Genomic DNA, 42323 nt, shown 5'->3' with positions numbered 1-42323 from the left:
AAACAAAAAATTGATATAATTTTGTCTTTACAAAGCATTGGTTCTGTTTATTGGTTCGCAAAACAAATTTACTTAACCTCTGCTTTGTGTTTTTTATGCTTTGCAAACTAGCAACTTGAATTAATTAACAGCCTTAATTTTTTAAAATTAATTACAAATAATTCGTGAATACGTGGCGGAAAATTTAGATTATGTCAAAATCACGAATTATTTTTTTACAATCTATGAGTTTAATCTATATTGATTTGTGGAATTAACCGTTTCTCTTTTTGTTTTGATAAATTTCAGTTGAAAAATTGTGAATTTACTCAAAAAATTAGGCTGTAGATTATAAAAGGCATTTTCTATGTTGTAAATTTGCAACCATAAAATTCCAAAAAACATTTTCAATACAAAAATTGAAAGTTGTATTCTAAATAATAGCCACAAATTCACGAATTAACTTTTTAAAAAATTAATTAGAAAAATTCGTGAATTCGTGGCGGAAAAAAATTTAGATCATGACGAAAATATTGTATCAAGAGGAAAGTTATCAGATAATCGGAATTTTATTTGATGTTCATAGAAATTTAGGTGGAGGCTTTTCTGAAATTGTATATAAAGATGCTTTAGAATACGAATTCAAGAAAGCAAATATTCCATTTGAAAGAGAAAAAGAATATTTAGTAAATTATAAAGACATAATTTTAGATCACAAGTTTTATGCTGATTTTGTTTTGTTTGATAAAATTATACTTGAAATAAAATCAAGTGATTTTTTGCATCCAAAATATATTTCGCAATGTCTTAATTATTTAAAAGTATCCAAAAACAATTTAGCGATTTTGGCAAACTTTAATTCTACCTCACTTGAACACAAACGTATTATTTTATAAAAATTAGTGAATTCGTGGCTATACAAACAAACTATAAAACTGCTTTACAAAACAAAATCTTCGATATTATTTCGAAAGCTTCTCAGGAATTAAACGTTGACTCTTATGTGATCGGCGGATTTGTTCGTGATTTGCTATTAAACCGGGGTTCTAAAAAAGACATTGATGTTGTAGCTGTGGGAAGCGGCATCGAATTGGCTCTTAAAGTTTCAGATTTACTACCGAACAAACCAAAAGTTCAGGTTTTTAAAACGTACGGAACAGCGATGCTTCGTTTTGAAGATACGGATATCGAATTTGTGGGCGCCCGAAAAGAGTCATACACTCGTGACAGCCGAAATCCAATTGTAGAAAACGGAACACTTCAGGACGATCAAAATCGTCGCGATTTTACGATTAATGCCCTAGCTTTATCTTTAAACGAAAATAACTTTGGCGATCTTTTAGACCCTTTTAATGGTTTAGCTGATTTAGAAAGCAAAACAATCAAAACACCTTTGGATCCGGATATTACCTATTCTGATGATCCTTTGCGAATGCTTCGTGCGATTCGTTTTGCAACTCAATTGAATTTCGAAATCGAAGAAAATTCATTGAATGCTATCACAAAAAATGCAGATCGTATTAAAATCATTACAGGTGAAAGAATTGTAGACGAATTAAACAAAATTCTTTCTACACCTAAGCCTTCAACCGGATTTTTACTTTTATACAAAACAGGACTTTTAGATATTATTTTACCTGAATTAACCGCTTTGAATCAGGTGGAAGAAATTGAAGGTCATACCCATAAAAACAATTTTTACCATACACTTGAAGTTGTCGACAATATCTGTCCGAATACAGATGATGTCTGGTTGCGCTGGGCTGCATTACTTCATGATATCGGAAAAGCACCAACAAAACGTTTCTCTAAAAAACAAGGCTGGACTTTTCACGGGCATGAATTCCTGGGCGGAAAAATGGCAAAGAAAATCTTCGAGCGTCTGCACATGCCATTAAACCACAAAATGAAATTTGTTCAAAAAATGGTTATTATGAGTTCACGTCCAATTGTTTTGGCGCAGGATATTGTAACTGACAGCGCAGTTCGTCGTTTGGTTTTTGACGCCGGCGAAGATGTGGAGAGTTTAATGACTTTATGTGCTGCTGATATTACAACCAAAAACCCGGCAAAATTCAAAAAGTACCATAAAAACTTTAAAATCGTCCGCCAGAAAATTGTTGAAGTAGAAGAACGCGATCAGGTACGTAATTTTCAGCCGCCAATTTCTGGTGAAGAAATCATGGAAATGTTCGATTTGAAACCTTCACGTGAAATTGGAGTTTTAAAAGAAGCTGTAAAAGAAGCTATTTTAGAAGGCGATATTCCAAATGAATATCAGGCGGCTTATGATTTTGTGATTAAACGAGCTGCAAAGTTGAATTTAACTCTTAAAAAGTAAATGAACTTTTCATTAATAATTTTAAGGATTGTATTTGTAATAATAATTGCATTACCTAATTATTTATTTTATAAAAAGCTTAGAAATATTAAAAAAAGACATTTTAAATATCAATTAATTTTCTTCTTCGTAAGTCTTATCATCTCTTTTTTAGTTTTGCTTTCTTTAGCAATTCTGAAAGAGATAATATCTGATTTATTGAATATTAGAATTAAAGAAAATATTACTTATATGGTATTTTTTACCATTGTATTACTACCTATGAGTGTTTTAGCAAATATGTTTTTTCTAAATTTTTATTTAAGAAAGATCAATAAAATAAACGAAATCGAATTAATCGGAAAAGAATGAAAAAAGAGAATAAATCAGTAATCATTTGGTTACTATCAGGTTGTGTTTTATTATTTTTAATGGTTGTTGTGGGCGGTATCACACGTTTGACCAATTCAGGTTTATCAATGACCGACTGGCATTTGGTGACCGACACTTTCCCGCCTTTAACCGAAGCCAAGTGGCAAGCCGCTTTTGACGAATACAAAAAATTTCCTGAGTATCAAAAAATCAATATTCACAATGATTTTCAATTAGCAGATTATAAATTCATTTATTTCTGGGAATGGTTTCACCGTTTCATTGGGCGTATTATCGGATTGGTTTTCTTTGTACCATTTGTTTATTTTTTAATCAAAAAGAAATTAGACACACCAACAATAAAAAAATGCATCGTTCTTTTGGCAATGGGAGGTTTTCAGGGATTTTTAGGCTGGTTTATGGTAAGAAGCGGATTAATTGACAATCCGGATGTAAGTCATTTTAGACTTTCTTTACATTTAACTTTTGCCTTTATCACTTTTGCGTATACCCTTTGGGTTGCGCTTGATTTGATTTATCCGGAAAGAAACATCAACAGAATAATTCCGCTTCGTACAATCGCCAGATATGCTTTAGTGGCTTTATTGATCCAGATTATTTACGGTGGTTTTGTTGCAGGATTGAATGCAGGATTAATTCACAATCACTGGCCTTTAATGAGTGATGGCGAATTTATTCACGAATCGGTTTTTATTGAACAGTCAACTTTGGTGAAGAATTTAATTGAAGGAAAAAGCGGTGTTCAGTTTGTACACCGAACTTTTGCTTATGCAGTAGTAGCTATTATTCTTTTCCTTTATTTCAAAAGCAAAAAATACTCTCTTACCGATACCCAGTCAAAAGGAATTAACATTTTGGTAATTTTTGTTTTTATTCAGTTTGCCCTTGGTGTTTTCACTTTGTTGTACAGTGTTCCTTTGGCTTTAGGATTGATTCACCAGATTATGGCGTTTTTCCTTTTGAGTGCAATGACTTATACTTTGCATCGATTGAGTAAATAAAATCAAAAATAGAAAAACAGAAAAATAGAAAAAGAGTCTAAAATAGGCTCTTTTTTTATTTCATTTCACATCTTACTTTTCACATCTTACTTTTCACATCTCACCAAAAACTATCCCAGCCAACCCTTAAAATCCTGCACTTTTTCACGGCTTACAATAACCTCATCCTCTTTATAACTTGGTAAAATAACTTTCAGACGTGAGTTGGTATACACCTGAATTTCTTTAATGGCTTTTAAAGGAACTATGAATTTTCTGCTTACGCGAAAGAAATCCTTCTTGTCCAATTCCTGTTCCAGAATTTCTAAAGTCGAATCAATCAGATAATCTCGATTGTCATAAGTATGAATGTAAGTTCCTTTATTTTCGCTGAAAAAACATTCGATTTCATCTTTGGTAATTACTTTTAAATGCTGACCAATTTTAACTGTAAATCTTTCTCTGTAAGTCTTTCCAAAAGGATTTGAAAGCATTTGACGTATTTGCTCGAAATTAAGCTGAAGATTTTGATTTCCAGAATCCTGTTGCGGAATTCTGGTTTTATATTTCACTACAGCTGCTTCAAGATCATCTTCATCAATTGGTTTTAAAAGATAATCTATACTGTTTAATTTAAAGGCTTTTAAAGCATATTCATCATAAGCGGTAGTAAAAATGATAGCACTTTTTATATCTATTTTCTCAAAAATTTCAAACGATAAACCATCTGATAACTGAATATCTAAAAAAATCAAGTCTGGATGTTCGTTATTACCAAACCAGTCAATAGATTCTTCTACTGAATGCAACATTGTTTCTACGGCAATTTCCAACTTTTCAAGTTTTCTTTGTAATAATCTTGCAGCAGGTTTTTCGTCTTCTATAATTAATGTAGTCATTTATTAATCTGAAATTTAAAAAATAAAGTTATTCCCATTTATTCTTATTGACTGGCTGTTTATTCATGTATTGCTGAATTTTTCTTTTTTCCCAGTCATCGTTAAAGAAAATATTGCGTCCAAAAACAGATAATGCATGAGCAGCTAAACCGATACCCCAAAAAATGGCTGTTGAATACGTATGCCATTCAAAAAAAGCGCCCTCATTCCATCTTATGCCGGAAAAGCCTCTGCTTAAATTGGAAATAATAATCACTGCATTAACAATTAAATATACTTTTAAGTGCGAATAAAAATCTTTTATCCTTTTTACTTGTTTGTATGCAATTTCAAAACTTTCATCGTTTTCAAACTCTTGCCCGTACTCTTCGTAAAAGCGTTTTCTACAACGTCCCATTTTATTCTGATTTAAAGGTTATTGCCATTTGTTTTTGTTCTCTTTTTCTTTCTCCATGATTTCTTTGATTTTTCGTTCTTCCCAGCCTTTTCCTAAAACCGGAAAAACTTCAAAAACTTTTAATCCGTGAAAAACAACACCTATTCCCCACCATATCAAGGGAAAGTAAAACCATAAATGATTTGGTGTTGTATATAAATTAATAAAAATCAATACAATATTAACTCCAATATAAGAAGTTAAATTACTATAAAACCCTTTTATATTCTCGACTTTCTTTTTAGCCTGATTATATTTGTCTTCTTCTGTATAATTTATTTCCATGATTACTCCCATTTTTGTTTTTTTGTTTTTTTCTCTAATAGACTTTTTACTTTACGCTCTTCCCATTCTTTTCCAAAAATTTTATACGAAGCAAACAAATCTACCGCAGAAATTAAAAATGCTGTGGTCCAGATCCACATTACAAACCCATTGATATATTTTATAGGAAAGAAATTGAATGGTGCTCCAAAATAATCTTTCAATACATAAACGATTACACCAATAATATAGACGAACATGTGACTGTAAAATGCCTTGAGTTTGATTACTCTTTTGGTTGCAATTTCTTTTAGTACCGATTCTTCACGATCATTATTAAAATTTACTTCCATAATTATTCCCAGGTTTGCTTATTTTTTTCTTTCTCTAAAATCTCCTGAATTTTTCTTTCTTCCCATTTCTTATCGAAAAAAGGCATGCGTTCAAAAGCCTTCAGTCCATGTAAAACTACTCCAACTCCCCAGCCCATCAAACACCATACAAACCATAAATAACCTGGAGAAGTCATAAGATTAACCACGATAACTATCGGATTAACAAGAACAAATACTGTCAAATGCTCGTAAAATTCTCTGATTTGCTTCACTTTTTTTTGAGCTTCATAATAACGGTCAGCTTCAGCATATTTCTTTTCCATTATTTCCAGGTTTGTTTATTATTTTCTTTTTCCAGAATTTCTCTGATCTTTCTTTCTTCCCAGTCAGAGCTGTAACCAAAAACCTTAAAAGCATGCATTACAACTCCAAATCCCCAGCCTATCGCCGAAAACCAAAACCATTGAAATCCGGGAGAAAATCTTAAATTTATAAAAATTAAAAACGGAATCACACAACAATACGAAATTACATTTGCGTAAAATCCTTTTAATTCTTCTACTCTTTTTTTAGCTCTGAAATAAGCTTTGTTTTCATCGCTATAGTCTGCACTTGTTTCCATAACTGTTATTTGTTTAGTTAAAATCGGAATCTTAACTGTGAATGTTTTTTCGTTTTGTTCAATCAATACCTTTCTGTTGGTTACAATTCCGTATCGATTCACAATATTTTGGAGACCAACTCCTTGTCTGTCCTGTAAAACTTCTTTCTTTTGAAAATCATTTTGAATTGCTAAACAATCTCCATCAATAAAAATTCTGATATGCAATGGTTTCTGCTCGCTTACCACATTATGTTTTACAGTGTTTTCGAGTAAAAGCTGCAACGACAACGGAACCACTTTTGCATCCGGATTTATATTTTCTGTTGGCAATTCGTAAAACAAACTATTTTCGAAGCGCATCTTCAGCAGGTTCATATAGGTTTTTGCAAACGACAATTCATCTTCTACAGAAACCAGTTCTTTATCTTTTTGTTCCAAAACATATCGGTAAATTTTAGACAAAGAAGTAGTAAATCGCTGCGCATTATCGGGATTTTCTTCAATCAAAGAACTTAATACATTCAGACTATTAAAAAGAAAATGCGGATCAATCTGATTTTTTAAACTTTCAAATTTGGCATTTGCAGTTCCGGCAATAATTTTTTGCTGGGTTATTTCAAATTTTGACGCCTGTTTCCATTTCACCATAAAGCTTCTGGCCTGCATGAAAGTCGAAACTCCGAGAGATAAAATGATGTAAAAAAGATGAACCCATACCATTCTTGCACCAAAAAAAACCTCTAAAGTCACATTTTGTAAAATAACAAAAATAAAGTAGTTGATGGCTAAAACTACAGGTATCGTGTACAAAACAGTTACCAGAATTCCGTAATAAACCCTGAGATTTGTTTGTTCCAGCCAATCCCATTTTCTATCCAGCAGAACATTGATGAATCCATTTCCAAAGCCCAATCCGAAAGAATAGAGGCAGCTTACAAAAAAAGTTGCAAGAACATTTTTAACATTTAAATCCTCTCCTAAAAAAGCTGAAAAAATTATCGCAAAGACCATAGAAATCTTGAAACAAACTATTGTTCCACTCTTTAAATCAGTAAATATATTTCCACGATCTTTCATTCTCTTCAGCTTATATATGTTTTATTTTTTACAGTTTTTTTGTGCTTCCAAAGCTCTTTCTAATCCCCATTTTGGCGAAAATTGAGTTTCTGGTTTAAAAGTAGCAAAAAGTTCAACAGCTTTATCAACCTGCACACATAAAGGTTTTGTATCTACCCCTGTCCATTTTGCTCCTCCTAACTGATAATCTGCCTCACCAAATACAGCTCTTGGATTATTTGGATCGATTGCTTTTGCTTTTCCGTAAGCTTCCATTACTTTACCAGAGTATTTCATTCCGTTTGTCATTGGGTCAGCAACAACATAGCCTGTATAAATTAAAGCCTGCAAAACGTATAACTCAGCATTATTCTGGTCTTTTATTATTTCTTTATCTAAAGCATCTTGTGCTTTTGTCAGTAACAAATCAATTTTCATTTTATCTTTTTCAGAAAAAACCGCTGTTGTATTAATTAAGGCAACATAATAATTTGGTAAATAACTGTTTTTTTCAGCCGCTGCGATTCTTTCAAACATTGCCGAAGCTTCAGCATTTTTTCCTTCTTTCCAAAGTCCGAAAGCTTTTCCCATTCCTTGTTCAAATTGTGTCTGAGCAGATAATAAACTGCAAATAAATAATGTAATAATTGTGATAATTTTGGTCATGATTTCTTTTTTTTAAAGTTACTAAGTTGCTAAGGTTCTGAGATTCTAAGTTTTTTTATTGATGATTAAAACTCTTTTGTTATTGTTATTGTTATTTCTAATTATACTTCAAAAGTATGCTGGTTTTTAATCTTTTAAAATTAAATGATACTGAATTGTCGAATTTGGTTACTGAATTGTTTTTTTTAAGATGCTAAGATTAGAAGTTTTTTCTTTGCAGCTTAGCTTCTATAAATTCTTCAGCTGATTCTCGTTTTTATTATCGCTAATCGTCCAGAAGAAACCTAAGAAGAAAAACCTGTCTGCTGTTGGTACAACGGCTTGTCTTTGGTAAACTCCCGATGCATCAGGCGTTCTTGCATAATCGTATCCGAAGATATTTTGTGTTCCTAAAATATTCGAAACCGAGAAATAAAGGATTTTTTGTGTCGTCAGTAAATACGCCCAGTTAAAACTCAGGCTATTGTACGACTTCGTTTTTCCGTTCATGAACTGTGTTTGGTTTGGATCATTGTACGGGCGTCCGGTACTAAAGCTGTTTGTAAAACCTACCTGAGATTTCCAGTCTGTAATAAAATATTTTGTTACTACAGATAAATTATGATTGGCAATAAAACTTGGAGTTGCCATGTTTGGAAAGTTTTTATACTGCCTTTCTGAATCAATATATGAATACGAAATCCAGTATTCTAAGTTTTTGTACAAATTGCTGTCTCTCCAGAACAAATCGATTCCTTTTGCATAACCAGATCCATTGTTATTGAAAACCGAATTGTACTGAATATTCTTTGTATCGTACTGAACCAGATTGCTGTAATCTTTATAATAAGCTTCGGCTCTAAAAGTCTGCCCCGGTTTTGTAAACTGATAATTCAGGATATAATGACTTGCTTTCTCGCTTTCGAACTGATGAAATTTAGAATATTTGATATAATCAACAACCGGTGTCTGAGAAAAATCTCCGTAAGCAAAAGAAAACTGACTGCTTTTTGAAACTTTGTATCCTAATGAAGCCCTCGGTGCAATATTATTTTCGTTCAGCAAACTATTATTTGAATATCTCAAACCAACTTTTAGTGCTAAATTTTTAGAAAATGAAACATCTCCTTCTGTATAAGCCGCAAAAATGTTAGAATCGTAACCGTTTGCAACATCAATAGAAACATTGTCTGCGATATCTTCATTGTATTTTGTAATGAAATAATCTGTTCCGAAAGAAATTTTAAAATGATTCGAAACTTTTTTTGACAATTTTAATTTCAGCTGTGCTGCGTTTTCCTGACTGTCAATTCCGGTGATATCATATTTCAGTTTGTTTTTGCTGTAGCCGTAACTAACTCCCGAAGTTATTTGCCAGCCTGTTCCAAAAGTACCTTTGTAAGATGAATTCAGGTAAAAGTTATTATTGTTCATATCTGTTCTGACTGGATTTTCGAAATTGATATTTTTCTGATTCAAATCGAATTTTTCCCCATCAAAAGAAGCATACAATTTGAAAATTCCATTTGTAAAATTATATCTGTAAACGGTTTCTCCTCCAAGCGACTGGTAAGGACTGTTCCAATCTACATTTTGAGGAATTACGGCCTGATAAGGAGCTAAGTTCACATACATCATATTGACACTCAAAGAACTTTTGTTCCATTTTTGTGTATTCCCTAAACTCAGCCCGACAGTCATTAATCCGATATCTGTTTTTTCGTGGTCTGCTTCGTCCTGAGTATTCAAAAGTAAAACACTTGAAAGGGCTTCACCGTATTCTGCAGAGTAACCTCCGGTAGAAAAAGCGATTCCGCTAAACAGAAAAGGAGAAAACCTGCTTCGGGTAGGTAAATTGTTGGTGGTTGCACCGTATGGCTGTGCTACTCTGATTCCGTCAACAAAAGTCTGGGTTTCACTGGCTTCTCCCCCACGCACAAACAAACGTCCGTCTTCGCCTACCGTTTGAGTTCCCGGTAAAGTCTGTAAAGCTGCAACAATATTTCCGGCTGAACCGGCAGTGGTTACAATGTCTAAAGGTTTTAAAACAGAAACTCTTGCTTTCTCACCTGATTCTAAAGTTCCGGCTGTAATGACAACAGCATCCAGAGCATTAATATTTTCTCTTAATTTTACCGTTTGATTTTTGTAATTGGCAACATCTATTTCTTGTTTGAAAGTTTCGAAAAGTAAAAAGCTAACAACTAAAAATTTATTTCCTGTTTCAGTAGTTTCAAAAGAAAACTCTCCGGTTTCTGAGCTTGTCGCTCCGTCATACGTCCCGTCTAAATAAATATTGGCACCTGCAACCGGCTTTCCTTTTTGATCCAGAACTTTCCCCGAAATAGTGCTTTGGGCAAAAATTAAAGCCGTAATAAATAAAAAAGATATTGTAAAAAGTAATTTGGTTTTCATGTCATCCTTGATTTTGTTGAAGCAAATGTATCTCAACTATTCTTGTTAAAAAATATTAAATAACCCAATTGTAGAATTTCGGGGATGAGTTGTCAAATAGTTATTTGTATCTTAGCTAAAGTGTTTCAAAACCATCTATTATGTCAGAAAGTAAAAGAATTTCGAATCTTTATCAATCCATTTACAATGGAAATCCGTGGCTGGAAGTTACTTTAGCAGACACATTAAAAGATGTTACTGCAGAGCAGGCCTATAGAAAGATAAATCCTAATTTAAATACGATTTGGGAAATTGTCAATCATCTCATCCAATGGAGAAAAAATATTTTAAAACGCGTTCAGGGAGAAACTGTTATAACGCCTGACCACAATTATTTTGTTCCGGTTATAGATCCGTCTGAAGTTGCCTGGGCACAATCTATTCAGACACTGTCAAAATCACAAGAATCATGGAATGCTTTTTTTGAAGATTTTAATGACGAAGATTTGTCAAAAATTTACGCCAATAACGGTCATACCTATTACGAACACATTCATGGAATTATTCAGCATGATGTGTATCATTTAGGACAGATTGTTATTTTGAAAAAAATGCTTTAAAATATTAATTATGAAAAGGTTTCTTTTTATTATCGGATTTTTAACGACAAGCACCATTGGGTTTTCTCAGGAAACTGAAGTGAAATTTGATGAAGCATTAGCAAAATCCCTTCATGCCGACGAATACGGAATGAAGAAATACGTATTTTGTCTTTTAAAATCGGGAAGCAATACAACGGCTTCCAAAGAAGAAAGTAAAAAACTTTTTGAAGGCCACATGGCAAACATTAATAAATTAGCCCAAGAAGGAAAACTGGTTGTAGCCGGACCTTTTATGAAAAACGATAGAAATTATCGTGGAATTTATGTGTTTAATGTAGAAACTATAGAAGAAGCCAAAGCCCTCGTAGCTACAGATCCGGCAATAAAAGCCAATTTGCTCGAAGCCGAATTAACACCCTGGTACTGTACCGCAGCTTTACAGGAAACTGTGAAAATACACAACAAAATTGCCAAGACGAAAATGTAAAATATGAAAACAGAAAAAGAAAAAATGATCTCTGGCGAATATTATAACGCCTTTGATCCAGAGTTACAAAAAGGCCGGCGGGCAGCAAAAAATTTGCTTCATAGCCTGAACGTAAAAGAATACCGTGTTACCAAAAAGGCTAAAGAAATTTTGGCAGCACTTATTCCGAATGCCGGAGCAGGGCTTTACATTGAACCCCCTTTTCATTGCGATTATGGTTATAATATTTTTGCCGGTGAAAACGTTTATTTCAATGTAAATTGTGTCGTATTAGATTGTGCGCCTGTAAATATTGGTTCGAATGTATTTATCGCACCAAATGTTCAGATTTACACCGCTTCGCATCCGCTTGACGCCGAATTACGAAAAACGTTAGAAAATGCTTATCCAGTGACAATTGGTGACGATTGCTGGATTGGCGGAAATTCTGTTATTTGTCCTGGAGTTACCATTGGAAAAGGCTGTGTTATCGGTGCCGGATCTGTGGTTACAAAAGATATCCCAGAAAATTCACTGGCTGTTGGAAACCCCGCCAAAGTTATTCGTAAACTAAATCAGGAATCTGAATCAAAAAAATAATGCTTACTCTTAATAAAGTTCATCATATTGCTATTTTATGTTCCGATTATGAAAAATCGAAATATTTCTACACTCAGATTTTAGGCCTGACTATTATTCGTGAAATTTACCGCAAAGAACGTCAGTCATATAAATTAGACTTAGCGTTAAATGGTTCGTATGTTGTCGAATTATTCTCATTCCCTAATCCGCCAAAACGCCCTTCAAGACCTGAAGCTGTTGGTTTACGACATTTAGCTTTTGAAGTCATAAATTTAGAAGAAACTATTGCTTTTTTAAGTTCTAAAGAAATTGAAGCAGAGCCAATCAGAATTGATGAAACGACAGAAAAACGCTTTACATTCATTGCTGATCCGGATTTGCTTCCAATAGAATTCTATGAGAGATAAGTATAAAAGGTTCTGAGGTTCTCAGATTCTAAGGCTCTAAGGCTCTAAGGAACAAAGGTTTCTCATTTTTGTCATTTCGACCAAAGGGAGAAATCACACTCGTAAATCGACAAAGATTGGCAAATTTCTTTGTGGAGTTTCTTGTGTGATTTCTCCTGCGTCGAAATTGACAAGCTACACTTATAATCTTTGATTAAAGAAAACCTTAGCAACTTTATCTCTCTGTCCCTAAAAACAAGCAATATTCAATAAAAAACACACTGTAAGAAAAAACCTGTTTATACCAACTTTAACACACTAAATTGATAATTTCCTGTAAAAAACCGAATTTGATTCCTAATTTTGTAATCCGCAGAAAAAAAACTGCGAATTCAAACTCAGACTGATGAACAAAACGGCGCAAATCAAAAAAAATCATCAATTAATCAAATTCCGAAAATTAGTTATTGTTTCTGTTTTAATTGGCTTCCTTTCAGCTTTTCTTGGAATTTCTTTAAAACGAATTACTGAATATTACGAAGAAATCTTCTTTCACGAAGTGTCTGTTCACCCTATATTTTACATCGTATTTCCAGTTTTTGGATTATCTGTAATTTACTTTCTCAGACAATATCTTTTTAAGAAAAAAGAAAACAAAGGAATCAAAGAAGTTTTTGAAAGTACGGCTTCAAAATCTAAAAACCTTCCTTCTTATAAGATTCCATCACACTTCATCAACGGATTATTAACGGTTATTTTTGGAGGTTCAACCGGGATCGAAGTTTCTACCGTAGTAGCTACTGCAACCATTGGTTCTGTAGCACACGAAAAAGAAAATGTTTTCCGTCAATACAAAACAGAATTAATCTGTGCGGGAGTTGCAGCTGGTGTTACAGCACTTTTCAGCAGCCCGATAGCAGGAGTTTTATTTGCTTTTGAAGTTATATCCAGAAAAGTAACCCGGGCTTTTATTATTTCAAATTTAATAGCTGTGTGTATTGCCTTTGGTTTACTGGCTATTTTAAACGAAGAGCCTTTATTTGCAGTTTCTATTGCAACCTGGAATTTAAAAGCGATTCCGTACTTCATCCTTTTAGGAATTTTAGCCGGAATGAATTCGGTTTATCTGACACGCTGCGTTTTGTTCTTCAAATCACAGTTTGGCAAAATTGAAACTCATTATTATAAAATATTAATCGGTTCGGTAGTATTGAGTGTTTCTTTATTCTTCTTTCCACAATTGTATGGAGAAGGTTATCATGCTATAAAAGGAATCTTTGGAAACGCAAATCAGGCTCAATTAACAATAACTTTAGCTCTGACATTTATTGCTATTTTAATCTTAAAACCAATTGTAACCTCAATTACACTGGCTTCAGGTGGCGATGGTGGTGTTTTTGCGCCGAGTTTATTCATCGGAGCATTTTTAGGTTTATTGCTGGCTTCCATTTTAAACAGTTTTTTTCATGTAAATGTAATTCCTGTTAACTTTATGATTATCGGTATGGCCGCAGTTCTAAGTGCCAGTATTCATGCGCCTTTTACAGCGATATTCTTAGTTTGCGGACTCACAAACGACTACACTTTATTTTTCCCGATTCTTGTAGTTTGTCTGATTTCAAAATACACCGCAAAAACTATTTATCCATATACTGTATATAGTTACTCCCCAAGTTTAATAAAATAATAATTTCAAACTAATGACCTCTGTAGATTAACAAAATCTTCAGGATCAACAACACTTAGCAAAGTGTATTTAAAAGCATAACGAATAAATTCAATTACAAGCAAAAACATATCATACTATGCCTGTACAGAAAATAAAAAGAAGCTACCGCAAAACACGTTACATTCTTTACAAAGAAACTTTAATAGATTACAAAGAACACTTTTGGTCTTTTTTAGGTTCTTTTGCCGGAATCGGAATTTTGGCTTATGTTCAATCACTACATTTTTCAGGTTCTGATGCTGTGTATTTAATTGGCTCTTTTGGAGCATCAAGTGTTTTGGTTTACGGAATTATTCAGAGTCCGTTTTCTCAGCCCCGAAATTTAGTTGGCGGACATGTAATTTCGGCTCTTGTCGGTGTTACTGTCAATAAATTGGTTCCAGACGTAATGTATATAGCCGCTCCTTTAGCAGTTTCAATCGCTATTATTTTAATGCAGATTACCAAAACACTTCACCCACCCGGAGGTGCTACAGCTTTGATTGCCGTTATCGGAACAGAAAAAGTTAAGGCATTAGGTTATATGTATGTACTTTCTCCGGTTTTTACAGGAGTTATGATTCTACTTTTAACTGCCTTGGTTTTTAACAATATGACCTCAAGCAGAAGTTATCCAAGTCACAGCACTTATCATAAATATTATCATAAAATTAGAAAAAGATTGACTGGAAAGTAATCGCTTCTTTTTTATCCAATTGTCACCCTGAGCGAAGTCGAAGGGCGTTCCTATTGGTGCGGGCTCCGACTCCGCTCAGCCTGACATTCGATATCTGCTAATCGAAAAAACTGAAAAATCTTTTCAACAAATCGCAATTCGTAATTCGTATTTCGTTTTTTATATTTTACCTTTGACCTCTCAATAAAAACAAAGATTATGGTTTATAAATTTAGAGTTATTCTAGACGCCGAAGAAGATATTTTTAGAGACATTGCGATTCTTGAAGACGATACACTTGAGGATTTACATAATGCAATCTTCAATGCTTTTGGTTTTGACGGATCAGAAGTCGCTTCATTTTATACTTGTGATGATACCTGGAATCAGGAAGATGAAATTCCGCTTTTTGATACAGGAGATGTTCCTGGCGAAATAAGAACCATGAACGATTATCCGTTATCTAGTATTTTAGATAAAGAAAACACCAAAATTATTTACGTCTACGATTTCATCAGTATGTGGACTTTCTTAGTAGAACTGGCTGCTATAGAAGATGAACAAGTTGGTGTTACTTACCCGGAAACTTTATTCTCTCACGGTGAAATGCCGGATGAGGCTCTTGAAAAAAACTTTGCAGCCGATGACATGCACAACGACATCTATGGAGAATTTGAAGACGATCTTGACGAAGACGATCTTGACATGTTCGAAGGCGATGATAGCTTCGAAGATTATGGATTTGAGGAGAATTGGAATTAATTTTTTTTGAGGTACTAAGGTTCTGAGATGCTAAGATGCTAAGGTTTTTATTTTGAAGGTTTTTTCTTATTTTTAATTCTTTGAATTAAAAATATTAAACATGAGTAATTTTAAAAGTTTGCTTATCTGGCAGAAATCAATGGCTTTAACAACCAAAATTTATTTTTCAACAAACAATTTTCCTAAAGAAGAAATCTTTGGATTAACTTCACAAATTAGACGCAGTTCAATTTCTATTCCTAGTAATATTGCAGAAGGATATGGAAGAGAAAGCGATAAAGATTTTTTACGCTTTTTAACTATTTCTGTTGGGTCATTATTCGAAATGCAGACTCAATTAGAAATCGCAAAAAATATATCTTTTCTAAAAGAACAAGATTTTAACAACTTATATGAGGACAGCCGCGAAGTAGAAAGAATGTTAGTTTCTTTTATTAAAAAAATAAAGGATAGAAACTAAACCTTAGTACCTTAGCATCTCAGAACCTCAGCACCTTAAAAAAATGATCAACTTATTCAACACCCACATCGAGACGCTTGCGATACACCGCGTAGGAAACAAAAGCCGTAACGAAGCTATTTTTTTATCAGAGCAGCCATTTAATTTAAATGACGAAATTGTTCCTTTGATAAAAGAATATTTTTTTAAGCCTTTTAGAGAAAAAGAAGAAAATTATTATCAGTTTGCTCACGAAGTTGATCTGGACTACAATGACATGTTCAAATTTGCAACTGAAATTTTCGCAAATCCATCTAATGTTCAGGAGGTTTCAAAAAAAATCACAAAACATTTATACGAGCAGTCAAATCATCCGCATATCAAAAACGGAGAGGTTTACGTAACCTATTTGACTAATTTAAGTATCGATAATAATGTAGTAGATGCAATCGGAATTTTTAAAAGCGAAATACAATCTGATTTTTTACAATTTGAAGAAAAAGACAGCAACCTTGAAATGATTTTGCAACAGGGAATCAACCTGAGTAAACTGGATAAAGGATGTTTGATTTTTAATTATAAAAAAGAAGAAGGATACAAAATCCTGACAGTAGACAGCAACCGTTATGATGCGCGTTACTGGTTAGAGCACTTTTTATCAGTTGATGCTTTTGAAGATGAAAATTTCATCACAAAAAAATATTTAAAATTCTGTCAAAACTTTGCAAAAGACGTGGTTTTGCCAGCAGAGGACAAGAAAGAAGAAGTAATGTTTATGAACCGCTCTGTGAATTATTTCGCTAAAAATGATCAGTTTGAAGAGCAGAACTTCCTGAATGAAGTATTAGACAATCCCGATTTAATTCCTGAATTTAAAAACTATAAAGTTGATAAAGGAGAAAAATACAGCATCGAAGATGTAACCTCATTCCCAATTGCAAACGCAGCAGTTTCTGACGCCAGAAAATCGATTAAAAATGTGATTAACTTAGATACTCACATTCAGATTAAAATGGATTTCATTAATCCTGAAAGTGCAGAAAAATTTGTTGAAAAAGGATGGGATGAAGAAAAACAAATGTATTACTACTTAGTTTATTTCAACAAAGAAGAGAAGAGCTAAGAGGTGTTCATTTTCTATTACTTACTTACTAAAAACAAAAAACGGCAATTATAAAGTAATTGCCGTTTTTTATTATAATTCAATTCTGCTTTTTAAATATTCAAGCATTTGTATCGTAATAGGCTTGGAAAGAAAATCAATTATAATAGGATACTTTTTCGCTTTATCTAAGTCTTCAGGATTAATTGTAGAAGACAATACAATTACACTAACAGAATTAAACTCGTCATAATCAGCAGCTGTAAAATGATCCAGAAATTCCCAGCCACCCATGACCGGCATATTCAGATCCAAAAAAATCAACTGCGGTTTTTTGACTGGTTTTGTAGTATTGTACTTTAAAGAATTAAAATACGACAATGCTTCTTCTCCATTCTGCGCTGTAATAACTTCATCTGAAAAGCCAGATTTTGCAATTACTTTTTTAGACAACAGCAATGCAATAGGGTCATCATCTATGCATAATATTTGTTCCAGCATACCTTAATTTTTAAATGTTATGATAAATGAGGTTCCTTTATTGACCTCGCTTTCTACACTAATTGTTCCGCCCATAGTTTCAACCTGAGATTTCACAAGATACAAACCAAGCCCTTTACTGTCAGGATAATTATGAAACCTTTGATATAATCCAAAAACTTTATCACGATTTCTTTCCAGATCAATACCTATACCGTTATCGGTAAAAGTCAAAAACACTGTTTGATCTATTTGTTCGGCTGTTATAGAAATTTTGAGTTTTCTATTCTCCGATTTGTATTTTATGGAATTGGTAAGCAAATTTAGCAATATACTTTCGATATATGCTTTATTTGTATTGAGCAAAGGAACTTTGTCCAGTTTAAGCTTTATAATAGGCTTATGTGCTTCTATCTGAAAAGACAATTGACCAAATACATTTTCAAAAACTTCACTCAGCGAGACCATTTCTTTTTGCATCGAAGGATTATCTTTTATGATAATCACTTTTACAAGATCATTAATTGTCTCGTTTAAAAGATAAGTCGACTTATAAAACCCATTCAAAATTTCTTCCAGTTCAGGGTTTTCTATCGGAATATCCTCTATCAGGTTGAGCAGTCCCATTAAATTAGACAATGGGGCTCTCAGATTGTGTGAAGTTATATAAGAAAACTGCTTTAAATCTTTATTATTCTGAGTCAGTTCGCGAATCAAATGTTCTTTTTCTGTCTCCATCCTTCTTTCTTCAGTAATATCCTGCTGAATAGATATCCAATGTGATAAAACACCTTCTGCATTAAAAATTGGAATCATTGAAAAACGAACCCAATATTCTTTTTTTGATTTACTGTAACTTATGGTTTCTATCAGGCACTCTTTTTCTTCTTTGATCGCCTTTAGCACTTTTTTCAATGCTTCAGAATCTGAATTGGGCCCTTTAAAAACATTTGGGGACTGCCCGAGGATTTCATCAGATTCGTATCCGGACATTTTAGAGAAAGCGGGGTTTACATACACAATCCTCGGTATTTTTCCGTCTGTAGAATTGGCTTCTGTAATTAAAATGGAATCTTTGGACTGAATGATAACGGTTTCTAAAAGCTTCAGCCTCTGCTCCTCCTCCTTTTGTTTCGTAATATCCTGAATAGCTCCAATCATCCTGACCGCTTTTCCATTTTCATCCTTTAAAAGAAATCCTCTGTCCAAAACATATTTATAGGTTCCGTCTGCACATCTGAAACGATACTGATCCTGCCATTTTTCGGTTTTTTGTTCAATAAAAGAATATAGCTTAACAGACATTCTGATACTGTCTTCGGGGTGAATTTTATCAAACCACCATTTTGAAGTCAAACCCACTTCTTCTTGTTTGTATCCAAAAACATTTTCGATCCCTTTATTCCATGTGATGTAGTCATCCTGAATTCTCCAGTCCCATATTGTGTCACTGGTAGCTTTTGCCACAATATCATATTTTTCATTAGACTCCTTAATCTCTTCATTGGTAGACTGCATTTTTTTTAAAATAGAGATATTTCTACTTTCATTTTTCGACAAAATATAATTAAAAATTATACCTGTAAAAAAAATAAAAATGATGTCTTTTAGAAAACTGAAGTAATAAAAATCACCCTTCAAAGCATAGAAAACCAGTAGCTTATGACACAAAATAGCCATAAACAACGAAATAACGACATATATAAACGTAATTTGTTTCGGTTTACTTTTCATTACTCAAATATAATCTAAATAAACCAATTTGAAAAAAAATGCTACATTTTAAAATATACCAAAACAAACGATCATTAAAACTAATTCACTGACATTACGTAAACTATCTTCAAAACGTTTGTTTTATCAAAATAAAGTGTACCTTTGCGCCCATTAAAAATCACAGATGGAATCTATTAGAAACATTGCAATTATTGCCCACGTCGATCACGGTAAGACCACTTTGGTTGATAAAATCATGTATCACTGTCAGTTATTTCGTGAAAACGAAAACACAGGTGATTTAATCCTTGATAATAACGATTTGGAACGTGAAAGAGGTATCACAATTACTTCAAAAAACGTATCAGTTCAGTATAAAGGAACAAAAATCAATATTATCGATACTCCTGGCCACGCCGATTTTGGAGGTGAAGTAGAACGTGTATTAAACATGGCCGATGGTGTATGTTTGCTAGTGGATGCTTTTGAAGGACCTATGCCACAGACGCGTTTCGTATTACAAAAAGCGATTGACTTAGGTCTTAAGCCTTGTGTAGTTATCAACAAAGTCGACAAAGAAAACTGTACTCCTGAAGAAGTTCACGAAAAAGTTTTTGACTTAATGTTCGAATTAGGCGCAACTGAAGAACAATTGGATTTCCCAACTGTTTACGGTTCTGCTAAAAACAACTGGATGTCTGACGACTGGAAAGTTCAAACTCAAAACATTGAGCCTTTGTTAGACATGGTTATCGCTAATGTACCTGCTCCTAAAGTTTCTGAAGGAACTCCTCAAATGTTGATTACGTCTTTAGACTTCTCTTCATTTACAGGTCGTATCGCTATCGGACGTCTTGAAAGAGGTGTATTGAAAGAAGGATCTCCAATTTCTTTAGTAAAAAGAGACGGCAAAGTAATCAAATCAAGAATTAAAGAATTACACACTTTCGAAGGTTTAGGCCGTAGAAAAGTTGAAGAAGTTGTTGCTGGTGATATTTGTGCTGTTGTAGGTATTGAAGGTTTTGAAATTGGTGATACTATCGCTGATTTTGAAAATCCTGAAGCTTTACAAACTATTGCTATCGACGAGCCAACAATGAGTATGTTGTTTACCATTAACGATTCTCCTTTCTTTGGTAAAGAAGGTAAATTTGTTACTTCCAGACATATTCGTGAGAGATTAACAAAAGAGCTTGAGAAAAACTTAGCGATGAAAGTTGGAGAAACTGATTCTGCTGATAAATTCATGGTTTTTGGTCGTGGTGTATTGCACTTATCGGTTCTTATTGAAACCATGAGAAGAGAAGGGTACGAGCTTCAAATTGGTCAGCCACAAGTTATCATCAAAGAAGTTGATGGTGTGAAATGTGAGCCAATCGAAGAGTTAACTATCGACTTACCAGAAAACCTTTCAGGTAGAGCGGTTGAATTCGTAACGATCCGTAAAGGAGAAATGCTATCTATGGAAGGTAAAGGAGAGCGTATGATTGTTAAATTTAATATTCCATCTCGTGGAATCATCGGTTTAAGAAATCAATTGCTTACTGCTACTGCTGGTGAGGCTATTATGGCACACCGTTTCATCGGATACGAACCATACAAAGGAGAAATTCCTGGACGTAACAACGGTTCATTAATCTCTATGGAAAACGGAAAAGCTATTCCTTACTCTATCGATAAATTACAGGATCGTGGTAAATTCTTCGTCGATCCTAACGAGGATATCTATGAAGGTCAGGTAATTGGAGAAAATACTCGTAGCGACGATATGACTGTTAACGTTACTAAAACGAAAAAACTTTCTAACGTACGTTCTTCAGGAGCTGATGATAAAGCCAGAATTATTCCTGCTATCAAATTCTCATTAGAAGAAGCTTTAGAATACATCCAAAAAGATGAATATGTAGAGGTTACTCCAAAATCTATTCGTTTGAGAAAAATCTATTTGACTGAAACTGATAGAAAAAGATTTAAAATCTAATTATATTTTAAATTTCAATATTAAAATCCCAAATTCCAATTACGGAGTTTGGGATTCTTTTTTTAGATATTTTTATTGGAATTGAGATTTTTAGAAGTTATCTTTTCAAACTAAAATGCCCTTTTGCCTCACGTCCATCTTCAAATTTTGCAGTATACCAGTAATCGTCAGAAGGAAGAGGACTACCTTGAAATGTACCATCCCAACCTAATCCAAAAGGTGAAATTTGCCCCAGAAGTTTACCATATCTGTCAAAAATATAAATAATCGATTTAGAGAAAAAATCTGCACTTACACCTTGTACATTCCACGTATCATTATAACCATCTCCATTTGGGGTAAAAAATTTCGGTGCTCCAAGAACTGCAATTGCTTTTTCAGCAATTCCGCATCCATTCAAATCTTTGATGTAAACTGTATGAAAACCGGCAGTAACATTTTCGAACAAACCTGAATCCTGATAAGGCCCATTTGAATCCGTAATACTAAAAACATAATTTCCAGGACCTGCCACATCAACCCTAACAGAGTTATTGGTACTCAAATCTCTAATTTCAACATCCTTAATTTCAGCCATATTTGATGCCGCTACTTTTATAGTACGGGTTCTGGAACAACTACTTGCATTTTTTACCTCAACACTATAAATCCCTTCTTTATTAACTTCTATAGAATAAGTTATTGCCCCCGGAATTATATTACCGTTTAAATACCACTTATAAGTATAATTGTTTATTGGTGTACCATCATTAATACCCGCCTCTAGCTTCACTGTAAATTCTGGTAAATTAATGCAGACCACCTCATTTTCTAATCCGTCTGTATTTAAATCTATGTTTGGAAACGGATTCACGATTAAATTGAAATTTACAAATCCGAAACAATCGTTCGATAATGAATTCTCTATTCTTGCCCATATCTTTTGATTATTTGGATATCCGGTATTTCGATAATTTGAAATATTTGTAATAGCCAGCGAATTTCCTGAAGCGTCTGTCTCAGCCAAAAAATCTGCCTCGTTTTTGTAATAACTTATTGTGTAATTTGATCCTGAAGCAGGAAGCGCATTTTTGATTTGCTGTGTAACATTACTAAAGTTAAATCCAGAAATACCATCAGTTATTGTACTTACTCCATCTACAAAATCATCACACAACTGATAATCTGCAATTTGAAAAGTAACAGGCATTTGAGTTACGGAAACCAAAAGATTCAATTGTGAAATCGTAAAACAATCATTTGAATTTTCAATTCGCACATAAATAGTTTTATCAGAAGTTCTGTAAGCGTACGGATTTGTAATCAACAAGGTGTTGTCTTTTGATTCTGCTCCCGCAAAAGTGGTATAATAACTAAATTTTTCTAAAGCAAAATTGGCTGAGATATCATTATTTTTCTGCGTTAAATTAAATGTAGAAATGCCATCGGTATCATCATCGCATTGCACTAAAGTTAAAGGCGAATTAACTGTTGGTAATGCTAATATTGTCAAAGTTGCTGCGTTAGAATATAATCCGCATGAATTGCCTGAACGGTTTAAAAACACTCTGTATTGATATGCATGCATCGCTTTCAAAACACCTGAAACTGTTAATGATAATGTATGCACACCAGAATATACCGTATTATTAACCAAATCAGTCCAGGTCGCTCCGTTATTGACAGAAACCTGCCATTGATAACCCGAAACTAAGGCCGCATTTACTGTGAAAACCGCATTTTGGAATTCACAAACCGATTTATTTTCAGGCTGCTTGTCAATAATTATTGGCGCTGCAGTGGTGTAGTTTAAATTTGGAATGGTATAACCGATTCCGCTTGTAACAATCCCGTTTTTATTAACTATTGGAGGAGAAACCGTTCCTAGAAAACGGTCATTATCAGAATCAATAAATCCGGCTTCAATAACGTCCGAACACAAATCATTATCACTATCCAGCTCGACAAAATTATAAATACCGTCTGAGTCTGTATCTGTTATACTATAATTTAGCTTTCCGTTTTCCGGAGAAGTTTCTAAGGCATTCGCCAATCCGTTTGAACCAAAATTATTCCCGTCAATTACTCCATCCCGATTTACATCTGCAGCATTACTTCCGGATTCGATCAAATCGTAAATCCCGTCATTATCACTATCCAAATCTAAATAATCCAGAATAGCATCATTATCGAAATCCGAAGGCGTTAATCCGCTTCCAAAGGCATCGTCAATTCCGTCATGATTTACATCAGCATTAGAAACAGTTTTTAAATTTATCCCTTGTGCTTCCACAGCGTCCGGAATTCCATCGTTATCACTGTCCAAATCCAACTGATCCGGAATACCGTCATTATCGGAGTCTTTTGGAACACAGACCAAATAGAATTTTAAGGATGTTCTGTTTAATGCAGTATCGGAAAGGTTTTGATGTTTAAAACTAATCATTTTAGACTGATACGTTAAAAATTTAAAAGTTCCCGTACCGACTGCTAACGGAACAGCGCCATTCAGCCTGAAACGAATTTCAAAAGATGAAAATTCAGTTACACCGCTTTCGTAGTAACCGTCGTAGTTGGTATCAATTAATAATTGATTGTTGGGGTTTAATACAGTTATGGTTTTGCCGGTTTCTGAATTGACAACATATTCAGCTCCGGAATTCAGTAAATCTGCAGTATTTCCTGTGGTAATATAATCTAATCCAATTGAAACAGGCTGAGTAAAATTCATCGTGTATTTTACCCAATTCGTTTTGCCTGCAGGCACTTCACTAACAAAGCTTCCGTCAGAATTCCCTAAAAAAGGTGTAGTGGCTGCTGTCAACGAATTCGCCACCACTCCTGTATAGGAATTGGCGTATGTATTAACAGAAATATTATTCGAATTTAAATTAGAAATATCAAAACCCTGATTACCAAATGATTCAGCACAATTTGTTATACCATCCCCATCATTGTCCTGATCTACATTATCATTGGTTTTATCATTATCCATATCAGTAGAGCAATCACTAACCGGAATTTCATCAGAGAAAAATTCAGTCCCGCAAGCCGATAAAGTTGCTTTTACTTTATAATAACCAGGTTGTGTTGGTGAATAGCTATTTGAATTGGCTCCCGAAATTTCTGCATTATTAAAATACCACTGAAAAACATCAAATCCAGCAACTGAACTCACATTAAGCCTTACATTAGGTATACAACCTGACTGAGTTACGCTTAATTGCTGAAAATTAATTTCTGGTTTGAAGGTAAATCCCGAATAATACCCTCCAAATGTTGCCGCTCCGTCACTCCCGTAAGCAGCCAGATACAATTGAGAAGTCGAAAAAACAGATACATTTCCTGTAAGACCGGTTAAAACATAACATTCATATTCCGTATTTCCTGTTACCTTCGTTGGACCGAAAACTTTTACATCGACAGGCAATTTTGCTAAAGTATACGAAACACCATCTATTATAAAACTTAAATCTGAACCTGCCTTAGTTGTAAGGGTAACCCTTCCTGTAAAAACACGATTTCCAATTGATTCTATAGACGGAATATTATCTATAGATTTTGGAGTCTGGCAGCTTAAAGGTGGCACAAAAAACATTTCCTGATTGGCTTCGTCCTGTCTTGCAGCATCACCAACACTCTGATAAGCAAAAATATTTTTATTGGAACGCACATATAAATTTCCCTCAGAATTGTAATCTGAGCCTAAAAGCGCAACATAATCTCCAGCATTTATGGTGTAATTTGGAGTTGCAGCACCATTTAAAAATATTTCGGTATTATCTTCATGTGCAATTAAAATCACTTTCTCTACATTTACAGAACCTGTGCTTTTAATAAAAATATAATCCGTACCGGTTCTTTCTGCGGAAACAATCTGGTCAAAACCTAAATCTATATTATTAGTTAATTCGCCATTCGATCCTGCAAAAGAACCACAGTTTACAGCTATAGGTTTGTTGGAAGAAATTAAAGCTCCAATTAGTGCGTCATTATTAGCTGCAATTGGTCCCTGTACTGCAATAGTATAACTCTCACCACTATTTAAAGTTACACTTGGGGCTGAGTTTCCGCTTATTGCATTATTAATCAGCACTGCGCCAGTTTTAATATTGGTAAAATTCACTACCGTATTATTTTCAGTTGCCAGCACTGATGCAAATGTTAAATGTCTGTCTGAATATCCCTTGTTTAATTTATTCGTAAGACCGCTGATTCTGAACTGCGTGCCTAATGCTGCCAAACCTTTAGAAACTATTTCACTGGACTGATTGGTTGTTCTGTCAATAACCCTGACAGTTGCATACACAACATCTCCGGCTTCAATAATATAACCACGGTTCGATTTGACAATACTGGCTTCTGTTTGATCCAAAACCAATTGATCCGCATTATGCATATTGATATCAAAAACATAAGGAACATCTCTGGAAACTGTTCCTGTAGTAATTGAACCACCAATTTCGTTAATACTAAAATTAACAGGCGTTATACTTGGAGTAGAAATGTAAATATATTGCTCCCCAACAGGCACTCCGCTTGAAGCCACTACTGGCGGAATATAATGGGTTTTACTAAATTGTGAAAACCCAAAAAACGGCAGCAATAGGAATATAAAGTATAAGAGTCTCTTTTTTAGCATAATTTAAAAGTAATAATTTTTATATTACTTTTTAAACTAAAATAAAGTTTCTGGTTCAGACTATACTAAAACCACTATATCATCACAAAAAAACTATAAATCTCTATTTTTTAATATTTTATACGAAAAATAAACAAATAGAAATGTCCAGATTAAAACAATTAGTATTGAAAAATAATTTACGCTATAGTCAATATTATTTTCATACCCAATTTGATTTTGAAGATTCCTTATAGCTGATAATCTTGAAAATGGCAAAACAATCAAATTGGACATGGATTCAAAAGGCAAAAACTGAGCAATCTTCTCATCATAATTACTATCAGGAAAAATCCAAAATGCCAAAAAACCTCTGATAAGTGATTCAATAAAAAGCCACACCAGAAGAAATCCTAGAGCAAATGCTGAACGCTTTACTAAAATTCCGGCAAATAAACAGAATGAAAAGAAGCCGGTCAGTTTTACAAAAAAAGCGAGCAGGTAATCTAAATCCATTAAAATCACATCAAACTCATTGTAAGATGAAAAACAAAATCCGAGAATCAAACTCATAATGAAGACAAAAATAGTTGAACACAAGGCAAATAGTACAACCATTAAGAATTTGGACAAAACAAACTCTTTTTTACTTAAACCATCAATCAAATTTTGCTTTAAAGTTCCGTAACTATATTCGTTTGCCATCATAGAAACAATCACGATAGCAAGAAAAAACTTGAGCCAGGCAGCAATATAAGTATTAAAATGCCAGATAAACGGAAAGTTAAAAATCCCCATTTCAGCCAGGTGAAATTTAAAAAAACCAATATCAAATTTAATGGACGCAATTAATGCAATAAAAGAGAGTAAAATAAAATAGGTCAGTGTCAATATTTTACTGGCTTTATTTTTCCAGATTTTCTGTAATTCTATAGAGAGAAGTCTATTCATTTTATGTTTATTTTGAAGATGCGTTTTTGGTTAATTCTAAAAATTGAGCTTCTAAACTGTTTTTGCGTTTTACCAAATGACTCAGTATAACGTTTTTTGAGAACAGGAATTGATTCAGTTCTGAAGCGGATAAATCCGATTTTAAATAAACCAATACCTTTTCTTCTTCCTCCTTAATTCTATCAATAGCCGGATGTTCCTTCAAAACCAATTTTAAAGTTTCAATATCATCAGACTGAACTTCAAAGAAACTTTCATTAGCAGACATTCCATCAACAGAACCGGAATATAACATCTCCCCTTTTCGCAAAACCACAACATGCGAGCAGACTTTTTCAACTTCGTCCAATAAATGAGAAGCCAGTAAAATTGTGGTTCCCTGAGAAGCAATTTTTTTTATAATATCCCGAATTTGATGAATTCCCTGAGGATCTAAACCATTTGTGGGTTCATCCAGAATTAAAATTTCAGGATCATTTAAAAGTGCCGAAGCAATTGCCAGACGCTGTTTCATTCCGAGCGAAAAAGTACTAAACTTGCTGTTCTTTCTTTCTGCCAACCCAACCAAATTCAGCTTTTCATCGATTTTAGTATAATCAATACTTTTGATTTTGCAGACCAGTTTCAGATTTTCTTCGGCAGTCATGTACGGATAAAAATTAGGTCTTTCTATAATAGCACCTACTTTTTTCAAAGCTTCATGGGTCTGCATTTTTCCACAAAACCAGCTGTAGCTTCCTGAAGTTCGGTTTACAACATTCAGTACAATTCCCAGAGTCGTCGATTTCCCGCTTCCGTTTGGCCCCAGAATGCCATAAACCCTTCCTTTTTGTATCTCAAAAGATACATTTTTTAGAGCCTGAATCCGCCCATATCGTTTATGAAGATTCTCAATTGTAAGTATGGTTTCCAAATTTATTGAGGTTTTAGTTTTTTAGTAAGACGTTTCAAGCTTCCTTTTGTTACTTGAAAATATAAATTAACGTAAATTTGCATTTAAAGTTATTAAAAATGAGCGAGCCATTGATGCTGTTAAAAAAGCCTTCCTACCCTTTAACACAGCCCCTTTTAAGTTATCTGGAACGATATGAAAGAATCTCAAAAGTTTCTGTTTTTTATGATGACTTACTGCGCTTTTCAGGTTCTATAAATGTATACGATAAAAACGATGCCGACACATTATGGATCAGAGTTTACTATAACGAATTTGAGAGAAATGAAATTGACCTGAACCTGAAAAAAATCTATTCGCTTTTACATTCTGACGGAAACAACGAAATTATTCAGTATCTTAATGTTGATGCAATTGACTATTGTACTTTTGGAAATTCAAAACCTTTCCGAATTAAAGTCCGAAATATCCTGAACGACAATTACGTTCACTTTTACATCAAAAAAGCTGATGCTTCGAGAATTTACGGACTGGAATTAGAAGATATTCTATCCCCGGATAAAATCAACTTTTTGGTTTACAATGATACTTTGATTGAAGAACATATTATTGGTATTCCCGGCGATGTTTTTATGGATACATTACTGGACAAATGTACTGAAACGGAAAAGGCACAAATTGCAAAAGAGTTCGTAAAGTTTAATGAACGCTGCATGATTCGGTTATTGGGCGATATGAGAGCGTATAATTATGTAATTGTCCCGATTCATGATTTTGATCAGGTAGTGTATAAAATCCGTCCAATTGATTTTGACCAGCAATGTTATGAAGGCAATTTTAAAGTCTACCGACCTCAGTTTTTCAAGGAAAATTACCCAATGATCAAACTGATTAAAGATAAACTGGAAGAACGTTCTATTTTTCAGTATAAAGATGAAGAGCGCGCCATTTTGGCTAAACGTATTCACTCTGCCGAAAACAGAATTAAAAAATTATTAAATATAATGTGCCACGATACTATTTCAACAGAAGAACATTTGAATCAGCTAAAAATGGAATTGTATCGTTATACTAATGATATGAAATTCAAAAACGCAAAATCCATGGGACATATCATGCATGCGGCCTTCGAATTTATAACACGTAACTTTAAAAACACCAATTTGGTTTAAAAAAATAAGTATATGAAAAAGTCTTTTGTAATAGCCGTTTCTATTGTTTTATTAGCTTGCCAGCAACAATCTAATACCGATTTAAAAACACTTTATTCACTTCCTAAAAAATTAAAAGAAGTTTCCGGAATAACTTATTTCCCAGAGACAAATACTATTTATACTTTAGAAGACAGTGGTAACAAAAATGCTATTTACGCAATTAATTCTCAAGGAAAACTATCCCGAACAATCACTATCTCAAATGCGAAAAATATGGACTGGGAGGATATTACCAAAGACAAAAACGGTAATATTTATATCGGGGATTTTGGTAATAATGATAATGAACGCAGGGATTTGTGTATTTATAAAGTAAACAAAAATCAATTAAATAAAGACATTGCTTTATCGGAATATAAAATTTCTTTCTCCTATCCCGAACAAAAAGAATTTCCACCGAAGAAAAAAGAACTATTTTATGATGTGGAAAGCTTCTTTGAACAGAACGGTTCTTTTTATCTTTTTACCAAAAACCGAAGCAAAGGTTTTGACGGAACTGTATTTATTTACAAAATAAAAAATGCTTCAGGAACTCAAAAAGCAGTCAAAATAGGCGAATTTAAAACCTGCAGCAACTACAATCATTGCGTTTTAACCAGTGCTACCATTAGTCCCGACGGCAAAAAAGTAGCATTATTAAGTCACGACAAAATTGTTTTATTAAAAGGTTTTAAAGGAGATTTGTTTCATAAAGGTTCCCAAACAGAAATAAGTCTAAATCATTTTTCACAAAAAGAAGCTGTCGTTTTCAAAGACAACAACACCCTGCTTATCGCCGATGAGAAGGCTGACAAAATAGGCGGAAATGTTTATGAGTTTAAACTGAAGTAACCTGAAATTTTAAGATGCTAAGATTCTGAGATACTAACAAAACTAAGAATCTTAGCAACTCAAATTCTTAGTTTCTCAAAATTAAAAACTATACGCCGCCCCAAAAATAACTCTTCCTGGTTCGTCAGGTGATTGGAAATAAGAGATTCTTGCAGTTATTAAATTGATTGCATTCAACCATAATCCACCGCCGTAATCCTGATGCCATTTTCTGGAATTTTCTCCGTCAAGCCAGATTCTTCCGTAATCAAAACCACCCAAGATTCCATACGTCATTGGTACAACAGTACGATTTATTTTTCCAATACTAAGTCGTAAATCACTGCTTTGAGAGAAATACGAGTTTCCTAAAAAGCGCTCATTTCTATAGCCTCGTAAATCAGTATCTCCTCCTAGAAAAGCACCATGATAAAAATCAAAATTATTGTTCAGGATTGCTTTTCCTTTCAAAAATGTAGCTAAAACTAATTTTCCGTTATGATCAATCTTATGTGTAAATCCTAAAATACTCTCCAGAGTTGGAAAATTCTGATCTGTATCAGTTAAGTTCGTTGTCCACATTCCAGAAAGCATAAAATACATTCCGAGAGTTGGTTTCGCTGTAAAATCAGAATTTTTAAACACATATTTCACCTTCAAACCTCCATAATTCTGGCTATCGAACACATTTGGATTTATAATGCCTGGCAAATCAATAAAACGGTTTTCAGTTTCTTCAACTGTCAAACGCTGAAAAATTGGCTGTATGCTAAATTCACTTCCAAAACGCCCAACATGTCTTATTGCTCCGGAAACAGCAAACTTTCTGATGCGGACTCTGTTATAATCCATTCCAAATTCGTCGTCATTGTTTTCAGTTTCATTCCCATATCCAAAATAATTCATTGCAAAATTTGGCGTTGTATACTGGGACTCCAAATCAATAACCCATTTTCCTAACAATCCAGGGAAATGTGCCACATAATTAAATTCTAAACCGCCCGTTGCAAAGTAATAGAAACCGTTCAAAACATGTCGCTGTGTATAGGGATTCTGCTTGAAATTATTCACTGTATAATTTAAATTAATACCCAGTTTTACGCCATCATCCGGATTATACCCAATATTTGGAAGTCCCGCTATAACATTATATTTTGGTTTTTCATAATTATACAAATTGATATCATAATCATCTGTAAGCTGGGTTCTGGCTTTTGAATCTAAATTATAGGTGTTTTCTTTTGATTTAAAATCGTATACAATCACTTTTTTACCGTTTTCAATAGTATAGGTATCATTGTTCTGACCTCCTATCAAACGAATTTTTATCTTTGATTTTTGATTTCCTTTTACTTCAAAAACATCATTATCATCAAGACCGTAAATCCACAAATTTTTAGTTTTGTCATCGGTTACTGTTTTGATATACACTAAATCCTCACCTTCTTTTTTTATTCTGAAAACCTGAATTTCAATACTTTTTTTTGCGTTATGATTGATAACGAATTTATCCTTTTTATCAGTTCCCGCCAGCATTACAGTCCGGCTTAACACATCAGAATATTCAGAAGCATATTTTTGAAGGTCTTTTTTTCTGCTTTTTAGTTTCTGTTTGATATCATCAACTGTTTCATCCTGAACTTCTTTTGGCATGTTTTTAAAAGCAGCGTCAATATCAGCATCCGATAAATTTTCCTGAATATATTTAGCCTGTTCCAGCCAGTCTTTTTCTTCGGCGGTCCTTAAAAAAGCCAAATCCATAGGATACGGTTCTCTTCCCAGCCATTTTACATTGATTTTATTCCCTTTAAAAGTACGCATGTGACGAATGGCCGGAATATTCATTATGAGTGAAAGCAAAGCTCCATCATACTTAACAAAAGCCTGGTCACGATCACGCGGAATTGGTTTGTAAATAACCTTATCCCCCTTTTTATATTCGCCCCAGCGCCACTGATCGCTGTGTCTGTCCCAATCCCCAATCAATATATCAAACAAACGTGCTTTGATATATTCTTTTTCGTCTACAGTATATTTTTCATCCTTATGAAGATTTTTCATCATATCATCGGTACTGATAATATTAGATGGATTGCCAAAATTTTTAGCATCCAGATGATTGTCAGCCGGACGTTCTTCAACCATATACAGCTGGTCTCCAAAGTTTGAATTAAACTCCTTCAATCCGTTCTGTTTCGGTATATAATACAAAATCGGATTGGTATGCGAAAGTCCTATCTGGTCAGACATATTCGCTGTTACAAAAGACGCATACGGATGAGATGTAGTATAAAAATCGTATAAAAAATCCTCTGTATAAGTTTCCTTAAAATCATTTACAATATATTGATCCTTAAAAGCAACCGACTGCAAAAAAACAGTCGCACTTTTTTTCATAGCACGCATTATATACTCACGCCCTTGCGGATCAGACATGCGTAACGAAACAGACTGGTGTCCTCCTCCTTCACGAATCGGTTTCAATCCGCCTTTTAAAGTATCTACAGTAGCCATATTAACCTCTATCGGCATACTATAGTATTTTCTGTAATGCTTTCCGAACAAAAATTTATGAAAAAGGCTTTTTTGAGTCATTTCCGGAGAATAAATCGAAGTTTTAATAGTTGCCGGAAAGTTATTCGGAATATCAGATGCCCAGTTTATCTCCTTCGCTTTTATAATTTCATGTTCAAAAAGTTTTTTTTCCTGATTGTTTTCATTTCCAAAGAAAGCCACTTTTGCATCACCGCTTTTGTATAAAGTCAATGTTGCATAACCATTTCCTCCGTATGAAAAGTCTGTTGCATTTATAGCCCTCGCCGCTTCAGATTTTGAGCCTGCACCACTAATAATCTGGTTGATATTTTCTTTACTAATGTACTGCAGATTATGATCGTGTCCAGAAACTACTATGACATTTTTTTGCTTTTGAAGCAGTGTTTTAATTCGTTTTGAATAAATAGTATATTGTTTATTTTGAAGATCCTGCGGACTCACACCAGAGGTTTTTCTCAGCAAATTGATAAATGATCCAATAACCGGAAGCGGAATCTTTTTCTCTAAGGGAAATAATTGTTTTTCCCACGAAAATTGTCCGCCATGTGTTCCGTTGGTCATCAAAGGATGATGAATGGCCAGAACTACGGTTTTTTCCTGATTTTTATTTAAAATATTTTCCAGTTCATCAAAAAAGTCTTCCCTTGTTTTAATATCACAGTTGTCGTTCATGGTCGGATGGTTATCCCAGTCTTCAAGAAACCATTCACTGTCAACAGTAATTAATGCTGTAGTACTGTCAATTTTTACATCTTCAATAGGGCAGCCTTTTCTTGGTAAAAATGCTTTTTTATCGTTCAGGTATTTAGTCACAAAATCGGCCTGACGTTCCAAACCTTTGACACCGCTGTACCAGTCATGATTTCCAGGAATAAAAATTGTTTTCCCTTTAAACCCCTCTGATAATTTTAACTGATTATTCAGTTTTGTTTCAGCTAAGTCCTTGTTAACAGCATTTTTATCCTCCGGAAAACCTTTAGGGTAAATATTATCTCCCAAAAACAACAAAGTCGCTTTTTTACCTGATTTTTTAAGTCTTTGATGTAATAACTCCAAAGTTTGCTTTGCCTGTTCTTCATCAGCATTACCGGCATCGCCAACTAAATAAAAAGTGTGTGCAATTTTTATAGTGTCAGTTGCGTTCTGTGTATCGTTGGCACTCACATTTTTTCCGTACTGTGCTTTATGAGTTGCACACGAAATTATAAGTAAAGCAGTGATTATTGCTAAAGAAAAACTTTTAATAGCAGTAACAAAATGATTATCCAAAAACAATTTCATAATTTAGTGGTATAAAATATTCTTTATGAATCTAATAGAACAATCCGAAGATTTCGTCAGTAATTTACTCAAAGATAAACTATCTAATTTATATTCTTATCATAATTTCAACCATACTTTAACAGTCGTAAGTGCTGTAAAAGAACTTAGCAAAAAAGAAAAAGTAAATGATGAGGATAAAAAAGCACTTTTGGTTGCAGCATGGTTTCATGATACAGGATACATTGAAGGTTATGACAATCATGAAAAAGAGAGTTCTAAAATTGCCGAAGCTTTTTTAAAAGAAAAAGGAGAATCTGATGATTTTATAAACACTGTTTCTAATTTAATTTTGGCTACTGTTAAAGACTATATACCCAAAACACATTTAGAAAAAATCATAAAAGACGCTGATTATGCTCATTTAATGGAAACAGAATATACAACTACCTGCGAATTACTTCGTTTGGAACTTAAAAACACAGGTGTTGTCAATTTCACAAATTCAGAATGGACCAAAGAAAACCTGAATTTCTTACTCAACAAACATCGCTTTTACACCGATTATGCCTTAAGAAAATGGCAGCCCTTAAAAGAAAAAAACCTGATTCTTATTCAGAAAAAAATAAGCAAACAGGAATTGAAAGCTGCTGCTGCAATTGAAGCAGAAAACAAAAAAAAGGATAAAACTGAAAAACCAGATCGTGGTATCGATACCTTGTTTCGTGTTACATTAGGAAATCATACACGATTAAGCGGTATTGCAGACAGCAAAGCCAATATTTTACTATCTGTAAATGCCATTATTATTTCGATTGCACTTTCGTCCATTATTCCAAAATTAGACAGTCCAAAAAATGCTCATTTAGTGATTCCTACTTTTATAATGCTTATGTCCAGTGTTATCACAATAATTTTTGCCATTCTTTCCACTAGACCAAAAGTAACATCCGGGATCTTTACACGTGACGACGTTGAAGCTAAAAAAGTAAATTTAATGTTCTTTGGAAATTTCTACAAAATGCCTCTTGAAGATTACGACTGGGCAATGAATGAAATGATGAAAGACCGTGATTATCTTTACTCCACAATGATCAAGGACTTGTATTATCTGGGGCTGGTTTTACAACGAAAATATAATTTACTCCGGATTGCTTATAATTTTTTCATGTTCGGAATCATTATTACGGTGATTGCATTTGTAATTGCTTTTAAATCCATTTAAAAAAAACTCAGCCTTTTAGCTTAACTCATCTAATAAATCCTGATACGTTATTTTTTTTGCCACTGGATTAACAGTATTATTAATCACTTTTACGCGAATAGCTCTCAGTCCGGAAACACCTTGAAGATCCTCAACTTCAAATTGTTCAATTGCAGGTTCGAGTATTTTTTTATGCTGCAGATATTTAATGTATTTTAAATATTCTGCTTCCTCACTGTTTTGTGAATATACAATCGTAATTTTTTCCTTTTCAGTAATTCGCTCACTTGTACCTTTAATATTGGATTTGTCAATTCGTTTTTTAACCACTTCGTATCTCGCATTATAAGTTCCGTCAACATCAAAACGTTTTTCATCCATTCTGAAACGAATCGAAAGCGGAGCACTAAACACCAATATCAGAGAAGTCACATCCAACTCATACGGAAGCGATTCTTTAAGCTGATGATGCTCCAATTCCATTTCGCATAATGTTTGTAATTGCCATAATCGCAGGTTATGCAAATACATCATATCAAAAGGTTTTGCCGGAGAAATTGATGCGCCAATATATAGGTTATGCTCAACTCCATCCGTTTTAAAGCGCTCATAATAATGCGGATATATTTGCTGCGCTTCCAGTTGTTTTTTATCCAGTACAGAAGCCAGTCTTTTATTGATAATCGACATAGCATTATCAAATTTCTTTCTTTCCTGATAAAACAGACCGGATTTTTCGTCTAGACTTGCAAAATAAGCTTCTTCTAATTCTTCGCTTTCGAAAGAATCTTTACTGTTTTTAAGTATTGGATGGATTTCTTCTTCAATGTAACGCTGAATGTGCTGTTCAGTATCCGCTTTTAAAGGAAACTCCAATTCATTACGAAGAGATTCCAGTTCGAATTTTCGCTGTTCTAAAAGCACAAGATTTGAATTTATTTTCTGGTTTTCAAAAATTTCCAAAAGAGTCGTAAGCTGATTTTGCAAATCGATTTTTACGGTTTCATTTCTATGTTCAGAAGAACTTTTAATATCAATTTGTCCGTATAAAGGATACACATTCTTAAAAACAATCTCTTTAAAAATATAATCCTTCGTATGATTGATATTTTGAAAGTAATTTTGAGATTCTTTTCTGAATTTCCAATAAACACTTGGATGAATCGTTGTATATTCACGCTGTATGATGGCCTCAATATGATGCTGCATATCAGTATTATAACGATCAATAGTATCCGTTAAATAAGGCAAAATCAATTCAAGTTTTGTTGCATTTATACTATTGAGTTCTCTTACGTTTTGAGAGACAACTTCGAGTACCCCTAACAAATGATCCTCTTTTATTATAGGAGCAAAAATACAACTATGTATATTTTGATTCAGCAAATGCTGCCCCAAGCTTTCATTTCCTGCTTCCCGGGAAAATTTTTCTACATTCGAAATCACAAAAGGCTCTTTTTTATCTAATAAATTTTCAAAAGAACACCCAAATAAGGCATTTTTACAATCTACTTCCTGTTCGTTAGAAAGCAGAAAACTTCGCATTTCTGTATCAAATTTAGCTGGTCTGTTAAATTTTTCTTCTTCAGGATTATAAACTACAAAACCAAATCTCAGTCCCGGAATTTTAAATAATGATATAAAGATAGATTCTATAATTTCAGTTGGAGTAATAGAATCTTCGGGTTTTAACAGATTGCTTTTTAAATTCGAAATAGCATTTTCGGTAGTAGCATCAAATAAGGAAACAATTCCAAAACCTTTTAAAATCCAGCTCCCTTCCGGAAATTTTGATCTCCAGAGTTCAATATCAGTATAATTATCTATCAGTAAATCGATATCATCCTGCGTCAGTTGTATTGATTTTTTTGTTGGAATTATTTCTAAAAAATCTGCATTATACAAAATACGATAATGCCTCAAAACACCCTTTTCATCGGGAATATCATAGAAAAAAGGTTTATTAAAATCTATGTTTTGTTTATAATAACTACTTAAAACCAGACAGCAGTTATTAATATAAAACTGATGTTCATCAAAATCGCGGATTTCCATATCAAAATCTTCCCCTGCATTATTTAAAATCTTACGAAATCGCTGTGTAAAATTGAAAGATATATTTTGAAAAGGAATAGTAACTGCTTTGATTTCATTGTGTGTTAAAGCAGTAGGAAACAAATCAGCCAATAGATTTTTTATCAGGGGTTCATTGTTCTGAATGATATTAAAATCCTCAATACCAGTTCTTAATTCCGGCAAAGATTCAATTTCTTTCAGGATTGCTTTTGCATAGTCTGATCTGTAGTTAACATCAGACAAGGCGATCTCTTCTAAAGATTCAATTAATTTATGAAAGGAAATTATAGTTCTGAAAGGGCTTTTTTTGAACAAATGAGTCTTCATCTGAAATGTAGTTTAGAATGCAAAATTAGTAATTAAGTCAATCTGAAGTTTCATTTCTTACAAATATTTTTACACGTCCTTTCAATCTGACTTAAAAACAAAAAAGTCCTCAAATGAGGACTTTTATATGATTCAAAATTGTCTTTTAATTACAATTTAGCAACATGTTTCGTTAATTTAGACTTCAGGTTAGAAGCTTTATTATCATGAATGATATTCTTTTTAGCTAACTTATCAATCATAGAGATTACAGTTGATAATTTTGCAGCAGCATCAGATTTATCGGTAGCTAATCTTAACGCTTTGATAGCATTACGAGTAGTTTTATGCTGATATCTGTTAAGAACTCTTTTCTTTTCGTTACTTCTGATTCTTTTTAATGCTGACTTATGATTTGCCATTTCTTTTAATTTTAGATGTAATAATTATTATAAATACTAGTTAAAAAAGAAAAACCTCCCACAATTGTAAAACAATCACTTTGGTTTTAACTAATAAAACAAAAACCGAGACACCAATTTTTATTTTACAAAACTTATTTACAACTAATTTTGTAGTCCGTAGGGGAATCGAACCCCTGTTACCAGGATGAAAACCTGGCGTCCTAACCCCTAGACGAACGGACCTTAATTCTTCTAAGTTAGAAACTCTTCAATATGTAATATAACTTGTAGTCCGTGGGGGAATCGAACCCCCCTTACCAGGATGAAAACCTGGCGTCCTAACCGATAGACGAACGGACCATGCTTCTGTATTGCGGATGCAAAGATACATCTATTTTTTATTTGCGCAACACCTAATGCAAAAAAATATATATTTTTTTAATAAGCCTTAGCAAAAAGCACTCTTTTAGAGGAAGGTTTCCCAGTAAACACACAGGCTCCCGCTTCTTCTACAGCATCCAGAGGAATGCAACGAATCGTTGCTTTTGTCAAATCTTTTATCTTTTCTTCAGTCTCTGCAGTTCCGTCCCAATGAGCCGAAATAAAACCTCCTTTTCCTTCCAAGACTTCTTTAAACTCCTCAAAATTATTCACTTCCGTAATATGAGCATTACGATAATCTATCGCTTTTGTAAATAAATCGGTTTGAATCTTTTCCAAAAGGTCATTTATATGTTCAACTATTTTTTCGCTTGCAACAACTTCTTTAGTCAAATTATCACGTCTTGCCACTTCAAAAGTTCCATTTTCTAAATCTTTTGGCCCAACAGCAATTCGAACGGGAACCCCTTTTAATTCCCATTCCGCAAACTTGAATCCCGGCTTTTGCGTTGTTCTGTCATCATATTTAACAGAGATCTTAAGTTTTCTTAGCTTAACCGCCAATTCATTTACTGCTGCCGTAATTTGCTCTAACTGCTCATCCGTTTTATGAATTGGCACAATTACAACCTGTATCGGCGCTAAGTTTGGAGGCAGAACCAATCCCTGATCATCAGAATGCGTCATAATTAATGCTCCCATCAAACGAGTAGAAACCCCCCATGAAGTCCCCCAAACATACTCCTGTTTTCCTTCAGCATTTGCAAACTTCACATCAAAAGCTTTTGCAAAGTTCTGACCCAAGAAATGAGATGTTCCTGCCTGCAACGCCTTACCGTCCTGCATTAATGCTTCAATACAATAAGTCTCATCTGCTCCAGCAAAACGTTCAGTTTCTGTCTTGAATCCTTTGACCACTGGAATTGCCATGAAATTTTCTGCAAAATCAGCATAAACATTCATCATTTTTTCAGATTCCTCAATTGCTTCTGTTTTTGTAGCATGAGCCGTATGCCCTTCCTGCCATAAGAATTCAGCAGTTCTCAAAAACAAACGTGTACGCATTTCCCAACGAACTACATTTGCCCACTGATTAATTAATAAAGGTAAATCTCTATAAGATTGCACCCATCCTTTATATGTAGACCAGATAATAGCCTCACTTGTCGGACGAACAATAAGTTCCTCTTCCAGTTTCGCATTTGGATCAACCATTAATTTCCCCGGCCTATCTTCATCGTTTTTTAATCTGTAATGTGTTACAACAGCACATTCTTTTGCAAATCCTTCGGCATTTTTTTCTTCTGCTTCGAACATGCTCTTAGGCACGAATAAAGGAAAATAAGCATTTTGATGACCTGTTTCCTTAAACATCCTGTCCAGCTCTGCCTGCATTTTTTCCCAGATTGCATACCCGTATGGTTTAATTACCATACAGCCTCTAACTCCTGAATTTTCGGCAAGGTCTGCTTTAACAACCAGTTCATTATACCATTTTGAATAATCTTCTGATCTTGTAGTGAGGTTCTTACTCATATTGAATAGTTTGGCACAAATTTTGTTTTATTTTTTTTAACTAAATAGTTTGACAAAACTAACTATTTTTGTAATGTGCAACAATAAAAAACACCACAGATATGAAAACTTCCACCTCTTACCGCCAAAACTCAGGTTATTTTTATGCAATAGCATTACTGGGTTTTCTATTAACATCTTGTGGCTCTTACCAAAACTCTTCTTATCATGATAATGATGGCGTTTATGGCAACTCATCAACCACGTATGTGCAACAAACAAATTCCACAAACAATCAATATAAAGATTATTTTAAATCATTGCAAAATGACGGACAACCAACAGAAATTTTTACAGATGTTGACAATTATGGCAATTACGCAGTAAACGACAGCACCCAGACTTCTGCTACAGCTTATCCCGGCTGGGGAAGCTCAAATTCAGAAGTCTCTGTAAATGTATATTCTGATCCTTACTGGTCTATGGGATTTGGTTTTGGTTGGGGATATCCATATTATGGTTATGGATGGGGCTACCCATATTACGGATGGGGTTATTACCCGGGATGGGGTTATCCGGGATGGGGCTATCCTGGTTATTACCCAATTCACCATGGATACTACTCTTATAGCTATGGAAGAAGAGGTTCAGCCGCTTACTACGGCAGCAGAAACTATTCCTCTAACAGAAGCTACGCTACAAACAGAAACTACACTTCTGGCAGGAATTACAGCTCGTCTAACAGAAACTACACATCCTCTAACAGAAGCTATACCTCTAACAGATCTAATAATTTTTCAGATTACAGAAGAAGTTCTACCACAAACAGAACATCAAGTCCAACTTTTACAAACAGAAGCAGTTCTTCTCAAAACAATAGTTACGATTATTCAGGCAGAAGATCGAACAGTACATCTAACACTAACAGAAGTTATAACTACAATAATAACAACAGCAACTCATCAAGAAGCTATTCAGCACCAAGTTCTTCATCTTCCCGTTCTTACAACAGTGGAGGCGGTGGCGGAAGTATGAGATCATCCGGTGGAGGTGGAGGCGGCGGAAGATCGTACGGTGGCGGTGGCGGTGGAAGAAGGTAACATTTCCCTTCTTCATCGTATCTAATTACACATTAAAATTCGACCAAAATGAAAAAAATATTCTTCCTATTAATAACAGGACTAACTGTCAGTGTCTCAAATTCTCAGGAAATTTCAGATGCGATGCGGTATGCACAGGACAACATAACCGGAACTGCCCGTTTTAGAGCCATGGGAGGTGCATTTGGAGCGCTCGGAGGAGATCTTTCTGCTCTGACTGTGAACCCTGCCGGATCTGCTATTTTTTCAAACAATCAAATCGGAATTACATTTAGCAATCAAAATATTAAAAACAATTCTAATTATTTTGGCAATCCCACCAGCGACAAGGAAAATTCTTTTATTCTAAACCAAGCCGGAGCCGTTTTTGTTTTTAAGGATCAAAATCCAAATAGCAACTGGAAAAAAATTGCTATTGGAACCACTTATGAAAATACAGGAAATTTCAATAATAGCATTTTCTCAGCTGGAATTAATCAAAATAATTCTATAGACGGCTATTTTTTAGACTTTGCTGATGGAATTCCTCTGGGAAACATCAATGGTTTTGATTACAGAGATTTATATTACGACGAACAACAGGCTTATTTTGGTGTTAAAGGAAAGGTAATCATACCCGTTAACCCACTTGATCCCGATAACACACAATATGAAACCAATGTTCCTGCAGCTGGTCGCTATTATCAGGAAAATGAAATTTACACCAGTGGCTACAACAGTAAATTAGGTTTTAATATTGCCACTTCCTACAAAGATCGTATTTATTTTGGAGCAAACTTAAATCTGCATATTACAGATTACAGAAGAACCAGCAGTTTTTACGAAAGCAACAGCAACGATCTCGAAGCAACTCCAACCATATCTGATGTACGTTTCAACAATAATTTATACACTTACGGAAACGGATTTTCTTTTCAATTAGGAACCATTGCAAAAGTAACCGATGCTCTGAGACTTGGAGTTGCTTACGAATCAAACACATGGTATCACCTGTATGATGAGATTTCGCAAAGCCTCTATTCTACCCTACAAGCAGCTGGGCAACCGGAAATTTACGAAAGTGTAAACCCGGAAATTATAAACGTTTACGATCCTTATGATTTACAAACCCCTGGGAAATTCACATTCAGCGGTGCGTATATATTTGGAAAATCCGGTTTAATTAGTATTGACTACTCTATTAAAGACTATGGAAACACTAAATTTAAACCAACAAATGACTCAGGATTCAGACAGCTAAACAGCAACATGAATCACCAGCTCACTACCAACAGCGAATTACGCATTGGTGGAGAATTAAAAATCAAGCGATTAAGTTTACGCGGAGGATATCGTTTTGAAGGAAGTCCTTATAAAGACGGAAGAACTATTGGAGACTTAAACAGCTACTCTGCAGGTTTGGGCTATAATTTTGGATCAACCAAATTCGATTTAGCTTATTCCTACACTGAAAGAGATTCTAATCAGCGGTTTTTTGAGGCGGGAGCATTTACTGGCGCACCAAACATCACATCAAAACTTAACAATGTTACGTTTACCTTATTATTTGAATTGTAATTAAAAATCAAAATAGATGATTGAAAATTTCCGTCTGGTTTTTCCCGGCGGATTTTTTTTAGCCCCGATAGAAGTGAAAATCCTTTTGTGCCGGGGTTCGGCACAAAAGATTGTAACGGATAGCGGGAATAGCTTCTGAAAAAGCACCTAAATGAAAGCTAAACAAGCTGTGTTTGAATAAAAAAGTGTAATTTTGCACTCCAATTTATAAAAGTATGAGAACCAAGTCTTTAAAAAAGAACAAAATTAACGTTATCACTCTTGGGTGTTCGAAAAATGTATATGACAGCGA

At 34.0% G+C, this 42323-nt stretch carries 37 protein-coding genes and 2 tRNA genes (1 of these 39 cut by a window edge); 20 read left to right on the top strand and 19 right to left on the bottom strand.

The window, feature by feature from the left end; translation table 11 throughout:
* Positions 1-500: 500 nt before the first annotated feature.
* Genes AAEO57_RS11220 through AAEO57_RS11205 form a run of 4 tightly spaced genes read left to right on the top strand, consistent with a single transcriptional unit; the run spans position 501 to position 3693 of the window.
* Positions 501-875 carry a GxxExxY protein gene (locus AAEO57_RS11220; protein ID WP_179002268.1) on the top strand — a complete coding sequence of 125 codons (375 nt, stop codon included), beginning with the start codon at positions 501-503 and terminating at the stop codon, positions 873-875.
* A 14-nt stretch (positions 876-889) separates the two neighbouring features.
* A complete protein-coding gene (locus tag AAEO57_RS11215; RefSeq protein ID WP_341692592.1) occupies positions 890-2320 on the top strand; it encodes a CCA tRNA nucleotidyltransferase in 1431 nt (476 codons plus the stop codon).
* Positions 2321-2671, top strand: a complete 351-nt coding sequence (locus tag AAEO57_RS11210) for a hypothetical protein (RefSeq protein WP_341692590.1) — start codon at positions 2321-2323, stop codon at positions 2669-2671.
* Positions 2668-3693, top strand: a complete 1026-nt coding sequence (locus tag AAEO57_RS11205; protein WP_341692588.1) for a COX15/CtaA family protein — start codon at positions 2668-2670, stop codon at positions 3691-3693. Before AAEO57_RS11210 ends, AAEO57_RS11205 begins: the two co-directional genes overlap by 4 nt.
* 110 nt (positions 3694-3803) lie before the next feature.
* On the opposite strand, the gene AAEO57_RS11200 is transcribed toward AAEO57_RS11205, so the two are convergent.
* The 8 genes from AAEO57_RS11200 to AAEO57_RS11165 all read right to left on the bottom strand — a co-directional run bounded on the left by AAEO57_RS11200 (position 3804) and on the right by AAEO57_RS11165 (position 10326).
* Positions 3804-4571: a LytR/AlgR family response regulator transcription factor gene (locus tag AAEO57_RS11200; RefSeq protein WP_341692586.1), complete on the bottom strand. Its 768-nt coding sequence runs from the start codon at positions 4569-4571 to the stop codon at positions 3804-3806.
* Positions 4572-4599: 28 nt separating this feature from the next.
* On the bottom strand, positions 4600-4968 hold the full coding sequence (locus tag AAEO57_RS11195) for a 2TM domain-containing protein (RefSeq protein ID WP_341692584.1): 369 nt from the start codon (positions 4966-4968) through the stop codon (positions 4600-4602).
* Positions 4969-4986: 18 nt separating this feature from the next.
* Entirely contained in the window at positions 4987-5304 is a 318-nt protein-coding gene (locus tag AAEO57_RS11190; RefSeq protein WP_423972146.1) for a 2TM domain-containing protein, read from the bottom strand.
* Entirely contained in the window at positions 5295-5624 is a 330-nt protein-coding gene (locus AAEO57_RS11185) for a 2TM domain-containing protein (protein ID WP_341692580.1), read from the bottom strand. Before AAEO57_RS11185 ends, AAEO57_RS11190 begins: the two co-directional genes overlap by 10 nt.
* A 2-nt stretch (positions 5625-5626) precedes the next feature.
* The gene (locus AAEO57_RS11180; RefSeq protein WP_341692578.1) at positions 5627-5929 is read right to left on the bottom strand and encodes a 2TM domain-containing protein; all 303 of its coding nucleotides are present in this window, start codon (positions 5927-5929) and stop codon (positions 5627-5629) included.
* Positions 5929-7287: a histidine kinase gene (locus AAEO57_RS11175; protein WP_341692576.1), complete on the bottom strand. Its 1359-nt coding sequence runs from the start codon at positions 7285-7287 to the stop codon at positions 5929-5931. The genes AAEO57_RS11180 and AAEO57_RS11175 overlap by 1 nt, the downstream gene beginning before the upstream one ends.
* Positions 7288-7308: 21 nt before the next feature.
* Positions 7309-7932 carry a tetratricopeptide repeat protein gene (locus AAEO57_RS11170; protein WP_341692574.1) on the bottom strand — a complete coding sequence of 208 codons (624 nt, stop codon included), beginning with the start codon at positions 7930-7932 and terminating at the stop codon, positions 7309-7311.
* Positions 7933-8160: 228 nt separating this feature from the next.
* Positions 8161-10326, bottom strand: coding sequence for a TonB-dependent receptor (locus AAEO57_RS11165; RefSeq protein WP_341692572.1), 2166 nt, complete (start codon positions 10324-10326; stop codon positions 8161-8163).
* Between the two features lie 140 nt (positions 10327-10466).
* On the opposite strand from AAEO57_RS11165, the gene AAEO57_RS11160 reads away from it, so the two are divergent.
* The 9 genes from AAEO57_RS11160 to AAEO57_RS11120 all read left to right on the top strand — a co-directional run bounded on the left by AAEO57_RS11160 (position 10467) and on the right by AAEO57_RS11120 (position 17049).
* On the top strand, positions 10467-10925 hold the full coding sequence (locus AAEO57_RS11160) for a DinB family protein (protein ID WP_341692570.1): 459 nt from the start codon (positions 10467-10469) through the stop codon (positions 10923-10925).
* A 10-nt stretch (positions 10926-10935) separates the two neighbouring features.
* Positions 10936-11394 (top strand): YciI family protein, encoded by a 459-nt coding sequence (locus AAEO57_RS11155; protein ID WP_341692568.1) that lies wholly within the window; start codon positions 10936-10938, stop codon positions 11392-11394.
* Positions 11395-11397: 3 nt separating this feature from the next.
* Entirely contained in the window at positions 11398-11973 is a 576-nt protein-coding gene (locus AAEO57_RS11150; protein ID WP_341692566.1) for a sugar O-acetyltransferase, read from the top strand.
* A complete protein-coding gene (gloA2, locus tag AAEO57_RS11145; RefSeq protein ID WP_341692564.1) occupies positions 11973-12362 on the top strand; it encodes an SMU1112c/YaeR family gloxylase I-like metalloprotein in 390 nt (129 codons plus the stop codon). Before AAEO57_RS11150 ends, gloA2 begins: the two co-directional genes overlap by 1 nt.
* 385 nt (positions 12363-12747) lie before the next feature.
* Positions 12748-14028 carry a chloride channel protein gene (locus AAEO57_RS11140; protein ID WP_341692561.1) on the top strand — a complete coding sequence of 427 codons (1281 nt, stop codon included), beginning with the start codon at positions 12748-12750 and terminating at the stop codon, positions 14026-14028.
* A gap of 118 nt (positions 14029-14146) precedes the next feature.
* Positions 14147-14746 (top strand): HPP family protein, encoded by a 600-nt coding sequence (locus tag AAEO57_RS11135; protein WP_341692560.1) that lies wholly within the window; start codon positions 14147-14149, stop codon positions 14744-14746.
* 198 nt (positions 14747-14944) lie between these two features.
* A complete protein-coding gene (locus tag AAEO57_RS11130) occupies positions 14945-15487 on the top strand; it encodes an IS1096 element passenger TnpR family protein (protein WP_341692559.1) in 543 nt (180 codons plus the stop codon).
* Positions 15488-15587: 100 nt separating this feature from the next.
* Positions 15588-15947: a four helix bundle protein gene (locus tag AAEO57_RS11125; RefSeq protein WP_341692558.1), complete on the top strand. Its 360-nt coding sequence runs from the start codon at positions 15588-15590 to the stop codon at positions 15945-15947.
* A gap of 43 nt (positions 15948-15990) precedes the next feature.
* The gene (locus AAEO57_RS11120) at positions 15991-17049 is read left to right on the top strand and encodes a nucleoid-associated protein (protein ID WP_341692556.1); all 1059 of its coding nucleotides are present in this window, start codon (positions 15991-15993) and stop codon (positions 17047-17049) included.
* 72 nt (positions 17050-17121) lie between these two features.
* Here the strand turns inward: AAEO57_RS11120 and AAEO57_RS11115 are convergent, their stop codons facing one another.
* Together AAEO57_RS11115 and AAEO57_RS11110 are read right to left on the bottom strand one after the other, a co-directional pair.
* Positions 17122-17529 (bottom strand): response regulator, encoded by a 408-nt coding sequence (locus AAEO57_RS11115; RefSeq protein ID WP_341692554.1) that lies wholly within the window; start codon positions 17527-17529, stop codon positions 17122-17124.
* Between the two features lie 3 nt (positions 17530-17532).
* Complete coding sequence (locus AAEO57_RS11110) at positions 17533-19026, bottom strand: PAS domain-containing sensor histidine kinase (protein WP_341692552.1); 1494 nt, start codon at positions 19024-19026, stop codon at positions 17533-17535.
* A gap of 382 nt (positions 19027-19408) precedes the next feature.
* Here AAEO57_RS11110 and typA point away from each other — a divergent pair, with 382 nt between their 5' ends.
* Complete coding sequence (typA, locus tag AAEO57_RS11105; protein WP_341692549.1) at positions 19409-21205, top strand: translational GTPase TypA; 1797 nt, start codon at positions 19409-19411, stop codon at positions 21203-21205.
* Positions 21206-21302: 97 nt separating this feature from the next.
* On the opposite strand, the gene AAEO57_RS11100 is transcribed toward typA, so the two are convergent.
* From AAEO57_RS11100 to AAEO57_RS11090, 3 genes are all read right to left on the bottom strand, one after another.
* On the bottom strand, positions 21303-25826 hold the full coding sequence (locus AAEO57_RS11100) for a T9SS type B sorting domain-containing protein (RefSeq protein ID WP_341692547.1): 4524 nt from the start codon (positions 25824-25826) through the stop codon (positions 21303-21305).
* Between the two features lie 93 nt (positions 25827-25919).
* The gene (locus tag AAEO57_RS11095; RefSeq protein ID WP_341692545.1) at positions 25920-26756 is read right to left on the bottom strand and encodes an ABC transporter permease; all 837 of its coding nucleotides are present in this window, start codon (positions 26754-26756) and stop codon (positions 25920-25922) included.
* Between the two features lie 7 nt (positions 26757-26763).
* Complete coding sequence (locus AAEO57_RS11090) at positions 26764-27669, bottom strand: ABC transporter ATP-binding protein (RefSeq protein WP_341692543.1); 906 nt, start codon at positions 27667-27669, stop codon at positions 26764-26766.
* Positions 27670-27767: 98 nt separating this feature from the next.
* On the opposite strand from AAEO57_RS11090, the gene AAEO57_RS11085 reads away from it, so the two are divergent.
* Both AAEO57_RS11085 and AAEO57_RS11080 read left to right on the top strand, forming a co-directional pair.
* Positions 27768-28820: a hypothetical protein gene (locus AAEO57_RS11085; RefSeq protein WP_341692541.1), complete on the top strand. Its 1053-nt coding sequence runs from the start codon at positions 27768-27770 to the stop codon at positions 28818-28820.
* 12 nt (positions 28821-28832) lie between these two features.
* On the top strand, positions 28833-29693 hold the full coding sequence (locus tag AAEO57_RS11080) for an SdiA-regulated domain-containing protein (protein ID WP_341692539.1): 861 nt from the start codon (positions 28833-28835) through the stop codon (positions 29691-29693).
* Positions 29694-29774: 81 nt separating this feature from the next.
* On the opposite strand, the gene AAEO57_RS11075 is transcribed toward AAEO57_RS11080, so the two are convergent.
* Positions 29775-33509, bottom strand: coding sequence for a metallophosphoesterase (locus AAEO57_RS11075; RefSeq protein ID WP_341692537.1), 3735 nt, complete (start codon positions 33507-33509; stop codon positions 29775-29777).
* Between the two features lie 25 nt (positions 33510-33534).
* On the opposite strand from AAEO57_RS11075, the gene AAEO57_RS11070 reads away from it, so the two are divergent.
* The gene (locus AAEO57_RS11070) at positions 33535-34713 is read left to right on the top strand and encodes a Pycsar system effector family protein (RefSeq protein WP_341692535.1); all 1179 of its coding nucleotides are present in this window, start codon (positions 33535-33537) and stop codon (positions 34711-34713) included.
* A 15-nt stretch (positions 34714-34728) separates the two neighbouring features.
* Here the strand turns inward: AAEO57_RS11070 and AAEO57_RS11065 are convergent, their stop codons facing one another.
* The 5 genes from AAEO57_RS11065 to proS all read right to left on the bottom strand — a co-directional run bounded on the left by AAEO57_RS11065 (position 34729) and on the right by proS (position 39395).
* Positions 34729-37095: a GAF domain-containing protein gene (locus tag AAEO57_RS11065; RefSeq protein WP_341692532.1), complete on the bottom strand. Its 2367-nt coding sequence runs from the start codon at positions 37093-37095 to the stop codon at positions 34729-34731.
* Positions 37096-37244: 149 nt separating this feature from the next.
* Complete coding sequence (rpsT, locus tag AAEO57_RS11060; RefSeq protein WP_091492106.1) at positions 37245-37496, bottom strand: 30S ribosomal protein S20; 252 nt, start codon at positions 37494-37496, stop codon at positions 37245-37247.
* Between the two features lie 153 nt (positions 37497-37649).
* Positions 37650-37721: transfer RNA gene (locus tag AAEO57_RS11055), tRNA-Glu, on the bottom strand.
* Between the two features lie 45 nt (positions 37722-37766).
* Positions 37767-37838 (bottom strand) — tRNA-Glu (locus AAEO57_RS11050).
* A gap of 78 nt (positions 37839-37916) precedes the next feature.
* Positions 37917-39395 carry a proline--tRNA ligase gene (proS, locus tag AAEO57_RS11045; protein ID WP_341692527.1) on the bottom strand — a complete coding sequence of 493 codons (1479 nt, stop codon included), beginning with the start codon at positions 39393-39395 and terminating at the stop codon, positions 37917-37919.
* Between the two features lie 101 nt (positions 39396-39496).
* Between proS and AAEO57_RS11040 the strand changes: the two genes are divergently transcribed.
* The 3 genes from AAEO57_RS11040 to rimO all read left to right on the top strand — a co-directional run.
* Complete coding sequence (locus AAEO57_RS11040) at positions 39497-40474, top strand: hypothetical protein (RefSeq protein WP_341692525.1); 978 nt, start codon at positions 39497-39499, stop codon at positions 40472-40474.
* 48 nt (positions 40475-40522) lie between these two features.
* On the top strand, positions 40523-42031 hold the full coding sequence (locus tag AAEO57_RS11035) for an OmpP1/FadL family transporter (protein ID WP_341692523.1): 1509 nt from the start codon (positions 40523-40525) through the stop codon (positions 42029-42031).
* A gap of 215 nt (positions 42032-42246) precedes the next feature.
* Positions 42247-42323: the start of a 30S ribosomal protein S12 methylthiotransferase RimO gene (gene rimO, locus AAEO57_RS11030; protein WP_341692520.1), read on the top strand. The gene runs 1237 nt beyond the window's last position; only the first 77 of its 1314 coding nucleotides appear in the window; it begins with the start codon at positions 42247-42249; its stop codon lies off the right edge, out of view.

Source organism: Flavobacterium calami, assembly GCF_038290035.1.
Lineage (GTDB): Bacteria > Bacteroidota > Bacteroidia > Flavobacteriales > Flavobacteriaceae > Flavobacterium > Flavobacterium calami.
Note: the sequence above shows the minus strand (reverse complement) of the source record. Positions and strands in the feature narration are given on the sequence as shown.

Bases quoted from the DNA above. Each gene is read 5' to 3' on its own strand.
- AAEO57_RS11220 (WP_179002268.1), top strand. From the start codon at position 501: ATGACGAAAATATTGTATCAAGAGGAAAGTTATCAGATAATCGGAATT.
- AAEO57_RS11210 (WP_341692590.1), top strand. From the start codon at position 2,321: ATGAACTTTTCATTAATAATTTTAAGGATTGTATTTGTAATAATAATT.
- AAEO57_RS11205 (WP_341692588.1), top strand. From the start codon at position 2,668: ATGAAAAAAGAGAATAAATCAGTAATCATTTGGTTACTATCAGGTTGT.
- AAEO57_RS11200 (WP_341692586.1), bottom strand. From the start codon at position 4,571: ATGACTACATTAATTATAGAAGACGAAAAACCTGCTGCAAGATTATTA.
- AAEO57_RS11195 (WP_341692584.1), bottom strand. From the start codon at position 4,968: ATGGGACGTTGTAGAAAACGCTTTTACGAAGAGTACGGGCAAGAGTTT.
- AAEO57_RS11190 (WP_423972146.1), bottom strand. From the start codon at position 5,304: ATGGGAGTAATCATGGAAATAAATTATACAGAAGAAGACAAATATAAT.
- AAEO57_RS11185 (WP_341692580.1), bottom strand. From the start codon at position 5,624: ATGGAAGTAAATTTTAATAATGATCGTGAAGAATCGGTACTAAAAGAA.
- AAEO57_RS11180 (WP_341692578.1), bottom strand. From the start codon at position 5,929: ATGGAAAAGAAATATGCTGAAGCTGACCGTTATTATGAAGCTCAAAAA.
- AAEO57_RS11175 (WP_341692576.1), bottom strand. From the start codon at position 7,287: ATGAAAGATCGTGGAAATATATTTACTGATTTAAAGAGTGGAACAATA.
- AAEO57_RS11170 (WP_341692574.1), bottom strand. From the start codon at position 7,932: ATGACCAAAATTATCACAATTATTACATTATTTATTTGCAGTTTATTA.
- AAEO57_RS11165 (WP_341692572.1), bottom strand. From the start codon at position 10,326: ATGAAAACCAAATTACTTTTTACAATATCTTTTTTATTTATTACGGCT.
- AAEO57_RS11160 (WP_341692570.1), top strand. From the start codon at position 10,467: ATGTCAGAAAGTAAAAGAATTTCGAATCTTTATCAATCCATTTACAAT.
- AAEO57_RS11155 (WP_341692568.1), top strand. From the start codon at position 10,936: ATGAAAAGGTTTCTTTTTATTATCGGATTTTTAACGACAAGCACCATT.
- AAEO57_RS11150 (WP_341692566.1), top strand. From the start codon at position 11,398: ATGAAAACAGAAAAAGAAAAAATGATCTCTGGCGAATATTATAACGCC.
- gloA2 (WP_341692564.1), top strand. From the start codon at position 11,973: ATGCTTACTCTTAATAAAGTTCATCATATTGCTATTTTATGTTCCGAT.
- AAEO57_RS11140 (WP_341692561.1), top strand. From the start codon at position 12,748: ATGAACAAAACGGCGCAAATCAAAAAAAATCATCAATTAATCAAATTC.
- AAEO57_RS11135 (WP_341692560.1), top strand. From the start codon at position 14,147: ATGCCTGTACAGAAAATAAAAAGAAGCTACCGCAAAACACGTTACATT.
- AAEO57_RS11130 (WP_341692559.1), top strand. From the start codon at position 14,945: ATGGTTTATAAATTTAGAGTTATTCTAGACGCCGAAGAAGATATTTTT.
- AAEO57_RS11125 (WP_341692558.1), top strand. From the start codon at position 15,588: ATGAGTAATTTTAAAAGTTTGCTTATCTGGCAGAAATCAATGGCTTTA.
- AAEO57_RS11120 (WP_341692556.1), top strand. From the start codon at position 15,991: ATGATCAACTTATTCAACACCCACATCGAGACGCTTGCGATACACCGC.
- AAEO57_RS11115 (WP_341692554.1), bottom strand. From the start codon at position 17,529: ATGCTGGAACAAATATTATGCATAGATGATGACCCTATTGCATTGCTG.
- AAEO57_RS11110 (WP_341692552.1), bottom strand. From the start codon at position 19,026: ATGCAGTCTACCAATGAAGAGATTAAGGAGTCTAATGAAAAATATGAT.
- typA (WP_341692549.1), top strand. From the start codon at position 19,409: ATGGAATCTATTAGAAACATTGCAATTATTGCCCACGTCGATCACGGT.
- AAEO57_RS11100 (WP_341692547.1), bottom strand. From the start codon at position 25,826: ATGCTAAAAAAGAGACTCTTATACTTTATATTCCTATTGCTGCCGTTT.
- AAEO57_RS11095 (WP_341692545.1), bottom strand. From the start codon at position 26,756: ATGAATAGACTTCTCTCTATAGAATTACAGAAAATCTGGAAAAATAAA.
- AAEO57_RS11085 (WP_341692541.1), top strand. From the start codon at position 27,768: ATGAGCGAGCCATTGATGCTGTTAAAAAAGCCTTCCTACCCTTTAACA.
- AAEO57_RS11080 (WP_341692539.1), top strand. From the start codon at position 28,833: ATGAAAAAGTCTTTTGTAATAGCCGTTTCTATTGTTTTATTAGCTTGC.
- AAEO57_RS11075 (WP_341692537.1), bottom strand. From the start codon at position 33,509: ATGAAATTGTTTTTGGATAATCATTTTGTTACTGCTATTAAAAGTTTT.
- AAEO57_RS11070 (WP_341692535.1), top strand. From the start codon at position 33,535: ATGAATCTAATAGAACAATCCGAAGATTTCGTCAGTAATTTACTCAAA.
- AAEO57_RS11065 (WP_341692532.1), bottom strand. From the start codon at position 37,095: ATGAAGACTCATTTGTTCAAAAAAAGCCCTTTCAGAACTATAATTTCC.
- rpsT (WP_091492106.1), bottom strand. From the start codon at position 37,496: ATGGCAAATCATAAGTCAGCATTAAAAAGAATCAGAAGTAACGAAAAG.
- proS (WP_341692527.1), bottom strand. From the start codon at position 39,395: ATGAGTAAGAACCTCACTACAAGATCAGAAGATTATTCAAAATGGTAT.
- AAEO57_RS11040 (WP_341692525.1), top strand. From the start codon at position 39,497: ATGAAAACTTCCACCTCTTACCGCCAAAACTCAGGTTATTTTTATGCA.
- AAEO57_RS11035 (WP_341692523.1), top strand. From the start codon at position 40,523: ATGAAAAAAATATTCTTCCTATTAATAACAGGACTAACTGTCAGTGTC.